Genomic DNA, 47,270 nt, shown 5'->3' on the forward strand with positions numbered 1-47,270 from the left:
GGATCACGTCGCGGCGGCGGGGGTGCTCGCGCGACGTGATCCGCCGGACGGCGTTCAGGCCGCGGTCAGGATCTCCAGGACGGCCACCGTCCACGCGAAGCCGCCGCCCGCGCTGACCAGTGCGCCCGTCTGGCCCGGGCGCAGGGCGCCGGTCCGGGTGAGGTGGGCGAGGCCGGCGAACATGTCGCCCGCGCCGAGGTGTCCGACCCCCGATCCCCAGGGCCAGGTGGTCCGCTCCGGGTCGAGGTCCAGCGCCGAGAAGAACTGGAAGTCCATCTTGGCGCGGCCGAGGTGCGGCAGCACCGTCCAGTCGAGCTCCTCCTGCTTGACGTCCGCCTCCCGCAGGGCCTGTTCGAAGGCCGTCCGCTGGCCGGTGTGCAGCCGGTCGATCAGCTCCGACATGCCCATCTCCTTCACCAGGCGGGCACGGGGCTCCTCCACGCTGACCGGGGTCCGGATCTCCAGCGGCGTCGCGGCGAAGGGATCGTCGCCCCGCCCCATCTTCTCCAGCGTCGGGTCGGACACCGTCACCAGACTGCGCAGCAGCGCGAACCCGTCGTCGGTGGACAGGACGACGGCGGTTCCGCCGTCCCCGAGCACGGTCCCCGGGTCGGTGGTCCAGCGGTCGATCCCCGGCAGGCAGAACCGGTCGCCGGTGGTCACGAGGGCGCTGTGCCGGCGGGAGTCCGCGCGCAGATAGGCCACCGCCAGCTCGAATGCGGCCATCCCGCCGTTGGACAGCTGCTCGACGGCCAGCGACAGGCACGTGTTGCCGACGGCCTCGCGCTGCACGTACGAGGCGGGCGCCCACAGGTCGTAGCCCTGGAAGTAGCTGCTGGCGTGCAGGACCAGGTCGATGTCCTGGGGCCCCGCGTCCGCGTGGCGCAGCGCCTCCCGCGCGGCCCTGACCGCCATCTGCGGCCCGGCCTCGGTGCCGACGCACACCGACCGCATCCTCGTGCGCCGCACGGTCCAGTCGTCGGTCAGTCCCTGCCGGACCGCCTCCTCGGCCGGCATGGCCGGCGGCAGATGAAGTCCCACCCCGGAAACGAATACCTCTTCAGCTGGCACGACCATTCCCTCCGCCCGACGGCATTCGGCATTCGGCCGTCGAGTCTGCAGGGCGCTGCTCGGGGGCGGCTCAATGCCGGCAGGAGCCGGATTCCGTCCACGGCTCTCGATCGAGGCTCAGGCGAACGTCGAATCCCCGGGCCCATATTGCGGCAGCGGGAAAGGCAGGAAAGGAAGGTACCGGATGCCCCTCACAGCGCAACAGCCGAATCCACCGGTCGCACTCGTGTTCCCCGGTCAGGGTGCGCAGTACCCGCGGATGGCCGCGGGCCTGTACGGGCACGACTCGACGTTCACCTACTGGATGGACGAGGCGTTCCGGCTCCTGGCATCGGACGGCCCGCGGCTGCGGCGCGAGTGGCTCGCCGAGGCGCCGTCGGCGGACTACGACGACGTGACGGTCGCCCAACCGCTGCTCTACGCGGTGAACCACGCCCTCGGGCGGATGGTGCTCGGCTGGGGCGTGCGCCCGGCGGCGATCATCGGGCACAGCGTCGGCGAGGTCGCCGCGGCGACCCTGGCCGGGATCCTCGGCTTCGAGGACGGCATCCGCCTGATGCGGGACCGGGTCGTGCACTTCGCCGACACCCCGCCGGGCGGGATGCTCGCCGTCGCGGCCTCCCCCGACGACGTCGCCGACCTGCTCGGCGAGGACGTGCACCTGGCCGCGGTGAACGCCGCCCGCCAGCTCCTGCTCGCCGGGGAGCGCGAGCCGCTGGCCCGGGCCGCCCGCGAGCTGGACGGACGAGGTGTCATCTGCCGCCCGGTGCAGGCCAGGCAGGCCTTCCACAGCCCCGCGGTCGACGACGCCGTCCGCGCGACCCTGCCCGGTTTCCGCGCGGTGCCGCTGCGTCGGCCGGCCTTCCCCTTCTACTCCGCCTACACACCGGGCCGGCTCGCCGACCAGCAGGCGCTGGACCCCGACTTCTGGGCCTGGCAGGCGGCCCGGACGGTGTACTTCGCACCGGCGCTCACCGCCCTGCTCGCCGCGCACGACTGCCTGCTGCTGGAGGCCGGCCCGGGCGACGGCCTCAGCCGGCTGGCCCGCCGCCAGCCCCGGGTGATCGCCAGGCACAGCTCCGTCCAGGCGCTGGTGCCGGGCGGCGGCCGCGACGACCGCGAGGCCGTGGACGAGGTACGGCGCCGGCTCACCCTCGTCGCCGCCGGAGACCGCCATGACCGACCTGGCCACTGACAGAGCCGACGGGACCGACATGACTGAGCTGACCGACACGACCGGTACGTCCGGGGAACCCGTGGCCGTGGTGGGCATGGCCTGCCGCTTCCCCGGCGCCGACGACCTCCAGGGCTTCTGGCGGCTGCTCCGCCGGGGCGGCGACGCCATCGGCCCGGGCACGGGGCTGCGCGAGGGCCGCCGCCCCGGCGGATACCTGCGCGACGTCGAACTCTTCGACGCGGAGCTGTTCGGGATCTCCCCGCACGAGGCCGCCCTCATGGACCCGCAGCAGCGCCTGCTGCTCGAACTGTGCTGGCACGCCCTGGAGGACGCCCGCATCCCTCCCACGGCGGGCGGCGCGACCGGCGTCTTCGTCGGGTCCTGCTCGGACGACTACGCGCTGATGAGCCGGATGTCCCCGGTGGTGGACGCCTACTCCATGACCGGCACGGCACGGACCTTCCTCGCCAACCGGCTCTCCTACTTCTTCGGGTTCACCGGCCCGAGCGCGGTCGTCGACACCGGCCAGTCCTCCTCGCTCGCCGCCCTCGACCAGGCCCTGGGCAGTCTGCGGCGCGGGGAGTGCACCACCGCGGTGGTCGCGGGCGTCCAGCTCAACCTCACCGCGACGGGCGACCGGCTCATCGAGGAGCTCGGGGCGATGTCGCCGACCGGCCGCTGTCACACCTTCGACCGCAGCGCCGACGGGATCGTGCGGGGCGAAGGCGCCGGGGTGCTGGTGCTCAAGCCCCTCGAGGCGGCCCTCGCCGCCGGGGACCGGGTGTACTGCACGGTGCTCGCCGCGGCCGTCAACAACGACGGCGGCGGCGCGAGCCTGACGACGCCCACCCAGACCGCCCAGCAGAGCGTGCTGGCGGAGGCCTACCGCCGGGCGGGCGTCGATCCGGCCGCGGTCGCGTACGTGGAGCTGCACGGCACCGGCACCAAGGCCGGCGACCCGGTGGAGGCCCGCGCCCTCGGCGGCGTCCTCGGCCGGGGACGGCCCGCGGACCGGCCGCTGCTGGTCGGCTCGGTGAAGACCAACATCGGGCATCTGGAGGGCGCGGCCGGCATCGCCGGACTGATCAAGACCGCGGCGAGCCTCTTCCACCGCGAGCTCCCGCCGACCCTCAACCACCGGAGGCCCAACCCCGACATCGACCTCGACGGGCTGCGGCTGCGCGTCAGCACCCGGCGTCGGGCCTGGCGGCCCGAGGACGGGCCGCTGGTCTGCGGCGTGTCGTCGTTCGGCCTCGGCGGCACCAACGCCCACGCCGTCCTCGGCGAGGCGCCCCGGCGCGAGGACGCCGTACCGGGGCCCGGTGAGCCCGGGGCGGCGGCCGACGAGCCGGTGCCCGTGCTGCTCTCCGGGCACACCGGCGCCGCGCTGCGCGCCCAGGCGGCCCGGCTCGCCGACCGGCTGGACGGCCGCGACGACGTGGACCTGCGCGACCTCGGTCTCGCGTCGGCGACGACCCGCGCGGCGCTTCCCGTGCGCGCCGCCGTCGTCGCCTCCGCGCGCACCGCCCTGGTGGCCCGGCTCCGCGAGCTGGCCGACGGAACCCACGGGGACGGAACCCACCGGGACGAAATCCGCGAGGACGGGACGCGTGACGACGGGACGACCGTCCTCGTCGGCCGGCCGGGCGCGGAGCCGCAGGACCGGCCGGCCCCCGGGGACGGTCCCGGCACGGCCGCCACCGCGGCGGCCGCCGCGTTCGTGCTGGGCAAGCCGGTCGACTGGCTCGCGGTCTACGGCCCGCGGGCCCGCCCGGCGGACCTGCCGCCGTACGCCTTCCAGCGGCGCCCGTACTGGCTGGACACGACGACGACCGCGGGCGGCCCCGCCGCCGAGGACGCCGCGCCACAGTGGTCCGGCGACCCGCTGGACCTGGTCCTCGACCTCACCGTGGAGATCCTCGGCCGCGCGCCGGGCGCGGACCTCGACCTGGACGCCACCTTCACCGACCTCGGCCTGGACTCCCGCATGGCCGTCGCGCTGCGCACCTCCGTCGCCAGGGCCACCGGCCGCGTCCTGCCGACGACCCTGCTGTTCGACCACCCCACTCCGGCGGCGCTCATCGAGGCGCTCCGGTCGGACGACACGAAAGGTCACGAGTTTCGATGACTCCCCAGACCGGACCACTGGACGGTGACCAGGAAGCCGTCGCCGTCGTGGCCATGGGCTGCCGCTACCCGGGCGGTGTGCGCACGCCCGCCGACCTGTGGCAGCTGGTCGCGGACGGCCGCGACGCCACCTCCTCCTTCCCCACCGACCGCGGCTGGCGTGCGGCGGACCTCGCCGACGGCCGCTCCAGCACCACCCGCGGCGGCTTCCTCGACGACGCCGACCGCTTCGACGCCAAGTTCTTCGGCATCTCGCCCCGCGAGGCCGAGGGCATGGACCCCCAGCAGCGGGTGCTTCTCGAGACGGCCTGGGAGACCTTCGAGCGCGCGGGCCTCAGCCGGGACGCCCTCACGGGCAGCAGGACCGGCGTGTTCGTCGGGGCGATGGCCCAGGAGTACGGGCCGCGCCTGTACGAGGACAACCAGGGCGCCGGCGGCTACCGCATCACCGGCAGCTCGACCAGCGTCGCCTCCGGACGCATCGCCTACTACTTCGGGCTGCGCGGCCCCGCCCTCACGGTGGACACCGCGTGCTCGTCCTCACTGGTCGCCATGCACCTGGCGGTGCGGTCGCTGCGCGACGGCGAGTGCGACATGGCGCTGGCCGGCGGCGTCGCGGTGATGTCGACGCCCGGCATGTTCGTCGACTTCACCCGGCAGGGCGGACTCTCGCCCGACGGACGCTGCCGCCCCTTCTCCGACGACGCCGACGGCACCGCGTGGGCGGAGGGCGCCGGACTGCTGCTGCTGGAGCGGCTCTCCGACGCCCGCGCACGCGGCCACCGCGTCCTCGCCGTGGTCCGCGGCACCGCCGCCAACTCCGACGGCGCGAGCAACGGTCTCACCGCGCCGAACCGGGCGGCCCAGGAGGACGTCATCCGGCAGGCCCTGAGCCAGGCCGGACTGGGCCCGCACGACGTCGACGCGGTCGAGGCGCACGGCACCGGCACCGAACTCGGCGACCCCATCGAGGCGCGGGCGCTGTCCGCCGTCTACGGCCAGGGACGCGACGCGGAACGACCGCTCTGGATCGGCTCGTTGAAGGCGAACCTGGGGCACGCCCAGGCCGCGGCGGGCGTCGGCGGGGTGATCAAGATGATCGAGGCGCTGCGCGCAGGCGTCCTGCCCGCCACGCCGAACGTCTCCCGGCCCACCCGCCACATCGACTGGGAGCACAGCGGTCTCGCCCTGCTGACCCGGGCCCGCCCGTGGGAGCGGGGCGACGGGCCCCGGCGGGCCGGCGTGTCCTCGTTCGGGATCAGCGGCACCAACGCCCACGTGGTGATCGAGGAGGCCGAGCCGGAGCCCGTGCGGGAACCCGCCGCCGTCGCGACGGCGCCGCTGCTGTGGTCGGTCTCCGCCCCGCACGCCGACTCGCTGCGCGCCCAGGCCAGAGCCCTCGCCGACCACGTCGGCCGCACCCCGCAGGACGCGCCCGAGGACGTCGCGCACACGCTGCGCGGCCGCAGCGGGTTCCGGCAGCGCGGCGTCGTGATCGCCGACAACCGCGCGGACCTGCTGACCGGACTGGAGTCGCTGGCCTCCGACGCCCCGCTGCCGGCCGTGCCGGGGCGCTACCGGTCGCCGACCGTGCTGCGCACCGAGTCCTATCGCGACCTCGCCGGACCGGTGTTCGTCTTCCCCGGGCAGGGCTCCCAGTGGCGCGGGATGGGTCTCGCCCTGATGGAGGAGTCGGCGGTCTTCCGCGCCAGCATGGAGGCCTGCGCGGAGGAACTGGCCCCGCTGTGCGGCTGGCGGCTGACCGACGCGCTGCGCGGCGAGGGCCTGGAACGGGTCGACGTCGTCCAGCCCGCGCTGTTCTCCGTGATGGTGTCGCTGGCCGCGCTGTGGAAGTCGGTCGGCGTGCGGCCCGCCGCGGTCGTCGGCCACTCCCAGGGCGAGATCGCCGCGGCCCACGTGGCCGGTGCGCTCGGCCTGGCCGACGCCTGCCGGGTGGTGGCCCTGCGCAGCCAGGCGCTGGCGCAGCTCGCGCCCCCCGGCGGCATGGCGTCCGTGCTGCTCGGCGCCGAGGAGACCGAGCGGCTCCTCAACAGCGTGGACGGGGTGAGCGTCGCGGCGGTCAACTCCGCGACCTCGACCGTGGTCGCCGGGGACGTCGCAGGCCTCACCGACCTGCTGGCCCGCTGCGAACGGCAGGGCGTCGACGCCCGGCGCATCGAGGTCGACTACGCGTCGCACACCGAGGCGATGGAGGCGCTGGAGGAACGCCTCCTCACCGACCTCGCCGGGATCTCGCCGCGCTCCTCCGACGTCAGACTGCACTCGACGCTGACCGGCGCGGTCATCGACACCGCGGACATGGACGCGGCGTACTGGTACGACAACCTGAGCAACACCGTGCGCTTCGAGCCGGTGCTGCGGGGGCTGGTGGAGCGACGGCACCGCACCTTCGTCGAGTGCAGCCCGCACCCCGTGCTGACCTTCGGCGCCCAGGAGGTCCTGGACGCGGCCGGGGTGACGGGCGCCGTGCTCGGCACCCTGCGCCGGGACAGCGGCGGCGCGGGCCAGTTCCTGGCGTCGGCCGCGGCCCTCCCCGACTCCGTGGGGCCGGTGGACCTCGCCCCGCTGCAGCCGGCCGGCCGCCGGATCGACCTGCCGTCCTACCGGTTCGACCGCACCCGGTTCTGGGCGACGGCCCCGGCCGCCGCCGCCGCCGGCGCCGACGACGGCGCGTTCACCGGCGCGCCGACCGAACTCCCCTCCGGGCAGACCGTCGTCACCGCGACCGTCGACCGCGAGCGCCACCCGTGGCTGGCCGACCATGTGGTCCGGGGCGCCGCGCTGGTGCCGGCGACCGTGTTCCTGTCGCTGCTCGGCGAGGTCGGCGAACGGATCGGCCGTCCCGTCGTGGCCGACCTCACCCTCGGCGTGCCGCTGCCGCTGCCCGAACAAGGGGCCGCGGACCTGCGGATCGTCCTCGACCCCGAGGACGCCGCCGGACGCAGGCCCCTGACCGTCCACGCCCGGCAGGCCGACGGCGGCTGGGTGCGGCACGCCTCCGGCGCGCTCGCCGGCCGCGACCAGGCGCCGGCCGAGCCCGCGCGCTGGTCCACCGAGGGCGCCGCCCCGGTCGACGTCGCCGACGCCTACCGGCTGCTCGCCGAGCGCGGATACCACTACGGTCCGGCGTTCGCCGGACTGCGCGCCCTGTGGACGCGCGGCGCGGAGATCCTCGCCGAGGTGGCGCTGCCCGACCTGGAGCCCGGCGACTTCGCCACCCCCCACCCGGCGCTGCTCGACGCGGCCCTGCACCCGGCCGTGCTCAGGGCGGACGCGGGACTGCTGGTGCCGTTCGCCTGGCGCGACGCCGACCTGACGCCCACCGACGCCCGGACCCTGCGCGTGCACGCGCGGCCGGACGGCGACGACCTGTCGCTGACCTTCTTCGACGGCCAGGACCGGCCCGTCGGTTCGGTGCGCTCGCTGGCGCTGCGGCCGCTGCCCGCCGAGGACCGGGGCGTCAGCCTCGAACCGGCGTGGGAGCGGCTGCGCGGCGCGGACGTGTCCGGCCCCGACGCGTGGGTGACGGTCGGCGCGGGCGGCCTGTGGGACCGGCCCGACTTCCCCGACCTGGAGTCGGTGACACACCCGGCGCCGGCGGTCGTCGTGGCCCCGCTCGGCTCCGCCCCCGGCACGGACGGCGACCCGGCGCACGCCGAGCGGCTGACCCTGGCCGCCGCCGACCTGGTGCAGAGCTGGCGCGCCGGCCCGCAGTTCGCGGCCTCGCGGCTCGCCGTGGTCACCCGGGGCGCGCTCGCCGTCACCGACCGCGAACCCGTCCGCGACCTGGCCGCCTCGGCCGTCACCGGACTGGTGCGCTCGGCGCAGGCCGAGCACCCGGACACCTTCGTGCTGATCGACGTCGACGACGACCCGGCGTCCCTGGCGGCCCTGCCGCAGGCCCTCGCCTGCGGCGAGCCCGAAGTGGCTCTGAGGGCCGGACGGCTGTACCGGCCACGGCTGCGGCTCGCCCGCGAGAGCGGACTGCGGCCCCCGGCCGGAAGCCGCGCCTGGCGGCTCGACGTCACCGTCAAGGGCACCCTCGACGACCTCGCGCTCGTCGAACACCCGGAGGCGGAGGCCGAGTTGGGGCCCCGTCAGGTGCGCGTCGAGGTGCGCGCGGCCGGGCTCAACTTCCGTGACGTGACGGTCGGTCTCGGCCTCGTCGCCACCGAGAAGACCATGGGCAGCGAAGGCGCGGGCGTGATCACCGAGGTCGGCTCCGAGGTGACCCGCTTCGCGGCCGGCGACCGGGTGTTCGGCATGTTCGAGCGCTCGCTGGGCCCGCTGGCCGTCGCCGACGAACGCATGGTCAAGCCGCTCCCGGACGGCTGGAGCTTCGCCCAGGCGGCCGGCGTGCCCATCGTGTTCATCACCGCCTACCAGTGCCTCGTCGACGTGGCCGGCACCCGGCCGGGCGACCGGGTGCTGATCCACACCGCGACCGGCGGCGTCGGACTCGCGGCCATCCAGCTCGCCCGGCACCTGGGCGCCGACGTGTTCGCCACCGCCCGCGCCGACAAGCAGCCGACGCTGCGCGCCTGGGGCGTCCCCGAGGACCACATCGCCTCCTCCCGCACGCTCGAATTCGCCGACGCCTTCCGGTCCGCCACCGGCGGCCGGGGCGTGGACGTCGTGCTGAACTCGCTGTCCGGCAAGGCCCTCGACCTCTCCCTCGGCCTGCTGGCGCCGGGCGGCCGGTTCGCCGAGATGGGCAAGACCGATCTGCGGGACGCGGCCGCCACCGAGGCCGCGCACCCCGGGATCACGTACCGGGCGTACAACATCCTGGGCGTCGAGCCGGACCGGATCAGCGAGGTCCTGGACGAACTCGTCGCCCTGTTCGAGGCGGGCGCCCTGCGCCACCTGCCGGTGCGCACGTGGGACGTGCGGGACGGCCGGGTTCCGCTGAGGATGCTCAGCCGGGCCCGCCACCAGGGCAAGCTCGTGCTGACCACCCCGCGCTCCTACGACCCGCTGCGCCCCACGCTGATCACCGGCGGCACCGGCGGTCTCGGCGCCGAACTGGCCCGGCGCCTGGTGGCCGAGCGGGGCGCACGGCAGCTGGTGCTGGTGAGCCGCAGCGGCCCGGCCGCCGCAGGCGCGGCGGAGCTGAGCGCGGAACTGACCGCGTCCGGCGCCCAGGTGGCCGTCGTGGCCTGCGACGTCGCCGACGCCGACGCCGTCGCGAAGGTCGTCGCCGAGTACCGCCCCGGCAGCGTCTTCCACACCGCCGGCGTGCTGCGCGACGGGCTGCTCACCGGGCTCACCCCGGTCCAGCTCCGCGCGGTGCTGCGGCCCAAGGTCGCCGGGGCCTGGCATCTGCACCGGCTAACCGAACACCTGGACCTGTCGGCGTTCGTGCTGTTCTCGTCGGTGGCGGGGGTGTTCGGCAACCCCGGCCAGGCGAACTACGCGGCGGCCAACGCCTATCTCGACGCCCTCGCGCAGTACCGCCGGGCGCGCGGGCTGGAGGCGACGTCGCTGGCCTGGGGCCTGTGGCGGCAGCCCACCGGGATGACCGGTCATCTGACCGAGGCCGACACCGCCGCGCTGGCCCGCATCGGGATCGCCCCGCTGGACAGCGGGGACGGGATGCGGCTCCTCTTCGAGAACCTGGCCTCGCCCGCTCCGGTCCGGGTGCCGCTGCGGCTCGCCCCGGAGCAGCTGCGGCCCGGGAGCCGTGCGGCCCGACTGCTCGAAGGGCTGGCGGAACTTCCCCGGAACGACTCGCCTTCGGCTCCCGCCGCGTCGGCACCGGCACCGGCGCCCGCAGCCGCGCCCGCCGTCGTGCCGGCGCGGGCCGCGGCGCCGCCCACCGCTCCGGCTCCGGTCACGACGCCGTCCACGGCGCCCGTCCCCGCGGCCGCGGCGGCGCCTCCGGCGGGCGGTGACCTCATGCAGCTGGTGCGGACGCACACCGCCGAGGTGCTGGGCTACCTCGAACCGTCCGCCATCGGCGCCGAGGACTCCTTCAAGGAACTCGGCTTCGACTCCCTGCTCAGTGTCGACCTGCGCAACCGGCTCACCGCCGCGACCGGGCTCCGGCTCCCCGCCGGCGCCGTACTGGACCACCCGACGCCGCGGGCACTTGTCAACTTCATCTCAGGACTGGAGGGCGCGTGATGGCACGCGACGCCGAAACCGTCACCACCGAAGTCACCACTGAAGTCACCACCGAATTCACCGTCGAGGGCACCACCGACGGCACCACCGAAGTGACCCACCGCATCGAGGTGTCGGCCCCGGCGACGGCGGTCTACCGGATCGTCGCCGAAGTCGGCCTGTGGCCGCTGTACTTCCCGCCCACCGTGCGGGCCGAGCGCACCGGCGGCGACGAGACGGACGAACGCATCCGTATCTGGGCCCTCGCCAACGGCGAACTGCGCACCTGGGAGTCGCGCCGCCGGCTGGACCCCGCCGGGCTCCGGATCGACTTCGAACAGATCGAGCCGCGCGAGCCGGTCGCGGCGATGGGCGGGACCTGGCGCATCACCGAACGGCCCGACGGCGGCTGCACGGTGGAACTGGACCACTTCTACCGGGCCGTCGACGGCGACCCGGCGGCCCACGAGCGCATCACCCGGGCCGTCGACACCAACAGCCGCTCGGAGCTGGAGCACCTGAGGCGGGCGGCCGAACGGGGGGACGCCGAGCGGGAGCTGCTGTTCGACTTCGCCGACACCGAGACCATCACCGGCTCGATCGAGGAGGCGTACGCCTTCATCTACGAGGCGTCCCGGTGGCCGGAGCGGCTTCCGCACGTGGCGCGGCTCGAACTCCGCGAGGAGGAGACCGGGCTGCAGTTCATGGAGATGGACACCCGCTCCCCGGACGGCTCGCTGCACACCACGGCGTCCGGACGGGTCTGCGAGCCGCTGCGGCGGATCACCTACAAGCAGACGATCCTGCCGCCGGTGCTCCACGCCCACAACGGGGAGTGGCGGTTCGAGGAGGGCCCCGACGGCACCGTGAAGGTGACCTCGCACCACCAGGTCCTTCTCGACCCGGCGGGCATCGACGCGCTGCCCGAACCGCCCAAGACGCTGGCGGACGCCCGGCAGGCGGTGCGGCACGCACTGGGCTCGAACAGCCGCGCCACCATGGCCAAGGCCCGCGCGTTCGTCCAGGCCGGGTGAGGGGGACGCCATGACGACCGAGACGACCGAGACGACCCCGGCGACCCGCACGGCGGGGACGACGACGGGCACGCCCCCCACGCCCGCCGCACCTGGCGCAACCGCCGCACCCGCCACGTCGGGCACGACCGCACCAGCCGCCGCCACGGCGACCGCCGCCGCCACGACGTCCGCCGCCGCCACGGCGACCGCCGGCGGCCCGGCCGGCGCGGCGGAGATGCTGAAGCGGGTCCGGGAGTTCGTCCGCGCGGAACTGCTGTCCAAGGGCGATTACTTCGACGGCCTGCCCGAACAGCCCACCGCCGAGTCGGCCCGGCTGCACGCCGCCGGGCTGGCCAACTGGTGGATCCCGGCCGCGTACGGGGGCGCCGGCGCGTCCCTCGCGGACAGCGTGGACATCGTGTCCGAACTGGCCTACGGCGACGCCGGCTTCGCGTTCGGCGCCTTCCTGCCGGTGCTCGGCACCGTGATGCTCCAGCTGCACGGCGAGGAGGAGGCGGCCCGTCCCGTCCTGGAGCGTCTCGTCCGGGACGGCGGACGGCTGGGCATCCTCGGCAGCGAGGAGGACGCGGGCAGCGAGCTCAACCGCACGGCCACCACGTTCCGCCGCGACGGCGACGACCTCGTCCTCGACGGGGAGAAGTACTTCTCCACCAACTCCGACCCGGCCGACACCCTCCTCGTGCTCGCCCGGTCCGCCGACGACGACGGCGACTACGCCGTCGTCGCGGTGCCCCGCGCCACGCCCGGGGTGGAGATCGTCAAGCGCTGGGACATGCTCGGCGTGCGCGGCTCGGGCACCTACCGGGTCCGGCTGCGCGACTGCCGGACGCCCGCCGCGGGCCGGCTGCGCGGCAACGGGCTGCGCCTGCTGGAGATCGGGCTCAACGCCAGCCGCATCCTCATCGCCGCCACCGCGATCGGCGTCGCCCGCAGGATCCGGGACCTGTCCATGGAGTACGCGGCGGAGAAGCGGATCAAGGGAGCACCGCTGCGCGAGAACGCCGTGTTCGCCGCCAAGCTCGGCCAGATCGAGATGACGATCGACGTGATGCGCAACCAGTGCCGGGCGGCGGCGGCCGAGTTCGACCGGTTCCTGGCGGCGGAGAACCCGGCCGCGGCCCTGTACCGGGTGGGCACCCTGCGCTCGGCGCTGGCCGCCAAGCTGTACTGCGGCCAGGCCGGGTGGGAGGTGGCGACGACCGGCTCGGAGATGTTCGGCGGGCTCGGCTACACCCACGACCATCCGATCGGGAAGCTGGTGCGCGACCTGCGCTACGTCTCCATCGTGGAGGGCGGCGACGACGTGATGCGCGAGCTGCTCTACGCCCGGTACGTCGTCCCGGCGGGCAAGCGCCGCTGACGGGACGGCACACGACGGCGAAGGGGAGGGGCCGGTCGGCGGGCCCCTCCCCTTCGCTCGGTGTCGCACACCCCCGGGGATCCAGGAGTCCCCCGGCGGCGCGGACGCCCCGGGGGATGCGGACATCCCCCGGGGATCAGGCGTCCTCGGGAACCGGCGGCGCCTGGTGCACGCCGGGCACGCACACCCGGGCCGGCGGCAGCACCCCGTCCACCAAGTACCCCTCCACATAGGCCTCGAGGCGCGGATTGCCGCCGCTCAGCACATAGACCTCGTGCTCGCCGGAGTCCTCCACCAGGATCAGATGGTGGCCGAGGCGTTCCGCGAGGGCCTCGCCGCCCTCGCGGTGGTCCATCGGATCGCCGTCGGCCTGCACGACCAGGCCCGCCGGATAGCCGTCCCGGGCGAGCACGGTGGGCGGCTCGGGCGACCGGAAGGTGCGGAACGCGCCGACCCAGGGAGCCGCCCGCAGCACACCGTGCCCGTAGGGGTAGCGCTCCCGGCAGGTGCGCATGTCCGCGTAGTAGGTCTCCAGGTCGGTCGGCCACTCCGTCTCCAGCGTCACCGCCTCGAGGACGCTCTGCTTCCACTGCTCGCTGGCCCGCGCCCCCCAGCCGCCCGTGGCGTGCTCGGCCAGCAGCGCCGCCGTCCGCTCGTCGGCGCCCTCTGCGAGCGCGTCCCGCAGCGCCCCGACCAGCAGTCCCAGCCGCTCCCACGCCGAACGGTCGGTGGCCAGACCGCCCACGATGCCGTCGAACGACGTCCGCACGGACGCCCCGAGCCGGCCCTCCAACTGTGCGGCGACGCCCTCCACCGCGGCCACGATCAGCGATGCCGTCGTCCCGAGGGCGAAGTGGTTGTCGCGCCTCGCGGTCCACCCGGCCCAGCGGTCCACGTTCTCGCGGACCGCCCGGGCCTGGGCCACGAACTGCTCACGCCAGGTCCAGCCGGGGTGCACGCAGGAGTCGAGCACACTGCGGTCCAGGTGCTCGGGGAACATCGTCCCGTAGACGGCGCCGACGTAACTGCCGTAGGCGTAGCCGAGGAAGTTCAGCTTCTCCTCGCCGAGCGCGACCCGGACGGCGTCCATGTCGCGGGCGAGGTTGCGGGTGTTGACGTGCGGACGCATCTCGCCGCCGGCCCGCCGGCACCCCTGCTCGCGCTCGCGCATGTCGGCGGCCATCGCCTCGAACGCCGAGTCCGGCGGCCGTGAGTCGAAGGGCGCGGTGGTGGGGGTGACCTCGATGCGCAGCGGCGTCGACGCGCCGGTGCCGCGCGGGTCGAAGCCGATCAGGTCGTACACCTCCGCGAGGGGGGTGCCGGCCAGCCGGGCGGGCATGCCGGTGCCGAGGCCGCCGTCGCCGCCGGGCCCGCCGGTCACCCCGATCAGGACGCCCCGCCGGCGGGCGGGATCCGTGGCGGGCAGCCGGCTGACGGCGAGGGTGATCTGCGTGCCGTCGGGATCGGTGTAGTCGAGCGGGACCTCGAGCGTCGCGTACTCCAGGCGTTCGCCTGGTCCTGCGGCCGTCCACGTGAGCCGCTCGCCGGTCTTCGGCATGGGTGCCTCCTGTGCGCCATGAGTGCCGTACGTACCGGCCAGCCTTCAGCGTGCCTCTCGAACCGACCTGGAGTGCCGGGCGCACCGACCTCGAGCATGGAGGCGCACCCGCCCGGAGGCGCCGAGCGGCGGCGGTCCGCAGGCCGCGTTCGATCGAGCCCCCAGCGACTCCCCAGGACGGCGGGGCACGGTGGGCGGCGAGAGCACCGCAGGCATCCGTGGAACGTACGCCGGCGCGGCTCCGCGGCACGTGCGCGGACGCGCGAACGCAGGGAGGACACGACGCATGGCCAGGATCACCTACCGGAGTCCGGACGGAACCCCCACGACCCTCGACGTCCCCGAGGGGAACTCCGTGATGCGGGGGGCGGTCGTCAACGGCGTCGACGGGATCGTCGGCGAGTGCGGCGGCGGCGCCATGTGCGCGACCTGCCACGTGTACGTCGACCGCGGCAGCGCGGTCACGCTGCCGGCCGTGTCCGACATCGAGGACGAGCTGCTGTACACGACGGCCTGCCCGCGCCGGGAGAACAGTCGGCTCAGCTGCCAGCTGCCCGTCACCGACGCGATCGACGGTCTGGTGGTGGACGTCCCGGAGCGGCAGGTGTGACACGGGCCGCCCCGGGTCCCGCCGCCCCGGGTCCCGCCGCCCCGGGTCCGGCCGCCCCGTGGTCCGGCCGCGTCAGAACGCGGCGGCGTGCTCGGACACCCAGTCGCGGTAACTGCGGGGGGCCCGGCCGGTGATCTTCTCGACGTCGGCCGTGACCAGGGCGGGCCGGCCGACCGAGTCGGCCCAGACCTTGAGGATGTCGTCGAGCACCGGCCCGGGGACGTGCGCGCTCATGGCCTCGCGGACGGTCTCGGCGGGCAGCTCCTGGTAGGTGACGGGGCGGCCGAGCACCTCCCCGATGACGGCGGCCTGGTCGGCGTGGGTCAGCGACTGCGGGCCGGTCAGCCGGTGGATCTCTCCGGCGTGCCCGTCCTCGGTGAGCGCGGCCACGGCCACGGCGGCGATGTCGGCCTCGTGGATCGGCGCGGCGGTGGCCTCGGCGTAGGCGCCGCGGACCACGTCGCCGCCCTTGGTCTGCCCGGCCCACATCAGCGTGTTGGCGGCGAACACGTCGGGCCGCAGGAAGGTCCATTCCAGGGAGGAGCCGCGCAGCTCCCGCTCGATCTCCGCGTGATAGGCGGCGATCGGGCCGTCCTGCTCCTCGGACTCGTCGTCCACCGAGCCGGAGGACAGCAGCACCACCCGGCGCACGCCGGCGGCCTCGGCGGCGGCGACGAAGGCCGGCCCGCAGCCGGGGGCGGCGAACAGGAACACCGCCTCGACCCCGTCCAGCGCGGTGGCGAGCGACGCCGGGTCGGCCAGGTCGAGCGCGACGGTCCGCACGCCGGCGGGCCACGTCGCCCGCTCCGGGGCGCGCGACGCGGCCCGCACCTCGCGGCCCTGTGCGAGCAGCATCTCCAGTGCGCGACGGCCGACGTTCCCGGTGGCTCCGGTGACGAGGATCATGACGTTCTCCCTTGCTGTGCCGGTGTTTCTGCTTGCCTGTGGTTCTGGTGCTGTGGTTCTGCGTGCCGTGGTTGCGTGCCGCGGCGGCGCCGCGGGCCGTTCCCTCGCGGGCCGGCAAGAAAGACACTAGGAAGCCCTGAGGACAGGTTCTGTCCTCGACCGGGTGCGATCGATGAGGAGTTTTCCGCCAGATGCTCGAGACCTCGGCCCGATTACTGCGGCTGCTCTCCCTGCTGCAGTCCCGTCCCGACTGGCCGGGCCCGGAGCTGGCCGAGCGGCTGGGCGTGACGACGCGCACCGTCCGCCGGGACGCGGACCGGCTGCGCGAGCTGGGCTACCCGGTGCGGTCCCTGGCGGGCCCCGGCGGCGGCTACCAGCTCGGCGTCGGCGCGGCGCTGCCGCCGCTGCTGCTGGACGACGACGAGGCGGTCGCGGTGACCGTCGGACTGCGGGCCGCCGCGTCCGGCTCGGTGGCGGGCTTCGAGGAGACCTCGCTCAGGGCGCTGGCCAAGCTCGAGCAGGTGCTGCCCTCACGGCTGAAGCACCGGGTGGCGGCGATGCAGTCGGCGATCCTGCCGCTGACGGCGTCCGGCCCGGCCGTGGACGCGAACCTGCTGGCGGTGCTGGCCGCCGCCTGCCGGGGACACGAGAGCGTGCGCTTCGGCTACCAGGGCAGGACGCGCCGCGTCGAGCCGTACCGGCTGGTCCACACCGGACGCCGCTGGTATCTGCTGGCCTTCGACCTGGAGCGCGACGACTGGCGCACGTTCCGTCTCGACCGCGTCGACGCCGCCCCGCAGTCCGGACCCCGGTTCGCCCCCCGGCCCGGCCCCGCCGAGGACCTGAACGCCTACCTCACCGACAAGCTGTCCTCGGCCCCCTACCGCTGCCGGGCGACCATCCTCTTCCACTGCCCGGTGGAAGCCCTCGCCGAGCACACCTCTCCCACCGCCGGCCGTCTGGAGCGGTACGACGACCGCTCCTGTCTGTTCCACACGGGCGCCGCGACCCTGGACGAGATCGCGTTGCACATCGCGCTCAAGGGCGTCGACTTCGAGGTCCTCGACCCGCCGGAACTCGGCGACCACCTCCGCGCCCTCGCCGCCCGCCTCACCCGGGCCGCCGACCGCCCCCGCCACTCCCATGAGCCCGTCTCTGTCCGGCACCCGGCCGCCCCCCGGCCCTAGCGGTCACCCGGCCCAGGCCGCCGCCCCGGCCCCGGCCGCCACTCCGGCCCCGGCACCCGGCCTCGCCGACCGGGCGCCCGGCCCGCGGCTACCCCAGTACCCGTACCGGTGACCCCGCCAGGTATGCGCGGATGTCCTCCGCCGCCTGTCCGTAGTACCGCTCGTAGTTGGACCGGGACACGTACCCGAGATGGGGAGTGGCCAGCAGGCGGGGAGCCGTCCGCATCGGATGACCGGCGGGGAGCGGTTCGACGTCGAAGACGTCCACCCCCGCTCCCGCGATCCGCCCCTCCCGCAGCGCCGCCAGCAGCGCCTCCTGGTCGACGATCGCCGCGCGCGAGGTGTTCACCAGGTAGGCCGTCGGCTTGAGCAGCGCGAGTTCGGCGGCGCCGAGCAGCCCACGGGTGCGCTCGCCCAGCGCGAGGTGCACCGACACGAAGTCGCTCTCGGACAGCAGCTCCTCCTTCGAGGCGGCCCGCCGCACGCCGACCTCCCGCGCCCGTTCCTCCGTCAGGTTCTGGCTCCAGGCGCTCACCTCCATGCCGAAGGCGAGGCCCACCCGGGCCACCAGGCCGCCGATCTTCCCCAGTCCCAGCAGCCCGAGCCGCCGCCCGTGCAGGTCCGCGCCCACCGTCGACTGCCAGGGCCCGCCCTCGCGCAGGGCGGTGCTCTCCTGCACCAGCCCGCGCGCGAGACCCAGCAGCAGCGCCCAGGTCAGCTCGACCGGCGGGGTCGACGCGCTCAGGGTGCCGCAGACCGTCACCCCGTTCGCCTTCGCCGCCGGGAAGTCGATCACCGAGTTGCGCATGCCGGAGGCGATCAGCAGCCGCAGCCGGGGGAGCCGCTCCAGCAACGACGCCGGGAAGGCGACGCGTTCGCGCAGGGTGACCACGCAGTCGAAGTCGGCCAGCGCCGCGGCGAGTTCGTCCTCGTCGCCGAAGTGCTCGGTGAAGGCGACGACCTCCACCTCCTCGCCGGGCACGGACCAGTCGGCGGCGGATCTCGCGACGTCCTGGAAGTCGTCGAGTACGGCACAGCGGAAGGGCACGGCGTCTCCTCCGGAAGGGGCGGTCCACGGGCGGGCCCGCGGACAGGACCGTCCGAGACTACGGCGGACCCGTGAGCGTCCCGGCAACCCCCTCGCCGGACCGGTCACTTGGCGTCGGCATAGCACTCCACGACCGCCGTGGTGAACGGGAACCGCACCGGCGTCTCCCCGAACGTCAGCCGCCCGGCCAGGTCGGACGCCTCCCGGATCGCCGCGACGACCGTGTCGGCCTCCTCCCGCGGACAGTGCACGATCACCTCGTCGTGCTGGAAGAAGACCAGTTCCGCCGCCATGTCCGCACAGGCCCGCCGCAGTGCGGCGAGCAGCAGCAGCGCCCAGTCGGCGGCGCTGCCCTGGACGACGAAGTTGCGGGCGAACCGACCGCGCGCGCGGGCGTCGGTGGAGGCGTAACCGGGCGTCCACTGACGGTCGTCGGCGCTGTCCTCCTCGGCGGGGCCCACCGGGTCGTCGACGGGGATGCCGGCTTCCTCCGCCTCGACCGCCCCGACGGCCGGCGGGCACGTGCGGCCGAGCCAGGTCCGCACCAGCCGGCCCTCCTTGCCGGCCCGGGCCGCCTCGTCGACGTACTCCACCGCGCGCGGGAAGCGGCGGCGCAGGGCGGCGAGGTTCTTCAGGCCGTCGCCGGAGGTCTGCCCGTAGACCGCGCCGAGCACGGCGAGCTTGGCCTGGGCGCGGTCGCCGGAGAAGGCGCGCTCCGAGACGGACTGGTAGAGGTCGCTCTCCCGGCCCGCCACCTCCATCAGGCCGGGGTCGCGGGAGATCGCCGCCAGCACGCGCGGTTCCATCTGGTCGGCGTCGGCGACCACGAACCGCCAGCCGGGGTCGGCGACCACCGCCCGCCGGATGACCTTCGGGATCTGCAGGGCGCCCCCGCCGTTGGTGACCCAGCGCCCGGTGACCGTGCCGTGCGCGAGGAACTCCGGCCTGAACCGCCCGTCCCGCACCCAGTCCTGCAGCCAGGACCAGCCGTGGGCCACCCGGATGCGGTACAGCTTCTTGTACTCGAGCAGCGGCTTCACGGCCGGATGGTCGAGGGACTCGATCTCCCAGCGCCTGGTCGACCGCACCCGGATCCCGGCCTGGCCGAAGGCCTTCACCACGTCGGCCGGCAGGTCGGGGCGGACACGGCGCCCGAAGGCGGCCGACACCTCGTCCGCCAGTTCCGCCAGCCGGCGGGGCTCGCCGCCGCCCGCGTACCGCTCGCCGAGCAGGTCGTCCAGGAGCGCGCGGTGCACCTGCGCGCTCCAGGGCAGCCCGGCCCGGTTCATCTCGGCGGCCACCAGCATCCCCGCCGACTCGGACGCCGTCAGCAGCCGCATCCGCGCCGGGTGCTCGGCCCGTTCGTGCCTGCGCTGCTGCTCCGCGTAGACGGCCAGGAGATCCGCCAGGGGCAGCCCCGCGGCCGCCCGCGGTTCGAACAGCGAGGACTGGGCGCCGGGCTCGGCCGAGCGTTGCGGCGGGTCCGGCGGGACGGGGCCGCCGCGCAGCCGGGCCAGCGCGGCGGCCGCCGACCGGGGCTCGCCGGACCGGCCCTCGTGGCCGAGCAGGAGCGTCTCGGCGTCCTCCACGTCGTAGCACCGGTCGACGCGCACGCCCGCGTCGAGCAGGCGCGGGTAGACCTCGGGCGTGGAACGCCAGACCCAGCGCACGACGTCGGGCCGCTCCCGCACGGCCCGCGCCAGATCCGGCTCGCGCAGCGACGGGCCGGCGGGCAGGCCGTCAGGACCGAGGGGGGCGAGTTCCACGCCACCGTCCTCGGCCGGAGCGAGTGCCCACCGGTCGGCCATGTCGCGAGTGTGGCAGGGGGGTCTGACAGTGCGGGGGAGGGTGCGGCGTGCGGCGCATGGCACGATCGAACGGTGAGCAGCACCAGCAGCGACCCGGCCGGCGCCGTCGAACGCGCCCTGCGGACCGCCCTCTACGACACGGCCGACGCGGCCCTCGACTCCGGAGCGTCCCTTCTCGCCGCCGACCCCGCCGCGGACGCGGAGCTCGCGCGGCGCGGCACCGAGTTCGTGGCGGCGCTCTGGCGGCGCGGCTGGCAGCCCGCTGACCTCGTGCGGATCGTGCGGCGCGACCTGGACGGCGCCCATGTGGGCCTCGTGGCGGCGCTGATCCGCGCGCAGGCGCGCGACGACCGGGCGCGCGGTCGTCGCTGGGCGGCGCAGCTGGCGGAGCTGCCGGCCGGGCCGCCCCCGTCCGCGGACCGCTTCTCGCACGCCACGGCGGTCCTGGAGCTCTACCGTCTGCTGCTGCGTCTGCCCGGCCTCGACCCTCTCGACGAGCCGGGGCGCGGGCACGGTCACCGGCGGGGGCCTGCGGCCGGGGCGCCCGCGGACTCCTCGGCCCGCATGCTCACCCGTATCCGCGCGCTGCTCGCCAAGGCCGAGGCGACGGGCTTCCCGGAGGAGGCCGAGGCGCTCACGGCGAAGGCGCAGGAGCTGATGGCCCGGCACAGCGTCGACGAGGCCCTGCTCGACGCCCGGGCCCCGGACCCGGACGCGCCGGGCGCCTGCCGGATAGGCGTCGAGCCGCCGTACGAGCAGGCCAAGGCGGTGCTGCTGGACGCGGTCGCCGACGCCAACCACTGCAGGGCGGTGTGGAACGAGCCGTTCGCCTTCTCCACGGTCGTCGGCTTCGAGGCGGACCTCGAGTCGGTGGAACTGCTGTACACCTCGTTGCTGGTGCAGGCGCAGTCGGCGATGGCCAAGGCGGAGGCGGCGCAGCGGGCGAGCGGCCGCCGGCGGACCAAGACCTTCCGGCAGTCCTTCCTCGCCGCGTACGCCCACCGCGTCGGCGCCCGCCTCACGGCCGCCGCCGGGACCCAGGTCTGCGACGACCTGCTGCCGGTCCTCGCCTCCCGCGAGGTCGCGGTCACCGCGGCGACGGACCGCATGTTCCCGCAGACGGTCTCCACCCGCCTGCGGGGCGTCACGGACGAGGCGGGCTGGACCGAGGGCGCCGAGGCGGCGGACCGGGCCCGCGTGCAGTCCCGGCCCCGCCTGCCGTGACCGCACGCCGGACGGATCGGGTCAGTCGCCGGCCGGGTGGAAGGCGCTGACCGTCGCGTCCGCCACGCCCTTGCTCTTGAGCGCGACGTCACCGTAGGACCAGGGGAAGTCCGCGGTGGACGAGGCCTTCGGCAGGCCGTACGCGACGGTCTTCACGGCGAGGGACTTCTCGCCGCTGCCCGCGCCGCGCACGTAGGTGATCGTGAAGGAGGCGGTGCCCTGCGCCGGGATGGTCAGGGGCTGCGGCGCGGCGGCCTCGTCCTGCGTCACGGTCGCGGAGGCCCCGCCGGCCTGGAGGTCGACCTTGGGGAAGCCGTCCAGGGTGCACTCCTTGCCCTTGTTGGTGAGTGTGACGGTGACGTTGCCGGTGTCCCCGGCGGCGGGCGCGGCGTCGACGGGGCCGACCTCCTGGCCGAGGTCGCCGGCCGCGCAGGCGGATCCGGCGGCCCCGGGGGACGCGGCGGCCTTGCTCGAGTCGCCGCCGGAGCCGTTGTCGTCCCCGCCTGAGCAGGCGGTGAGGAGCAGGGCCGCGGCGAGAGCGGTGACGGTGATGGGAACGGCGCGCATGTGTGGGTCCCTCGGGTCTGGTGACGGTGCTCGAAGGATCATCACGCACGCGCGCGGCCCCGCGTCGCGCGCCCCCGCCCCCGCCCCACCACCGCGCCGGCGCGACGGGGCCGGACGCGAACGAAGTGTCACCGCCGGTGACGCCCGTCGTGCGCGCCCGGCGCTTCAGCGCCGGGCAGTCGACAGGCTGCGGGCGGTGATGTCGCCGTAGGCGGTGGTGGCCTGGATGGCGAGGCCGGCGGCGGCGCCGTCGGCGTTGGCGAGGGAGTTGTGGATACGGCCGTAGGCGGTGCCGGCGTCGAGGGAGGCGGAGACTCCGTGGGCCGCGTCGACGGTGATGGCGCCGGCCTCGGTGCGCAGGACGACCGTGCCGCGCACGGCCTCGGCGATGTGCAGGTCGCCCTTCTGGGTGCTGATCCGGGCGGAGCCGGTGAGGCGGCCGACGAAGATGTCGCCGGCGAGAAGGGTGAGCCGGGCGCTCGCCGCCTCGTCGATCTTGACCGTGCCCTGCGCGCCCTCGAAGGCGACGTCGCCGAGCCGGCCGACGCCGCGGAACTCGCCGGCCGCGGTCGTCGCCTCGACGTGCGAGCCGACGGGCAGCTGGACGGTCACCTCGACGGCCCCGGAGGCGCCGAGGAGCTGGTTCTTCGAGGGGCCCGTGATCCGCAGGGCGCCGTCGGCGAAATCCACCGAGGTCTCCTGCGCCGCCTTCACGTCGCGGCCCTTGGCGGCGTCCGCGGGCAGCACCTCGACCGTGGTGTCGGCACGGTCGGCCGCGATGAACCGGACCCGTCCCGCGGGAACGTCGAGGACGACGGAGACCGGGGCGGCGGTGGCGAACTTCTGCATCGTGCTCTCCTGTGTTCGTTGCTGTTTCCGACATGGGAAAAGCTACGTTGCGTTCTCGACTTGGGCAACAAGTTCGTTGCGCAGAATTGCTATTCGTGCAGGTGAAGCTCATGTAATCGTTGCAACGGGATGCCGGGCAACGCAACGCGCGTGCCTTCGTTCGTTGCAATGCATGTCGGTGAACGCTAAATTGACGACATCGAGGCGCACGAAGGAGATCGAGGCGCACGAAGGAGGCCGTGATGCCGGGAGGCAGACTCACCCAGCAGGAACGTCAGCAGATCGCGTCGGGGCTGGCCGACGGCCTCGCCTACGCGGAGATCGCCAGACGTCTCGACCGTCCCACCTCGACGATCACGCGCGAGGTGATGCGCAACGGCGGCCCGACCGCCTACCGCGCCGACCTGGCCCACCGGGCGACCGAGCGCCGCGCCCATCGCCGCAGGCAGGCCGCGCCCCGCGGGCCGGACGCGTTCCCGCAGGCCCATGGACGCGACGCCGAGGCCGTGCGTGAGTACGAGGAGGCGTTCACGACGGTCCTCATGGCCTCGGGCATGCCGAAGATGATGTCCAGGGTCATGGCCTGCCTCACCCTCACCGACACGGGCAGCCTCACCGCGTCCGATCTCGTGCAGCGCCTCCAGGTCAGCCCCGCGTCCGTCTCCAAGGCGATCACGTACCTCGAGGAGCAGGCCTTCGTCCGCCGGGAGCGCGACGAGCGCCGCCGCGAGCGCTACGTGGTCGACGACGACGTCTGGTACCAGTCGATGCTGGCCAGCGCCCGGGCTCTGACCCAGGTGATCGACATCGCACGGCAGGGCGTCGGAATCCTCGGCCCCGCCTCCCCGGCCGCCGCCCGCCTCGAGAACATCGCCCGCTTCCTGGACTTCGTCGGCGAGAGCACCGTGCGGGCGGCGGAGCAGGCCCGCGCGGTGCTGCATACGAAGGCCGATGCCGCGGCGCGGCGAGGGGGCGCGGACGCGGGCCCAGCCGCCCGGGCTTCGATCCGCGAAGAGACCCCGCGGGCCCGGACGCCGCACTGAAGGACGGGCGGGCCGCCCACCGGCGCCGACGGGGCAGCAAGCCCGGCCGCCGACGGGGCCGCGGGCCGGCCTGTCCGTCGGGGGCCGACGAGGGGCGGGCCACGGGTGACCGGGGGTGATCGGGGGCTACCGGCCCGTCCGGAGGGCCCGTTCGTCCGGAGGGCCAGTCCGGTACGTCCGGCCGGTACGTCCGGCCGGTACGTCCGGCCCGTACGTCCGGGGCTATCCGATCCCGGCCGTGGGCAGACCCGACGGCCACTGACCGCCCTCCGCCCTGGTGAACGTCTCCTTGCCGGCCGCGCCGGTCCAGGTGACCTCGAGGGACTTCGCGTCGACGGAATCGACCATGCCGGTCGCCCGGTCGTCCTTCCCGACCGTGCACGTCAGGTGGATCATCTGCATGCCTCCCTTCTTGCCGGCGGTCCCGCTGCACACGCTCCCGCCGGTCACGAACAGGGCGGCCTGCTTCCCCGTGATGATCAGGGCGACGGCCTTGCCGTCGGTCGTGGCGAGCCAGCTGCCCTCCAGCTCGTCCGAGGCGGAGACGGAATCGGAGGGCGAGGCCGCGGCTCCGCTCGAACCGCCCCCGTCCGCCGTCGCCGGGGTGGTCGCGGAGCCGTCGCCGGACCCCCCGTCGCCGCTGCACGCGGTCAGCGCGAGCGCCCCCGCCAGCGCGGCGGCCAGCGCAGCGGCCCGCACCGGACGGCGGGACGCACCCCGCGAGAAGATCGCCGAAGTCACTGCAAGCTCCCGAGCTAGGACCGAAAAAACCTGGACCTCAAGGACCGCAGCAAGCTACCAGCAAGCCCCGGGAGCGGGCTGGGAGCCGTCTGTGACTACCAGGAGGACTTGCGCACCCCCGGCAGATGTCCCGCGTGCGCCCTCTCCCGCAGACCCACCCGGGAGAGCCCGAACGCCCGGAAGTACCCGCGCGGACGGCCGTCCACCTGATCCCGGTTGCGCACCCGCGTCGCACTGGCGTCCCGCGGCTGCGCACGCAACTCCCGTTGCGCCGACTCCCGTTCCGCGTCCGTCGACGACGGCCGCCGGACGGTCTCCGTCAGCTCGGCCCGCCGCGCCGCGTGCCGCGCGACGATCGCCCGGCGCCGCTCGTTCTTCGCGATCTTGCTCTTCTTCGCCATCAGACCCGCACCCCCCGCGCCCGGATGCGCGCCACGGCCGCCTCGACGCCGATCACGTCGACGGTCCTGATCCCCTTCGTGCTCAGCCGCAGCCGTACGTGCCGGCCCTCGCCCGGCAGCCAGTAGCGCTTGCTCTGGACATTGGGGTCGAAGCGGCGCGACGTGCGCCGGTGGGAGCGGGAGATGCGGTTGCCGAAGCCGGGCCGGGCGCCGGTCAGCATGCAGTGCGCGGACATGGGTGACGTACCTCTCCTGGAGCGCTATCGCTAATGGGATTCATTTTCAGTAACATAGCAGCATGGCTCGCAACGAACTCCGTCCGGTCGTCAGGCTCAAGTCCGCCGCGGGGACCGGATTCACCTACGTGACCCGAAAGAACCGCCGCAACGACCCCGACCGCCTGACCCTGCGCAAGTACGACCCCGTCGCCGGCCGTCACGTCGACTTCCGAGAGGAGCGCTGAACTCCATGCGCAACGAGATCCACCCGCCCTACGGCCCTGTGGTCTTCCGCGACCGTGCCGCGGACTACGCCTTCCTCACCCGGTCCACCATGAGCAGCGACCGGACGGTCGAGTGGGAGGACGGCGTCACGTACCCCGTCGTCGACGTCGAGATCTCCGACGTCAGCCACCCCTTCTACACCGGCACCGCACGCGTCCTGGACACCGCGGGCCGGGTCGAGCGCTTCGAGCGGCGTTACGGGAAGCAGGGCGGGGCGTGAGCCTGTCGGTCGTGATCGTCGGCGGGCTGCACGCCGACGCCCGCCGGGCGACGGTCGCGCGCCTGCTCGCCGACGTGCCCGGCTGCGTCGTCCTGCACCACGACCTCGCGACGGCCGCGGCGGGCACGGTCGTACGGACCGTCAGGGACGCCACCGGCATCCTCTCCGCCGGGGAGGCGCCCCTGGTCGACGACTGCGCCTGCTGCGCGCTGCGCGAGGATCTGGTGCCCGAGCTGCGCCGCCTCGCCGACGACGGCGTCACCCGCCTCGCGGTCGTCGAGCTGTGGGACTCGGTCGAGCCCAAGGCCATGGCCGAGGTGGTGGTCGCCGGCGGCCTCACGGTCACCGGCGTCGTCACCGCCGTCGACCCGGCGCTGCTCCTGCCCTGCCTCGGCAACGGCGACGACCTCGCCGACTGCGGTCTCGCCGCGGCCGCCACCGACCGGCGCACCGTCGCCGACACCTTCGCGCGGCAGCTGGAGTACGCCCCCGTGCTGGCCGTCGTCGACTCCGGGGAGGCCGACGACGAGGACCGCGAGCTGCTGGCGCAGCTGCATCCGACGGCCCGCCGGATCCGGGTCGTGCCCGGAGACCACGCGGCCCCGCGGTCGCCGCTGGCCGGCGCGGTGCTGGCCGGCTTCGACGCGGAGGCGGCCGCCGCGGCACAGCATCCCGCCTGCGCGCTGCTCCCCGCCGATGCCGACGCGCACGGTGTCGGCACCTTCGTCTGGCGCCGCCGCCGGCCGTTCCACCCGGAACGGCTGTACGCGGCGCTGGAGGACCTGACCTGTGCGGCCGCCCGCAGCCGTGGCCGGTTCTGGCTCGCCGACAAGCCCGACGTGCTGCTCCACTGGGACGCGGCGGGCGGCGCCCTGTGCGTGGAGTCGGCCGGCCCGTGGCTGGCGTCCCTCCCGGACGCGGCCTGGGACCTGGTCCCGCCGGTGCGCCGCGCGGCGGCCGCCCTCGACTGGCACCCCGAACACGGCGACTGCTGCCAGCACCTGGTCTTCACGTCCCCCGGCCTGGACCGCGACGGCCTCGCCCGGCTCCTGGAGTCCTGCCTGCTCACCGACGCCGAGTACGCCGCCGGCCGCACCGCCTGGAAGCGGCTGCCGCCCGCCTTCGACACCCTCCTGGAGGTCTGACCCGATGCCCCGCAAACCCGAGCGCAAGCCTGTCCAGGCCCGCCCCAACCCCCTCGACCGGGCAGGCGTCACCTACGTCGACTACAAGGACACCGAGCTGCTGCGGAAGTTCCTCTCCGACCGGGGCAAGATCCGCAGCCGCCGGGTGACCCGGGTCTCGGCCCGGCAGCAGCGCCGACTCGCCCGAGCCGTCAAGAACGCCCGTGAGATGGCCCTGCTGCCGTACGGCGCCGCACGCTGACCCACGCCCCGGGCGCCTCACGCACCGCTCGGGTCCCGGGGGCGTGCTCACCTGTCCTGTACACGCCGGTCCCGTCCACCCGGCCCCGGTGTGCACACGTCGCCTTCCGTAGTGCAGGTCCACCGTTCTGCCTGTGCCACCCCCCGCACCAGTACGAGCGGACACCCCACCAGCCGTCTACTTGCTCTGGCCGCTCGGACGCACCCGGGCCCCGGCAGTGAGCCGACCTCGCCCTGATGCTCCGGGCCGCCCCGCACCGCCCCCGCGCCGACCTCCGCGTCGTACGCGGGGGCGGTGGCCGTCGTCGTGGTGCGACGAGGTGCGGGGGAGTTGCGGGACATCACCGGGGCGCGGGTGGCGTCCGACCGGTCGGGCCGTGGTCGCATCGTGGCGCGGTCCCCTCGCGGACCGCCGACCGCGGGGCCGAGCGGACGGCGGGCGTCCGCCGGAACCGCCGCTCCGGGACGGCCCCCGCGGCCGTCGCGCCGCTCCCGGCGGGGCGATCCGATTCCACGTCGTTCCCGCGTCGACGGAACACGAAGGCGTCGGCGCGCGTCTGTCCCCGTACACGAGTAGTTCGATCCGGACGACCTTTCCGCGCACCTCCCGACGCCCGGCCGGACGGAACGACGTCGGTAAAGCAGGCGTCACAGCTGTAACCACTCAGGCACCGCGCGTGCACGTGCATCTGCTCATGCGACTGCATATGAACGGGGTTATGATCCGGGACAGTTGACAACGGCACCAATGGCCACACAAGCCAGTGCACCACCAGGGAGCGACCTGTGGACCACCACGTTGACGGGGGGCACGACGTGTACAACGGCATGACGGCCACACAGCTGTACGGGGTTGCCTGGCAGAAGAGCCGGCACAGCAACTCGCAGGGTTCCTGCGTGGAGTTCGCGAGACTGCCGGGCGGCGATGTCGCGGTGCGCAACTCGCGCTTTCCCGACGGCCCGGCGCTCGTCTACACACGCGCGGAGATCGAGGCCATGCTCCTGGGCATCAAGGACGGCGAGTTCGACCACCTGATCGGCAGCTGACGACCCCGCCCGGCGGCCCGCGCCGGACCTTTCGGCGGAAAACGGATCGCAACGCGCGTAGAAGCAGCGCGTCGACGCGGGCCGCGCTATGTCATTCGACGGGTGTGTGCAGCCGGAACAGCGCCCAGACGACCTTGCCGCCCAGGCTGCCGGAGAGCGGCTGCCAGCCCCAGCCGTCGGCGAAGGAGTCCACCAGGAACAGCCCGCGTCCGGACTCCGCGGAGAAGTCCTCGCCCTCCTGCGGCAGGGGGCTGTCGTGGCTGGGGTCGCGCACCGCGCACACCAGCCGCTCGGTCCAGCGCATCAGGTGCAGCCGCACGGGCGGATGCGCCTGGTCCGGCGTACGCGCGACGTCGTCGGACAGTCCGTGTCTCAGCGCGTTGGTCACCAGCTCCGAGACGACCAGACAGACGTCGTCGAACCGGTCGCCCACGTCCCACTGGCCGAGCGTGCGCTTGGTGAACTGCCGTGCCTCGCGCACCGCTTCGTAGCGGGCGGGCAGAGCGCAGGAGGCGGCGTTGGACACGGCCGCGGGATCAAGCGGCGGAAGGCCCTGCCGTAACGGCTCGAGCATGGTCGATCCATTCGTCCCCATGCGAGGCACTCCCGGGATTCGCGGTCGTTGCGATGCAGCGGTGGCGCGGGACCATGGTTTCTGATGCGCACTGCGGATGCAAGGGCAGATGCACGTGCACGTGACCGAAATGGACCCGCCCGTACCGCTTCTTGGCCATTTTTTCCGCCAACTTCTCTCCCATCACCGCCACTTCTCTTGCTTTCTCCTCACTCTTCCTTCGCATCGCACTGTGCGTATGCTTTGGATTCGTTCCATCTCTGTAATCGGACGAGTACTGCTCGAAGTGTTTTAGTGGCAGACTGCGGCCCCTAGGACGGCTGGGGAGGCTGGCGAACGTGAGCGCGGGAGAGCCCGGATCGGTGGTGCGGCGGATGCTGCTCGGCTCGCAACTACGACGGCTGCGTGAGGCCCGCGGCGTCACGCGCGAGGCGGCGGGATACTCGATCAGGGCGTCGGAGTCGAAGATCAGCCGGATGGAACTGGGCCGGGTGAGCTTCAAGACCCGTGACGTGGAAGACCTCCTGACGCTGTACGGCATCACGGACGACGCTGAGCGCCACGCGCTCGTCGGGCTCGCCCGCGAGGCCAACGTCGCGGGCTGGTGGCACAGCTACTCGGACGTACTGCCCAACTGGTTCCCCACGTACGTCGGCCTGGAGGGCGCGGCCGCCCTGATCCGTGTGTACGAGGTGCAGTTCGTGCACGGTCTGCTGCAGACCGAGGCGTACGCCCATGCCGTCGTCAGCCGCGGGATGAGGGGCGCGAGCGCCGCCGACGTCGACCGGCGCGTGGCGCTGCGCCTGGAGCGCCAGAAGTACCTCGTCGCCGAGAACGCCCCCGACTTCCACATCGTCCTCGACGAGGCCGCGTTGCGCCGGCCGTACGGCGACCGCGAGGTGATGCGCGGGCAGCTCCAGCATCTGATCGAGATCTCCGAGCGGCCCAACGTCCGTCTGCAGGTGATGCCGTTCAGTTTCGGCGGGCACGCCGGCGAGTCCGGGGCCTTCACCATCCTGAGCTTCCCCGAGTCCGACCTGTCGGACGTGGTCTATCTGGAGCAGCTCACCAGCGCCCTCTACCTGGACAAGCGCGAGGACGTCGCACAGTACGAGCTCGCCCTGAAGGAGCTGCAGCAGGACAGCCCCGGACCGGACGAGAGCCGGGACCTGCTCCGCGGCCTGATCCAGCTGTCCTGACGCCCGGTCCGCAGGGTTTCCCCCACGTGCTTCGGTAATCCCGCCAACTCCCTTGAAACACCCGTACGATGACGTGTGATCAGATCGTGACGTCGATCGGTCACAGACGTTCGCAGCAGGGGATTGAGGGATCACATGTCGTCGTCCTACTTCACCGACCTGGCCCAGCAGTACATCGACGGTAAGTGGCGTCCAGGGACGGGCTCCTGGGACATCATCGACTTCAACCCCTACGACGGCGAGAAACTCGCCTCGATCACCATCGCCACCGTCGACGAGGTCGACGAGGCCTACCGGGCCGCCGCCCGCGCGCAGCGGCAGTGGGCCGCCACCAACGCCTACGCCCGCCGTACGGTCTTCGAGAAGGTGCTGCGGCTGGTCGAGGAGCGCGAGGCGGAGATCAGCGAGATCCTCGTCGCCGAGGCCGGGGGCACCTTCGGCAAGGCCGCCTTCGAACTGCATCTCGCCAAGGAGTTCCTGCGCGAGTCGATCCACCTGTCGCTGCGCCCCGAGGGCCGCATCCTCCCCTCGCCGGTCGACGGCAAGGAGAACCGCGTCTACCGCGAGCCGGTCGGCGTGGTCGCCGTGATCAGCCCCTTCAACGTGCCGTTCCTGCTGTCGCTGAAGTCCGTGGCCCCCGCGCTGGCCCTCGGCAACGGCGTGGTGCTCAAGCCGCACCAGAACACCCCGATCTCCGGCGGTACCGTGATCGCCAAGCTGTTCGAGGACGCCGGGCTGCCCCCGGGCCTGCTGAACGTCGTGGTGACCGACATAGCCGAGATCGGCGACGCCTTCCTGGAGCACCCGGTCCCGCGGGTCATCTCCTTCACCGGCTCCGACAAGGTCGGCCGGCATGTCGCGACGGTCGCCGCCTCGCACTTCAAGCGGTCCGTCATCGAACTCGGCGGCAACAGCGCCTTCGTCGTCCTCGACGACGCCGACGTGGACTACGCGGTGGACGCCGCCGTCTTCAGCCGCTTCGTCCACCAGGGCCAGGTCTGCATGGCCGCCAACCGCATCCTGGTCGACCGCTCGCTCGCCGACGAGTTCACCGAGAAGTTCGTCGCCAAGGTGAGGACGCTGAAGGCCGGCGACCCGCGCGACCCGCAGACCCTCATCGGCCCGGTCATCAACTCCCAGCAGGCGGAGGCCGTTTCCGGCGCGGTCGCGCAGGCGATCGCCGAGGGCGCGACCGCCCTGCTGCACGGAACGACCACCGACAACCTCGTCGAGCCGTCGGTCCTCGCCGATCTTCCCCTCGACTCCGCCCTGCTGCAGCAGGAGGTCTTCGGGCCGGTCGCCTTCATCAACACCTTCGACGGCGAGGCGGAGGCGCTGCGCATCGCCAACGACACGCCGTACGGCCTGAGCGGCGCCGTCCACACCCGTGACGTCGAGCGCGGCGTCGCCTTCGCCAAGCAGGTCGTGACCGGCATGTTCCACGTCAACGACGCCACCGTGCACGACGAGCCGATCGTCCCGTTCGGCGGCGAGAAGAACTCCGGTGTCGGCCGCCTCAACGGCGAGAGCACCCTGGAGTCCTTCACCACCACCAAGTGGATCTCGGTCCAGCACGGCCGCAGCGGCTTCCCGTTCTAGGGCGCGCTCCGGGGCGGACGGACGTCCGGGCGCCCGCGGGGCGCCCGGACGCCACGCCCTAACCTGGGCGCATGTCAGCGATCCGTCTCCTCGTCCTGGGCGCCGTGCGCCAGCACGGGCGGGCCCACGGCTACCAGGTGCGCAGCGACCTGGAGTACTGGGGCGCCCACGAGTGGTCCAACGCCAAGCCGGGCTCGATCTACCACGCCCTGAAGCAGATGGCGAAGCAGGGCCTGCTGCGTGAGCACGAGACGGCCCCGTCCACCGCGGGCGGCCCGCCGCGCACCGAGTACGAGGTCACCGAGGCGGGCGCCGAGGAGTACTTCCGGCTGCTGCGCGAGGCGCTGGTCTCCTACGACCAGAAGACGGACCTGAAGTCGGCCGCCATCGGCTTCGTGGTGGACCTCCCGCGGGCGGAGGCCGTCTCGCTCCTGAAGGAGCGCGTGCGCGGCATCGACGCGTGGCGTTCGGCCGTCACCGAGCACTACGTCCCCGAAGCCGGCCCCGGTCAGCTGGGCCACATCGGCGAGATCATGAACCTCTGGGTCCACACGGCCGACGCCGAGGCGGAGTGGGCCCGCGGCCTGATCGCGCGCATCGAGGGCGGGGCCTACACCTTCGCGGGTGAGGGCGAGCCGTTCGTCGGCGTGCTCGCGCCGGGCGAGGAGAACCCGTACGCGACGCGGGAGCGGCACCCGGACGACTGGCGCTGATCAAGTTTGACTACTGGGGTCGGGTGCGGTTACTTTTGCCTCTGTAGTCAAGTTTGCCTAGTCGAGAAGTGGGGGCTTCCATGGCCGACACGGCGATCACCGTCGACGGCGTCCACAAGAGGTACGGGGAGACGCGCGCACTGGACGGGCTCGACCTCGCGGTGGCCCGCGGCGCCGTGCAGGGGGTGCTCGGACCGAACGGCGCGGGCAAGACGACCCTGGTCAGAATCCTGTCCACGCTGCTGCGGCCGGACGCCGGACGCGTCGAGGTGGCCGGCCACGACGTGCTGACCGAGGCCCGGGAGGTCCGTCGGCGCATCGGCCTGCTCGGCCAGTACGCCGCCCTCGACGAGGAGCTGGACGGCCGGCAGAACCTGGAGCTGTTCGGGCGTCTGCACCGTCTCGGCGCCCGTCACGCGCGCGTGCGCGCCGCCGAACTCCTCGAGCGCTTCGGCCTCGCCGACACCGGCCGCAAGCCCGTCCGCTCCTACAGCGGCGGCATGCGCCGCCGGCTGGACCTCGCCGCCTCCCTCATCGGCGGCCGGCACGGCGCCGACCCCGAGGTGCTCTTCCTGGACGAGCCGACCACCGGGCTCGACCCGCGCGGGCGCGCCGAGGTCTGGTCCGCGGTCCGCTCGCTGGCCGGCAACGGGACGACGGTGGTGCTCACCACCCAGTACCTGGAGGAGGCCGACCAGCTGGCCGACCGCATCTGCGTCGTCGACCGCGGCCGGGTGATCGCCGACGGCACGCCGGACGAGCTCAAGGCGCTGACCGGCGGCGACCGCATCGACGTCGTCCTGCGCGACGCGGGCCTCCTGGGGGCGGCCCGCGCCCTGCTGCCCCTGCCCGAGGCGGGCGTCACCGTCGACGCCGACCGCCGTCTGCTCAGCGCACCCGTCACCGACCGGATGGCCGCCCTCTTCGGCGTCGTCCGCGCCCTGGAGGAGGCCGGCGTCGAGGCGGAGGACGTGGCCCTGCGCCGCCCCACGCTGGACGAGGTCTTCCTGCACCTGACCGGGCGCGAGGACCGCGCGGACGACCCTGTGAAGGAGGCCGTGTGAGCGGCTACGCGTACGCACTGACCGACTGCTGGACCATGACCCGCCGTGAGCTCGCCCACTGGGCACGCAGGCCGGGCCGGCTGGCCGTCGGGTTCGTCTTCCCGGTGATGCTGCTGCTGATGTTCGGCTACCTGATCGGCGGAGGTCGAGGGGTCGGCGGCGACTACCTCGACTACCTGATGCCCGGCATGCTCGCGCTCACCATGGCGTTCGGCCTGGAGGGCACGATGCTCGCCGTCACCCAGGACCTCGACAAGGGCGTCATCGACCGCTTCCGCGCGATGCCCACGGCCGACGGCGCGGTCCTGGTGGGCCGTTCGGCCGCCGACATGCTCCAGTCGGCCGTGAGCCTCGCCGTGCTGATCGCCGTCGGCCTGGCGCTCGGCTGGCGGCCCCAGGGCGGACCGGGCGCCTTCCTGGGCGCGCTGGGCCTTCTCCTCCTCTTCCGGTTCGCGATGCTGTGGGTCGGCATCCATCTGGCGCTGGTGGCCAGGACGCCGGAGACGGTGCAGGCCGTGCAGATCCTCGTCTGGCCGATCGGCTTCCTCTCCAACGCCCTCGCCGTGCCCACGTCCATGCCGGGCTGGCTGGGCACGGCCGTCGAATGGAACCCGATGTCCCGGACGGCGACGGCGGTGCGCGACCTGTTCGGCGGCGCGGGCGCGGACCCCGGCCATGTGTGGCCGGCCGTGGGCTGGCCGCTGGCCCTGCTGGCGGTCTTCTTCCCGCTGGCGGTACGGAAGTTCACCCGCATGAGCCACTGAGCGCCGGTGGCGGGACGGACGGGACCCGGTCGCCGCGGACCTGACCCGTTTCCGTGGCGCCGGCGCCTCCCGAGGACCCGAGCCGGGTGTCAGCGCACCGAGGTCCCGTCCGCCCGCAGCTGCATCTGCGGCCGCCCCGTCACCAGCAGCCAGGCCGGCAGCGAGGCGATGCAGAGCAGGGCGATGATCGAGGGCGAGGCGACCAGGACGGCGGCGACGAAGAGGCTCACCCAGCCCTGCCGGGTGATGGCCAGGAGGATGCCCAGCACCCCCGTGGCCACGCCCACCGCGGGATGGACGCCCGGCACCAGTGCATGGGCGGTGAGACCGAGGGCGGAACCGACGAACACGGCCGGGAAGATCCGTCCGCCCCGGAATCCGGAGGTCGCGGCGACCACCAGCGCGGCCGTCTTCACCACCGTCATCGTGGCGAACTGGCCGGCCGTCCAGCCGTCGGGGTCGGCGGCGAGCTGCGCGACCTCGTCCAGCCCCTTGAAGAGCGTCAGATGGCCGCCCACGGCCGCCAGCAGGCCCAGCACGACCCCGCCGGCCGGGAGGATCAGCATCGGGTGCCGCAGCCGCGCGAACGCGCCGTGGACGTACGGGAAGGCGTAGACGCCGCACATGCCGAGGAGCGCGCCCGCCGACGCGACCACCGTCGCCGCCAGCAGGTCGGCCCAGCCGGGCTGCCCGAACGGGGGCAGGTGCATGTCGAAGCTGGGCTCGGCCACCAGAGTGGTCGTCATCGCGCCGGCCGCGGCGGCGACCAGCGGGGTGAAGACGCTGTCCCACAACGGCCCCTTCGTCTGCCGTCCCGCCAGGGCCTCGGAGATCAGCAGCGCCGCCGCCACCGGCGTGCCGAAGAGCGCGCCGATGGTCGCCGCCTCCGCGAGCATCACCCACACCGCGCCCGGCGCGGTCGGCCGGAACCGGTGACCCAGCCAGAAGACGACCGCCACGTTGACGGCGATGATCGGGTTCTCCGGACCCAGGCTGGGCCCGCCCGCCAGCATCAGCGCCGTCGCCACCAGCAGCCCGGGGAGAACCACCGGCGGCAGCACCTTCGCGTCCAGCCCCATCGTGGCCGGATCGGGACCGGCGTGCCCGGGAGCCTTCCACACCACCAGTCCCACCAGGACGCCCGTCATGGTGAGCATGACCATCATCCAGAGCACGGAGTACCGGCCCACGCCCAGCGCGTCCGGGAGGTTCTGCCACAGCACGTGCTGGAGCTGGTCGGCCGCCCCCTCCACCAGCAGGAGCATCAGGCTCGCCAGCACCCCGATGACGAGAGCGGGCAGGATCGACGGCAGCAGGGTGCGTGCCGGGGTCGCCGGAGGGCGGGGCGACTGCTCTGCGGTGTCCTGGGCCACGGGCTCACGATAAGCGGGCAAAGCGGACATGACATCCGGGCCGCGGCAGACGGGGAGGGGCCCGGGACGGGACCGGGAGGGGAAGCGGCAGTCGAGCGCCTTGCACCTGACGCGGCGTGAGGACGCACCGTGGAGCGCGTACCGAGAAGGGAGCGGACGAAGTGAGCTACTCCGTAGGACAGGTCGCCGGATTCGCCGGTGTCACGGTGCGCACGCTGCACCACTACGACGACATCGGCCTGCTCGTCCCCGGCGGGCGCAGCCACGCGGGACACCGGCGCTACGACGACGCCGACCTCGACCGGCTGCAGCAGATCCTGTTCTACCGCGAGCTCGGCTTCCCGCTCGAGGAGGTCGCGGCCCTGCTCGACGACCCGGCGGCCGACCCGCGCGCGCACCTGCGCCGCCAGCACGAACTGCTGACCGCCCGGATCGAGAAGCTGCAGAAGATGGCCGAGGCCGTGGAACACGCCATGGAGGCGAACAAGATGGGCATCAACCTCACGCCCGAGGAGCGGTTCGAGGTCTTCGGAGACAAGGACCCCGAGCAGTACGCCGAGGAGGCGGAGCAGCGCTGGGGCGGCACCGAGGCTTACGCCGAGTCCCAGCGGCGGGCCGCCCGCTACACCAAGGAGGACTGGAAGCGCGTCCAGGCCGAGGTCGACGACTGGAGCGGGCGCTACGCGGCGCTGATGGACGCGGGAGAGCCGCCGGCCGGTGAGGCGGCCATGGACATGGCCGAGGAACACCGGCGGCACATCACCGCCTGGTACTACGACTGCCCCTACGAGATGCACGTGTGCCTGGGCGGGATGTACGTCGCCGACGAGCGCTTCAAGGCGTACTACGACTCGATGCGCCCCGGGCTCGCCGCGCACCTCGAGGAGGCGATCGCGGCGAACGCGGCGCGGCACGCCTCGTAGGGCGTCCAGAGCGTCCAGGGCGTCCAGGACGTCCGGGCGTCCAGGGCGGCCGGGAAGTCCGGGCTTCCCGGGAGCCAGGGAGACCCTGCGGTCCTGGCTCGGGGTCACTCCCGGGTCAGGACCACCGCCGTCCCGTAGGCGCACACCTCGGTGCCCACGTCGGCCGCCTCCGTCACGTCGAAGCGGAACGCCAGCACGCCGTTGGCGCCGCGCGCGCGTGCCTGCTCGACGAGCCGTTCCATGGCCTGGTTGCGGGTCTCCACGAGGGTCTTCGTCAGGCCCTTGAGCTCACCGCCGATCATCGACTTCAGGCCCGCGCCGATCTGGCTGCCCAGGTGCCGGGAGCGCACGGTCAGCCCGAAGACCTCGCCGATGACCTGCTGAACCCGGAAGCCGGGTACGTCGTTCGTGGTGACGACCAGTACGTCCGGCTCGGGGCCCTGCCCGCCGCCGTAATCATCGATGCCCATGTTCACAGGTTTGCCCAGGGAGAGGCACAGTGCATCCTGGGGGAGCCCCTGGGAACCTGGCCCCGCGGCGCCGCGTTGATAGCTTTGGGCGGCCAGGTCGCCCACCGACCGCCTTCACCCCTCAGGAGCCCGGAACCCGTGACTACCCTCGCCCTCGGCCCCGAGTGGATTACTCCGGACTATCTGATCTCGACGTTCGGTCTGGCCGGCATCCTGGTCATCGTCTTCGCCGAGTCGGGCCTGTTCGCCTTCCTGCCGGGCGACTCCCTGCTGTTCACCGCCGGTCTGCTGGTCGCCGACGGCAAGTGGATCCACCAGCCGCTGTGGCTGGTGTGCACCCTGATCGTGGTCGCGGCCGTCCTCGGCGACCAGGTGGGCTATCTGATCGGCAAGTTCTTCGGACCCAAGCTCTTCAGCCGGCCCGACTCCAAGCTCTTCAAGCAGGAGAACCTGGAGAAGGCCCACGAGTTCATCGAGCGGCACGGCCCCAAGGCGATCGTCCTGGCCCGCTTCGTCCCCATCGTCCGCACCTTCGCGCCGATCATCGCCGGCGCAGGCCGCATGAAGTACCGCACGTTCATCACGTACAACGTGATCGGCGGCGTCCTGTGGGGCACGGGAGTCACGGTCGCGGGCTACTTCCTCGGCCAGATCGACCTCATCAAGGAGAACGTCGAGGCGATCCTGGTCCTGATCGTCCTCATCTCGGTCGTCCCGGTGATCATCGAGGTCCTCAAGGCCCGCAAGGAGGCCCGCAACGCCCCGGCCGCGCAGGAGCCCGCCCTGCGGCAGGCGCAGCAGCAGCCGTACGGGCAGCCCCCGGTCATGGACGACGCCACGACCCAGCTCCGCCGCATCGACCAGCACCAGCCGTACGGCGACCAGGGCCACCACGAGCACCAGGGCCAGGGCCAGGGCCACCACGAGCACCAGGGCCAGGGCCAGGGCCACCACGAGCACCAGGGCCAGGGTCAGGGCCACCAGAACGGGCAGGACCCCCGGAGCGGCCAGGGCCAGACCTACGAGAACGAGTACTACGGCCGGCAGTACCCGCACCAGCAGCAGTACCCGCAGGAGTGGCAGCAGCAGCCCCCGCAGCAACAGCAGCCGTACGGCGGCCCCCAGCACAACGGCCAGTACCCCCACAACCAGGGCTACTAGGGCGCCCGGAGGGCGGGGGCGTCAGAACCCCCGCGTCCTCTTGGCCGCTCGTCGCTTGTCGGCGGAGCCCACTCGCAGGAACAGCCGCGAGACCTCGGAACCGAGGTTCACCCCGATGGCGATGGCCATCGCCAGTGCCGCGGCCTTGGTGATCGACACCAGCCCCGCGTCCACGTCGTTCTGCGCGATCGACAACAGCCCGAAGTACGTGGCCGATCCGGGCAGCAGCGGCCCGATCGCGGCGGTCGTGTAGGGCAGCGCGGACGCGAACCGGTAGCGCGAAAGCAACTGCCCGAACAGCCCGACCACCCCGGCCGCGACGGCTGTGGAGGCCACCGGCGAGATGTCGCCGGCGTAGCGCATCGCGCCGTACACCGACCAGGCCACCCCGCCGTTCAGCGTCACGGCCAGCACGGTGGACCGTTCCTGCTGGAGCAGCACCGCGAACGTCAGGGACAGCAGCATGGACGCGCCGATCTGCCACAGCGGCCGATTGGAGACGCCCAGCGACACATCCGGGTTCAGATGCGCGCCGAGCTGCACCCCGACGTAGAGCATCACCAGCACGCCGGCCACGATGCCCACGAAGAAGTACATGACCTCCAACAGGCGTGCGGCCGCGGTGATGTAGAAGCCCGTCAGGCCGTCCTGGACGCCCGCCACCAGCGCCCGGCCGGGCAACAGCGCGAACAGACCGCCGGTGATGACCGCGGACGCCTTCACATCGACGTCCGCCAGCGTCAGCGCGATGCCGATCGCGGCCGGCGGCATCGCCGCCACCAGGAACTGGTAGAACTCCGGCAGTCCGCGCCCCGCGCACAGCCACGCCAGCCGGTCGCCGAGCATCGCGCCGAGCACGGCCGCCACGAACACCACCGCGTCACCGCCGACCAGCACCGAGGCCGCGCCCGCGAGCAGTCCGCTCGCCGACGTCAGCACCCAGGTCGGGTAGGGGTGCCGGTTGCGGCGGATCTCGGCGAGACGCCGGTAGGCGTCCTCCAGCGAGAGATGGGAGTCGGCGTCGCTCAGGTCGTCCACGAGCTGGAAGACGGCCGCCAGACGTGTGTAGTCGGTGCCCCGGCGGCGCACCGTCCGCGAGGCCGTCACCGGGTCCTCCACCAGGGACGGCTGGTACGAGATGGCCAACAGCGTGAACGTGACGTTGGGTTCGCAGCGGTCCAGCCCGTAGGAGCGGCAGACCGCGAACATCGCGGCCTCCACGTCCTCGGCGCCCTCCCCGCCCGCCAGCAGCAGTTCGCCGATGCGCAGGGTCAGGTCGAGCACGCGCGGGACGGCCGGACCGCCCTCCTCCGTCTTCGGCCCCGGCTCCGGCGCGGGCCGCTCGGTGACCGGCATGCGCAGCATCGTGCGCATCCGGTCCTGCCAGGGCAGGTCCTTGATCAGGCTCACCATCGGGACGCCGGAGGGCGGGGTGAAGGCGGCCGGCGCCTCACGGGCGCTGTAGGTGCTCGGCACGCTGAACGCCGATCCCTCGCCGTCCCCGGCGGCCGGCTGGCTCACGTCCAGCCCCCGCGGAACGGCGAACTCCGAGGTGGTCTCGGATTCCCCGCCGGTTCTGGGGACGGTGAGCCCCACCGGCATCGCGAACTCGGACGTGATCTCGGGATCGAAGGCGCTCCTCGCCTCGTCCGACTGCGGTTTGCGGTTCTCCGCCTCCGACACTGAGCAACGCTCCCTGAACGACACCTTCCGTAGGCCTCAGTATGCGCACAGACGCCCGAGAGGGCCGCACACGCATGCGTGCGGCCCTCTCGACGACATCAGGCGACCGGGGCCTCAGTGACCGCCCTGGTCCTTGAAACGCTTGTAGGACCGCTCGATCTCGGCTTCGGCGTCGGTGCGGCCGACCCAGTCGGCGCCCTCGACGGACTTGCCGGGCTCCAGGTCCTTGTAGACCTCGAAGAAGTGCTGGATCTCCAGGCGGTCGAACTCCGACACGTGGTGGATGTCGCGCAGGTGCTCCACACGCGGGTCCGTCGACGGGACGCACAGCAGTTTGTCGTCGCCGCCGGCCTCGTCCGTCATCCGGAACATGCCGATGGCGCGGCAGCGGATCAGACAGCCCGGGAACGTGGGCTCGTCCAGGATGACCAGCGCGTCCAGCGGGTCACCGTCCTCGCCGAGGGTGTTCTCGACGAAGCCGTAGTCGGTCGGGTAGGCGGTCGAGGTGAAGAGTCGACGGTCCAGGCGGATCCGACCGGTCTCGTGGTCCACCTCGTACTTGTTCCGCGAACCCTTCGGAATCTCGATCGTGACGTCGAACTCCACCGGTGGCTCCTCCATGATCAACACATAGTTCTGGTGGTTAAGTGTCCCTCACGCAGGTGTGTGATCGCGAAAGGGGCTGGTGTTCGTGCCAGAGCTGAGGCCTTGGCGGGCCGCGAGACCGCACGTGGTGCGGGTCACGGACGCCGTACGACCGCGTCTGGCACGGGCCGCAGGGATCGTACGGCCTCGTCTCGCGCGCGTGGCGGCGACCGCGAGACCGCGGGTCGCACGGCTCGCGCGGGTCGCGAAGCCGCAACTCGCGCGGCTCGCCGGGACCGGTCCGAACGCCCGTTCCTGGCAGTACGGCGCGGGCGCGGCGACCGTCGGGCTGGCGCTGGCCGCCGGTGTGGTGACCGTCGCCGGTCCCTGGGACTCCACCGGTCAGCGTACGGCCGAGCGGGACCGGGCGACCGCCCTCGCACGGACGGGTGGCGGAGATCACGGGCGCACGGCGGATTCGTCCCGTACGTCCGACACCGCGGCCGGAGCGCCCCGCCCCGCCCCCAGCGCCGCCTCCGTCCTGGTCGGCCTCGGCGGCGGGGGCGCCGACGTCGTCAAGTCCGCCCCGAACGCCCTGCCGACGGGCGCCGGCGTCGCGGGCGTGCTGACCCCGCTCCTGGCCGACCCGGTCCTCGGCGCCCGGCACGCCGCCGCGGTCGTCGACGTCGCCACCGGCAGGCGCCTGTACGGCGCCGGCGCCGGGACGGGCCTGACGCCGGCCTCCACCACGAAGATCGCCACCGCGGTCGCCGCGCTCTCCGCGATGGGCGGCGAGCACCGCCTCACCACCCGCACCGTGCTCGAACCCGACACCCGGGAGCTCGTCCTCGTCGGCGGCGGCGACCCCACCCTCACGGCCCGCGACGACGACGGCGCGGGCTGGGCAGGCCTGCGCACCCTGGCCGCGTCCTCCGCCGCCGCCCTGAAGAAGCGCGGCCTCACCCACGTCACCCTGTCGTACGACACGACCCTGTACGCGGGCAGCGAAGTTCACCCCATCGGGCCCAACGGCAACCTCGCCCGCGTCACCGCCCTTTCCGCCGACGAGGGCCGCCCCGACGACTCCACCAGCGGTCCGGTCACGCGGGTGCCCGACCCCGCGGCCGACGCGACCCGCACGTTCGCCGCGTTCCTGAAGGCCGACGGCATCACCGCCACGCCCCCCGGCCCCTCCAAGGCCACCACGCGCGCGAAGAGCCTCGCCTCGGTCTCCTCGCCGCCGCTGTCGGTCCTGGTCGAGCGGATGCTGACCAACAGCGACAACGACATCGCCGAGGCCCTCGCCCGCCACACCGCCCTCGCGACCGGCGTCCGCGCCGACTTCGCGGGCGGCGGCGCCGCGGTCCGGGCCCAGTTGAAGAAGCTCGGGCTGCCGACGGCCGGCGTCCGCATCATGGACGGCAGCGGACTCGACCGACAGGACCGGATCACCGCGAACCTGCTGACCGCCCTCCTGGTGAAGGCCGGCGACCCGGCCCGCCCCGACCTGCGCCCCGTCCTCACCGGCCTGCCCGTCGCCGGCTTCACCGGCACTCTCGCCGACCGTTACTCGGACGGCGCGGCCGGCGTCGTCCGCGCCAAGACCGGCACCCTGACCGGCGTCAACGCCCTCGCCGGCACGGTCGTCGACAGGGACGGACGGCTCCTCGCCTTCGCCTTCCTGGCCGCCGGCACGACCGACCCGGGGGCGGCGCAGGCGGCGCTGGACAGGGCGGCCACGGCGCTCGCGGGCTGCGGCTGCCGCTGACGACGGCCGTGGCCCCCACCCCTGAGGCACCCCCGGCGCCGACCCTGACATCTCCCTGACCGGCCTCTCGCGGCCTGCCCCCGGCGGCGGCGCTCACGTACGGTTGACGCATGACGAGCATCGGTGGTGCTGCATCTGCGGGGATGGTCGACTGGAATCTGGCGGTGGCGACCGCGACCCGGCTCGTGCGGCCGGGTCCCGAAGTCAGCCGCGACGAGGCACGGGCCGTCGTCGCGGAACTGCGCCGGCACGCCAAGGCCTCGGAGGCGCACGTCCGGGGCTTCACCCGGATGGCCATCGAGGAGATCCACGACACCCCCATCCTCGTCGTCGACCGCCCCGGCTGGGTGCGGGCCAACGTCGCCGGCTTCCGGGAGATCCTCAAACCCCTCCTGGACAAGATGCAGGAACGCCGCGGCAACAGCCCCGGAGGCGCGGTCCTCGGAGCCGTCGGCGGCAAGGTCACCGGCGTCGAACTCGGCATGCTCCTCTCCTTCCTGTCCTCCCGCGTCCTCGGCCAGTACGAGACCTTCGCCCCGGCCACCCGCGAACTCCCCGCCGGCGCGAGCGGCGGCGGCCGTCTCCTGCTCGTCGCGCCGAACATCGTCCACGTCGAACGCGAACTCGACGTCGACCCCCACGACTTCCGCCTCTGGGTGTGCCTGCACGAGGAGACGCACCGCACGCAGTTCTCCGCCGTCCCCTGGCTGCGCGACCATCTCGAGGGCGAGATCCAGTCGTTCCTGGGGGAGACCGACGTCGACCCGTCGACGTTCCTCGAGCGGGTCCGGGAAGCCGCCCAGTCCCTCGCGGGCGGCCGTCCCGAGGGCGAGGAGGACGACGGGGGCCGCTCCCTGGTCGAACTCGTGCAGACGCCCGCCCAGCGCGAGATCCTCGCCCGCCTCACCGCCGTGATGTCCCTCCTCGAGGGCCACGCCGACTTCGTCATGGACGGCGTCGGCCCCGAAGTCGTCCCGACGGTCGCCGAGATCCGCGAGAAGTTCCAGCAGCGCCGCGCCAAGGGCGCCTCCCGGCTCGACATCGCCCTGCGCAAGCTCCTCGGCCTCGACGCCAAGCTCAAGCAGTACCGGGACGGCGAACGCTTCGTGCGGGCCGTCGTGGAACAGGTCGGCATGGACGGCTTCAACCGCGTATGGACCTCCCCGAACACACTTCCGACCAAGGCCGAGATCGGCAAACCGGCGGACTGGGTCGCGCGGGTGCACCGCAAGGCCGAGTCGTGAACCGCGAAAACGGGCAGGAACCTGATCCGGCCGACGGCAGGCGAACGCCCCTTCAATCACCCGTCCGAGGGACCGTCGGCCCCGGGTAGGCGTGCAATGCTCGGGGAACGCCCCGGTTCTGTCACCATCTACACACTCTGAGTGACCGAACCCGGGCTCAGCCCCCGAAAACTTCATGAAGGGAACCGGACAATGGGTCCCCATCCTGCGGTCGCGGCGATACGCCTGGCGGTCCGCCGCGTACTCCACGACGTCCTCAACGACCACACCGCCCCCGAAGCGAGCGCGCACGACCAGCGTCCGTCGCCGCTCGTGCTCGTGGCATGCTCCGGCGGCGCCGACTCCATGGCCCTCGCCTCCGCCCTCGCCTTCGAGGCCCCCCGGCTCGGCATCCGCGCCGGCGGCGTCACCGTCGACCACGGTCTGCAGCCCGGCTCCGACCTGCGCGCCGCTGAGGTCATCCTGCGCCTGCGCGAACTCGGCCTCGACCCCGTCGAGTCCACCGCCGTGACCGTCGGCCGCGAAGGCGGCCCCGAGGCAGCCGCCCGCGACGCCCGCTACAGCGCCCTCGACGCGGCCGCCGAGCGCCACGGCGCCGCCGCGGTCCTGCTCGGCCACACCCGCGACGACCAGGCCGAGACGGTCCTGCTCGGCCTCGCCCGCGGCTCCGGCATCCGCTCCCTGTCCGGCATGGCAGCCGTCTCCGGCGGACCGGGGGCCGCGCGTCGCTATCGCCGCCCCTTCCTCCAACTCGACCGGCAGACCGCCCGCAAGGCCTGCATGGTCCAGTCCCTGCCCGTCTGGGACGACCCGCACAACGCCGACCCGGCCTACACCCGCTCCCGGCTCCGCCACGAAGGACTGCCCGCCCTGGAGAAGGCCCTGGGCAAGGGCGTCGTCGAAGCGCTCGCCCGGACGGCCCAACTCTCCCGCGACGACGCCGACGCGCTCGACGCCTGGGCCGGCCAGGCCGAGTCCTCCGTACGGGACGCGGCCGGTCTGCTGGAGTGCGCCAAGCTGTACGCCCTGCCGCCCGCCGTGCGCCGCCGCATCCTGCGCCGCGCCGCGATCCAGGCGGGCGCCCCGGCCGGTTCCCTCTTCGCCCGGCACATCGAAGAGGTCGACCGGTTGATCACCGGATGGCGCGGCCAAGGGGTCATCAATCTCCCCGGCAAAGTCGTCGCCCAGCGCCAGGGTGGCAGACTGGTGATTCGGCAAGGCTGATCCGGCCCCTCCGCCAGGACCGCGTACGTGGTCGTCGTGGGCGGTCCCGGCGGCCGGTGGGACAACCGAAAGTGATGCGGGTGGACGCGAAAGACATGGGCACCGACCTCAAAGAGGTGCTCATCACCAAGGAAGAGATCGACGCGAAGCTGGTCGAACTGGCCGCGAAGATCGACGCGGAGTACGCGGGCAAGGACCTGCTCATCGTCGGTGTCCTCAAGGGCGCGGTGATGGTCATGGCCGACCTCGCCCGGGCCCTGTCCACCCCCGTCACCATGGACTGGATGGCTGTGTCGTCCTACGGCGCGGGCACCCAGTCCTCCGGTGTGGTGCGGATCCTCAAGGACCTCGACACCGACATCAAGGGCAAGCACGTCCTCATCGTCGAGGACATCATCGACTCCGGCCTGACCCTGTCCTGGCTGCTGTCCAACCTGGGCTCGCGCGAGCCCGCCTCGCTCAAGGTGTGCACGCTGTTGCGCAAGCCCGAGGCCGCCAAGGTGGCCATCGACGTCGAGTGGGTCGGCTTCGACATCCCGAACGAGTTCGTGGTCGGCTACGGCCTCGACTACGCCGAGAAGTACCGGAACCTCCCGTTCGTCGGTACGCTCGCGCCCCACGTCTACGGCGGCTGAACCCGAAAAGCCCAAGCCCCGTACGAAGATCGGGAACCCCGGCGGGCGTCACGCCGTTGGAGCATGCAGACGGGTGCGCCAGCCGTCCCGTGCGGCTTTGCGCGACGAAGCTGGGGTACCGTCAGAAGAACTGTCTTATCAAACTCACTATGGCAGGAGGGACGGGGCGACACCGCTCCGTATGGATGGACGTGAAGCGATACTTCCGTGGGCCGGTCATGTGGATCGTGCTGGCCGTCCTTGCCGTGGTCGTGTTGATGCAGGTCGTCGGCTCGTCCGGCGGCTACAAGACGGTGGACACCGGCCAGGTCATTGCAGCGATCAACGACAACAAGGTCGAGTCGGCCAAACTCACCACCGGTGACGAGCAGACCATCAAGGCCACGCTCAAAGACGGCGTGAAGATCAAGGGCAGCTCGAAGATCCAGGCGAGCTACATCGGCGATCAGGGCGTGACGATCGCCAACACGCTGCAGACCAAGTACCAGGACAAGCAGATCCCGGACGGCTACACGGTCTCTCCGACGAAGCAGAACGCCTTCGTCGGGATCCTGCTGTCCCTGCTCCCCTTCGTCCTCATCGTGGTCGTCTTCCTGTTCCTGATGAACCAGATGCAGGGCGGCGGCTCCCGGGTCATGAACTTCGGGAAGTCCAAGGCCAAGCTCATCACCAAGGACACCCCGAAGACGACGTTCGCCGACGTCGCCGGCTCCGACGAGGCCGTCGAGGAACTCCACGAGATCAAGGAGTTCCTCCAGGAACCGGCGAAGTTCCAGGCCGTCGGCGCCAAGATTCCCAAGGGCGTGCTCCTGTACGGCCCGCCCGGCACCGGCAAGACGCTCCTCGCGCGCGCCGTCGCCGGCGAAGCGGGCGTCCCGTTCTACTCGATCTCCGGTTCCGACTTCGTCGAGATGTTCGTCGGCGTCGGCGCCTCCCGGGTCCGCGATCTCTTCGAGCAGGCCAAGGCGAACGCCCCGGCGATCGTCTTCGTCGACGAGATCGACGCGGTCGGCCGCCACCGCGGCGCCGGCCTCGGCGGCGGACACGACGAGCGCGAGCAGACCCTGAACCAGCTCCTCGTCGAGATGGACGGCTTCGACGTGAAGGGCGGCGTGATCCTCATCGCCGCCACGAACCGCCCCGACATCCTCGACCCGGCGCTGCTGCGCCCCGGCCGGTTCGACCGCCAGATCGCGGTCGACCGCCCGGACATGCAGGGCCGTCTGGAGATCCTCAAGGTTCACCAGAAGGGCAAGCCGGTCGCGCCCGACGTCGACCTGTCCGCCGTCGCCCGCCGCACCCCCGGCTTCACCGGTGCCGATCTCTCCAACGTGCTGAACGAGGCCGCGCTGCTGACGGCCCGCTCGGACAAGAAGCTGATCGACAACCACATGCTGGACGAGGCGATCGACCGTGTGGTCGCGGGCCCGCAGAAGCGGACCCGGATCATGTCGGACAAGGAGAAGAAGATCACCGCGTACCACGAGGGCGGTCACGCCCTGGTCGCGGCGGCCTCTCCGAACTCCGACCCGGTCCACAAGATCACGATCCTCTCGCGAGGCCGTGCCCTGGGCTACACGATGGTCCTGCCGGAGGAGGACAAGTACTCCACCACGCGCAACGAGATGCTGGACCAGCTGGCCTACATGCTGGGCGGCCGCGCGGCCGAGGAGCTCGTCTTCCACGACCCGACCACGGGCGCGGCGAACGACATCGAGAAGGCCACCACCACGGCCCGCGCGATGGTCACCCAGTACGGCATGACCGAGCGTCTGGGCGCCATCAAGTTCGGCGGCGACAACACCGAGCCGTTCCTCGGCCGTGAGATGGCTCACCAGCGTGACTACTCGGAAGAGGTCGCCGCGCTGGTGGACGAGGAAGTCAAGAAGCTCATCGAGAACGCGCACAACGAGGCCTGGGAGATCCTGGTCGAGAACCGCGACGTCCTCGACAACCTGGTGCTGCAGCTGCTGGAGCGGGAGACGCTGGGCAAGGAGGAGATCGCCGAGATCTTCTCGTCCATCGTCAAGCGCCCGGCGCGGCCCGCCTGGACCGGCTCCTCGCGCCGCACGCCGTCCACCCGTCCGCCGGTGCTCTCCCCCAAGGAGCTCGCCCTGACGAACGGTGCCAACGGCGCCACCCCGGCGATCTCGACCGCGAAGTCCACCGTGGTCGACGCCGGCCCGGTGGCCGAGCCCAGCCCGGAGGAACGCCCCGAGAGCTGACCTGCTCCCGGTGGCCTCATCAGGCCCGGAATGGATGCCGCGCCCCCCAGGTTCTAGCCTGGGGGGCAGAT

At 73.2% G+C, this 47,270-nt stretch carries 41 protein-coding genes; 26 read left to right on the forward strand and 15 right to left on the reverse strand.

Features of this window, described 5'->3' with window-relative positions:
* Positions 1-54: 54 nt before the first annotated feature.
* A complete protein-coding gene (locus ACN6LD_RS12115) occupies positions 55-1,041 on the reverse strand; it encodes a ketoacyl-ACP synthase III family protein (protein WP_319191067.1) in 987 nt (328 codons plus the stop codon).
* 214 nt (positions 1,042-1,255) lie between these two features.
* Here ACN6LD_RS12115 and ACN6LD_RS12120 point away from each other — a divergent pair, with 214 nt between their 5' ends.
* The 5 genes from ACN6LD_RS12120 to ACN6LD_RS12140 are packed head-to-tail and all read left to right on the forward strand — an operon-like array spanning position 1,256 to position 12,898.
* On the forward strand, positions 1,256-2,266 hold the full coding sequence (locus ACN6LD_RS12120) for an acyltransferase domain-containing protein (RefSeq protein WP_319191065.1): 1,011 nt from the start codon (positions 1,256-1,258) through the stop codon (positions 2,264-2,266).
* Between the two features lie 19 nt (positions 2,267-2,285).
* Positions 2,286-4,376: a beta-ketoacyl synthase N-terminal-like domain-containing protein gene (locus ACN6LD_RS12125; RefSeq protein WP_445043140.1), complete on the forward strand. Its 2,091-nt coding sequence runs from the start codon at positions 2,286-2,288 to the stop codon at positions 4,374-4,376.
* A complete protein-coding gene (locus ACN6LD_RS12130) occupies positions 4,373-10,522 on the forward strand; it encodes a type I polyketide synthase (protein ID WP_445043141.1) in 6,150 nt (2,049 codons plus the stop codon). Before ACN6LD_RS12125 ends, ACN6LD_RS12130 begins: the two co-directional genes overlap by 4 nt.
* Positions 10,522-11,535, forward strand: coding sequence for an aromatase/cyclase (locus ACN6LD_RS12135; protein ID WP_445043142.1), 1,014 nt, complete (start codon positions 10,522-10,524; stop codon positions 11,533-11,535). The genes ACN6LD_RS12130 and ACN6LD_RS12135 overlap by 1 nt, the downstream gene beginning before the upstream one ends.
* A 10-nt stretch (positions 11,536-11,545) precedes the next feature.
* The gene (locus tag ACN6LD_RS12140; protein ID WP_445043143.1) at positions 11,546-12,898 is read left to right on the forward strand and encodes an acyl-CoA dehydrogenase family protein; all 1,353 of its coding nucleotides are present in this window, start codon (positions 11,546-11,548) and stop codon (positions 12,896-12,898) included.
* A 136-nt stretch (positions 12,899-13,034) separates the two neighbouring features.
* Here the strand turns inward: ACN6LD_RS12140 and ACN6LD_RS12145 are convergent, their stop codons facing one another.
* Entirely contained in the window at positions 13,035-14,456 is a 1,422-nt protein-coding gene (locus ACN6LD_RS12145) for an alpha/beta fold hydrolase (RefSeq protein WP_445043144.1), read from the reverse strand.
* Between the two features lie 286 nt (positions 14,457-14,742).
* Between ACN6LD_RS12145 and ACN6LD_RS12150 the strand changes: the two genes are divergently transcribed.
* A complete protein-coding gene (locus tag ACN6LD_RS12150) occupies positions 14,743-15,066 on the forward strand; it encodes a 2Fe-2S iron-sulfur cluster-binding protein (protein ID WP_319191055.1) in 324 nt (107 codons plus the stop codon).
* 72 nt (positions 15,067-15,138) lie between these two features.
* Here ACN6LD_RS12150 and ACN6LD_RS12155 read toward each other — a convergent pair whose 3' ends face one another.
* Positions 15,139-15,972: an NAD(P)H-binding protein gene (locus ACN6LD_RS12155; RefSeq protein ID WP_445043145.1), complete on the reverse strand. Its 834-nt coding sequence runs from the start codon at positions 15,970-15,972 to the stop codon at positions 15,139-15,141.
* A 191-nt stretch (positions 15,973-16,163) separates the two neighbouring features.
* Between ACN6LD_RS12155 and ACN6LD_RS12160 the strand changes: the two genes are divergently transcribed.
* The gene (locus tag ACN6LD_RS12160; RefSeq protein ID WP_445043146.1) at positions 16,164-17,159 is read left to right on the forward strand and encodes a helix-turn-helix transcriptional regulator; all 996 of its coding nucleotides are present in this window, start codon (positions 16,164-16,166) and stop codon (positions 17,157-17,159) included.
* An 88-nt stretch (positions 17,160-17,247) separates the two neighbouring features.
* Here ACN6LD_RS12160 and ACN6LD_RS12165 read toward each other — a convergent pair whose 3' ends face one another.
* A complete protein-coding gene (locus ACN6LD_RS12165; protein WP_445043147.1) occupies positions 17,248-18,207 on the reverse strand; it encodes a D-2-hydroxyacid dehydrogenase family protein in 960 nt (319 codons plus the stop codon).
* A 104-nt stretch (positions 18,208-18,311) separates the two neighbouring features.
* Entirely contained in the window at positions 18,312-20,015 is a 1,704-nt protein-coding gene (locus ACN6LD_RS12170; protein WP_319188567.1) for a bifunctional 3'-5' exonuclease/DNA polymerase, read from the reverse strand.
* Positions 20,016-20,087: 72 nt separating this feature from the next.
* Between ACN6LD_RS12170 and ACN6LD_RS12175 the strand changes: the two genes are divergently transcribed.
* Positions 20,088-21,239, forward strand: a complete 1,152-nt coding sequence (locus ACN6LD_RS12175) for a DUF2786 domain-containing protein (protein ID WP_319188565.1) — start codon at positions 20,088-20,090, stop codon at positions 21,237-21,239.
* 21 nt (positions 21,240-21,260) lie between these two features.
* On the opposite strand, the gene ACN6LD_RS12180 is transcribed toward ACN6LD_RS12175, so the two are convergent.
* Positions 21,261-21,806, reverse strand: a complete 546-nt coding sequence (locus ACN6LD_RS12180) for a DUF4232 domain-containing protein (protein ID WP_445043148.1) — start codon at positions 21,804-21,806, stop codon at positions 21,261-21,263.
* Between the two features lie 165 nt (positions 21,807-21,971).
* Entirely contained in the window at positions 21,972-22,655 is a 684-nt protein-coding gene (locus tag ACN6LD_RS12185) for a DUF4097 family beta strand repeat-containing protein (protein WP_445043149.1), read from the reverse strand.
* Positions 22,656-22,897: 242 nt separating this feature from the next.
* On the opposite strand from ACN6LD_RS12185, the gene ACN6LD_RS12190 reads away from it, so the two are divergent.
* Positions 22,898-23,698 (forward strand): helix-turn-helix domain-containing protein, encoded by an 801-nt coding sequence (locus tag ACN6LD_RS12190; RefSeq protein WP_445043150.1) that lies wholly within the window; start codon positions 22,898-22,900, stop codon positions 23,696-23,698.
* A 222-nt stretch (positions 23,699-23,920) separates the two neighbouring features.
* Here the strand turns inward: ACN6LD_RS12190 and ACN6LD_RS12195 are convergent, their stop codons facing one another.
* The 3 genes from ACN6LD_RS12195 to rpmB all read right to left on the reverse strand — a co-directional run bounded on the left by ACN6LD_RS12195 (position 23,921) and on the right by rpmB (position 25,076).
* Positions 23,921-24,439: a hypothetical protein gene (locus ACN6LD_RS12195; RefSeq protein WP_319188558.1), complete on the reverse strand. Its 519-nt coding sequence runs from the start codon at positions 24,437-24,439 to the stop codon at positions 23,921-23,923.
* A 95-nt stretch (positions 24,440-24,534) separates the two neighbouring features.
* Positions 24,535-24,840: a 30S ribosomal protein S14 gene (gene rpsN, locus ACN6LD_RS12200; RefSeq protein WP_319188556.1), complete on the reverse strand. Its 306-nt coding sequence runs from the start codon at positions 24,838-24,840 to the stop codon at positions 24,535-24,537.
* The gene (gene rpmB, locus ACN6LD_RS12205) at positions 24,840-25,076 is read right to left on the reverse strand and encodes a 50S ribosomal protein L28 (RefSeq protein WP_319188554.1); all 237 of its coding nucleotides are present in this window, start codon (positions 25,074-25,076) and stop codon (positions 24,840-24,842) included. The genes rpsN and rpmB overlap by 1 nt, the downstream gene beginning before the upstream one ends.
* 62 nt (positions 25,077-25,138) lie before the next feature.
* Between rpmB and rpmG the strand changes: the two genes are divergently transcribed.
* From rpmG to ACN6LD_RS12230, 5 genes are all read left to right on the forward strand, one after another.
* Entirely contained in the window at positions 25,139-25,303 is a 165-nt protein-coding gene (gene rpmG, locus ACN6LD_RS12210; protein ID WP_319188552.1) for a 50S ribosomal protein L33, read from the forward strand.
* A gap of 5 nt (positions 25,304-25,308) precedes the next feature.
* On the forward strand, positions 25,309-25,563 hold the full coding sequence (locus tag ACN6LD_RS12215) for a type B 50S ribosomal protein L31 (RefSeq protein WP_319188550.1): 255 nt from the start codon (positions 25,309-25,311) through the stop codon (positions 25,561-25,563).
* Positions 25,560-26,708 carry a CobW family GTP-binding protein gene (locus tag ACN6LD_RS12220; RefSeq protein WP_445043151.1) on the forward strand — a complete coding sequence of 383 codons (1,149 nt, stop codon included), beginning with the start codon at positions 25,560-25,562 and terminating at the stop codon, positions 26,706-26,708. Before ACN6LD_RS12215 ends, ACN6LD_RS12220 begins: the two co-directional genes overlap by 4 nt.
* A gap of 4 nt (positions 26,709-26,712) precedes the next feature.
* Positions 26,713-26,949, forward strand: a complete 237-nt coding sequence (rpsR, locus tag ACN6LD_RS12225) for a 30S ribosomal protein S18 (protein WP_319188547.1) — start codon at positions 26,713-26,715, stop codon at positions 26,947-26,949.
* 827 nt (positions 26,950-27,776) lie between these two features.
* Complete coding sequence (locus tag ACN6LD_RS12230) at positions 27,777-27,995, forward strand: DUF397 domain-containing protein (RefSeq protein WP_057578095.1); 219 nt, start codon at positions 27,777-27,779, stop codon at positions 27,993-27,995.
* Positions 27,996-28,086: 91 nt separating this feature from the next.
* Here the strand turns inward: ACN6LD_RS12230 and ACN6LD_RS12235 are convergent, their stop codons facing one another.
* Positions 28,087-28,569 carry an ATP-binding protein gene (locus ACN6LD_RS12235; protein WP_445043152.1) on the reverse strand — a complete coding sequence of 161 codons (483 nt, stop codon included), beginning with the start codon at positions 28,567-28,569 and terminating at the stop codon, positions 28,087-28,089.
* Positions 28,570-28,943: 374 nt separating this feature from the next.
* Between ACN6LD_RS12235 and ACN6LD_RS12240 the strand changes: the two genes are divergently transcribed.
* The 5 genes from ACN6LD_RS12240 to ACN6LD_RS12260 all read left to right on the forward strand — a co-directional run bounded on the left by ACN6LD_RS12240 (position 28,944) and on the right by ACN6LD_RS12260 (position 33,908).
* Positions 28,944-29,768, forward strand: coding sequence for a helix-turn-helix domain-containing protein (locus ACN6LD_RS12240; protein WP_319188577.1), 825 nt, complete (start codon positions 28,944-28,946; stop codon positions 29,766-29,768).
* Between the two features lie 135 nt (positions 29,769-29,903).
* Positions 29,904-31,367 carry an aldehyde dehydrogenase family protein gene (locus ACN6LD_RS12245; RefSeq protein WP_319188543.1) on the forward strand — a complete coding sequence of 488 codons (1,464 nt, stop codon included), beginning with the start codon at positions 29,904-29,906 and terminating at the stop codon, positions 31,365-31,367.
* A gap of 71 nt (positions 31,368-31,438) precedes the next feature.
* Complete coding sequence (locus ACN6LD_RS12250; RefSeq protein WP_445043153.1) at positions 31,439-32,080, forward strand: PadR family transcriptional regulator; 642 nt, start codon at positions 31,439-31,441, stop codon at positions 32,078-32,080.
* A gap of 80 nt (positions 32,081-32,160) precedes the next feature.
* Positions 32,161-33,144, forward strand: a complete 984-nt coding sequence (locus tag ACN6LD_RS12255) for an ATP-binding cassette domain-containing protein (protein ID WP_319188539.1) — start codon at positions 32,161-32,163, stop codon at positions 33,142-33,144.
* Positions 33,145-33,179: 35 nt separating this feature from the next.
* Positions 33,180-33,908, forward strand: a complete 729-nt coding sequence (locus tag ACN6LD_RS12260) for an ABC transporter permease (RefSeq protein WP_319188575.1) — start codon at positions 33,180-33,182, stop codon at positions 33,906-33,908.
* An 89-nt stretch (positions 33,909-33,997) separates the two neighbouring features.
* Here the strand turns inward: ACN6LD_RS12260 and ACN6LD_RS12265 are convergent, their stop codons facing one another.
* Positions 33,998-35,281: an ion channel protein gene (locus ACN6LD_RS12265; protein WP_319188537.1), complete on the reverse strand. Its 1,284-nt coding sequence runs from the start codon at positions 35,279-35,281 to the stop codon at positions 33,998-34,000.
* A gap of 161 nt (positions 35,282-35,442) precedes the next feature.
* Here ACN6LD_RS12265 and ACN6LD_RS12270 point away from each other — a divergent pair, with 161 nt between their 5' ends.
* Positions 35,443-36,204: a MerR family transcriptional regulator gene (locus ACN6LD_RS12270; protein WP_445043154.1), complete on the forward strand. Its 762-nt coding sequence runs from the start codon at positions 35,443-35,445 to the stop codon at positions 36,202-36,204.
* A 104-nt stretch (positions 36,205-36,308) separates the two neighbouring features.
* Here ACN6LD_RS12270 and ACN6LD_RS12275 read toward each other — a convergent pair whose 3' ends face one another.
* Positions 36,309-36,674 (reverse strand): YbjQ family protein, encoded by a 366-nt coding sequence (locus ACN6LD_RS12275; protein WP_319188533.1) that lies wholly within the window; start codon positions 36,672-36,674, stop codon positions 36,309-36,311.
* Between the two features lie 138 nt (positions 36,675-36,812).
* Here ACN6LD_RS12275 and ACN6LD_RS12280 point away from each other — a divergent pair, with 138 nt between their 5' ends.
* The gene (locus tag ACN6LD_RS12280; RefSeq protein ID WP_445043155.1) at positions 36,813-37,835 is read left to right on the forward strand and encodes a DedA family protein; all 1,023 of its coding nucleotides are present in this window, start codon (positions 36,813-36,815) and stop codon (positions 37,833-37,835) included.
* 21 nt (positions 37,836-37,856) lie between these two features.
* Here the strand turns inward: ACN6LD_RS12280 and ACN6LD_RS12285 are convergent, their stop codons facing one another.
* Both ACN6LD_RS12285 and ACN6LD_RS12290 read right to left on the reverse strand, forming a co-directional pair.
* The gene (locus tag ACN6LD_RS12285) at positions 37,857-39,518 is read right to left on the reverse strand and encodes a threonine/serine ThrE exporter family protein (protein WP_445043156.1); all 1,662 of its coding nucleotides are present in this window, start codon (positions 39,516-39,518) and stop codon (positions 37,857-37,859) included.
* A gap of 114 nt (positions 39,519-39,632) precedes the next feature.
* On the reverse strand, positions 39,633-40,124 hold the full coding sequence (locus ACN6LD_RS12290) for an inorganic diphosphatase (protein ID WP_007452023.1): 492 nt from the start codon (positions 40,122-40,124) through the stop codon (positions 39,633-39,635).
* Between the two features lie 79 nt (positions 40,125-40,203).
* On the opposite strand from ACN6LD_RS12290, the gene dacB reads away from it, so the two are divergent.
* The 5 genes from dacB (at position 40,204) to ftsH (ending at position 47,199) form a co-directional block, all read left to right on the forward strand.
* Positions 40,204-41,871, forward strand: coding sequence for a D-alanyl-D-alanine carboxypeptidase/D-alanyl-D-alanine endopeptidase (dacB, locus tag ACN6LD_RS12295; RefSeq protein ID WP_445043157.1), 1,668 nt, complete (start codon positions 40,204-40,206; stop codon positions 41,869-41,871).
* Between the two features lie 110 nt (positions 41,872-41,981).
* Complete coding sequence (locus tag ACN6LD_RS12300; RefSeq protein ID WP_319188525.1) at positions 41,982-43,115, forward strand: zinc-dependent metalloprotease; 1,134 nt, start codon at positions 41,982-41,984, stop codon at positions 43,113-43,115.
* 192 nt (positions 43,116-43,307) lie between these two features.
* Positions 43,308-44,339 carry a tRNA lysidine(34) synthetase TilS gene (gene tilS / locus ACN6LD_RS12305; RefSeq protein ID WP_319188523.1) on the forward strand — a complete coding sequence of 344 codons (1,032 nt, stop codon included), beginning with the start codon at positions 43,308-43,310 and terminating at the stop codon, positions 44,337-44,339.
* A gap of 74 nt (positions 44,340-44,413) precedes the next feature.
* A complete protein-coding gene (gene hpt, locus ACN6LD_RS12310; RefSeq protein ID WP_093780137.1) occupies positions 44,414-44,974 on the forward strand; it encodes a hypoxanthine phosphoribosyltransferase in 561 nt (186 codons plus the stop codon).
* A 185-nt stretch (positions 44,975-45,159) separates the two neighbouring features.
* A complete protein-coding gene (gene ftsH, locus ACN6LD_RS12315; protein WP_319188521.1) occupies positions 45,160-47,199 on the forward strand; it encodes an ATP-dependent zinc metalloprotease FtsH in 2,040 nt (679 codons plus the stop codon).
* Positions 47,200-47,270 lie beyond the last annotated feature (71 nt).

The sequence above is a fragment of the Streptomyces sp. SAS_272 genome (assembly GCF_052543235.1).

Excerpts from the sequence above, each read along its gene's own strand:
- ACN6LD_RS12120 (WP_319191065.1), top strand. The coding sequence starts at position 1,256 with ATGCCCCTCACAGCGCAACAGCCGAATCCACCGGTCGCACTCGTGTTC.
- ACN6LD_RS12125 (WP_445043140.1), top strand. The coding sequence starts at position 2,286 with ATGACTGAGCTGACCGACACGACCGGTACGTCCGGGGAACCCGTGGCC.
- ACN6LD_RS12130 (WP_445043141.1), top strand. The coding sequence starts at position 4,373 with ATGACTCCCCAGACCGGACCACTGGACGGTGACCAGGAAGCCGTCGCC.
- ACN6LD_RS12135 (WP_445043142.1), top strand. The coding sequence starts at position 10,522 with ATGGCACGCGACGCCGAAACCGTCACCACCGAAGTCACCACTGAAGTC.
- ACN6LD_RS12140 (WP_445043143.1), top strand. The coding sequence starts at position 11,546 with ATGACGACCGAGACGACCGAGACGACCCCGGCGACCCGCACGGCGGGG.
- ACN6LD_RS12145 (WP_445043144.1), bottom strand. The coding sequence starts at position 14,456 with ATGCCGAAGACCGGCGAGCGGCTCACGTGGACGGCCGCAGGACCAGGC.
- ACN6LD_RS12150 (WP_319191055.1), top strand. The coding sequence starts at position 14,743 with ATGGCCAGGATCACCTACCGGAGTCCGGACGGAACCCCCACGACCCTC.
- ACN6LD_RS12155 (WP_445043145.1), bottom strand. The coding sequence starts at position 15,972 with ATGATCCTCGTCACCGGAGCCACCGGGAACGTCGGCCGTCGCGCACTG.
- ACN6LD_RS12160 (WP_445043146.1), top strand. The coding sequence starts at position 16,164 with ATGCTCGAGACCTCGGCCCGATTACTGCGGCTGCTCTCCCTGCTGCAG.
- ACN6LD_RS12170 (WP_319188567.1), bottom strand. The coding sequence starts at position 20,015 with ATGGCCGACCGGTGGGCACTCGCTCCGGCCGAGGACGGTGGCGTGGAA.
- ACN6LD_RS12180 (WP_445043148.1), bottom strand. The coding sequence starts at position 21,806 with ATGCGCGCCGTTCCCATCACCGTCACCGCTCTCGCCGCGGCCCTGCTC.
- ACN6LD_RS12185 (WP_445043149.1), bottom strand. The coding sequence starts at position 22,655 with ATGCAGAAGTTCGCCACCGCCGCCCCGGTCTCCGTCGTCCTCGACGTT.
- ACN6LD_RS12190 (WP_445043150.1), top strand. The coding sequence starts at position 22,898 with ATGCCGGGAGGCAGACTCACCCAGCAGGAACGTCAGCAGATCGCGTCG.
- rpsN (WP_319188556.1), bottom strand. The coding sequence starts at position 24,840 with ATGGCGAAGAAGAGCAAGATCGCGAAGAACGAGCGGCGCCGGGCGATC.
- rpmB (WP_319188554.1), bottom strand. The coding sequence starts at position 25,076 with ATGTCCGCGCACTGCATGCTGACCGGCGCCCGGCCCGGCTTCGGCAAC.
- rpmG (WP_319188552.1), top strand. The coding sequence starts at position 25,139 with ATGGCTCGCAACGAACTCCGTCCGGTCGTCAGGCTCAAGTCCGCCGCG.
- ACN6LD_RS12215 (WP_319188550.1), top strand. The coding sequence starts at position 25,309 with ATGCGCAACGAGATCCACCCGCCCTACGGCCCTGTGGTCTTCCGCGAC.
- rpsR (WP_319188547.1), top strand. The coding sequence starts at position 26,713 with ATGCCCCGCAAACCCGAGCGCAAGCCTGTCCAGGCCCGCCCCAACCCC.
- ACN6LD_RS12230 (WP_057578095.1), top strand. The coding sequence starts at position 27,777 with ATGACGGCCACACAGCTGTACGGGGTTGCCTGGCAGAAGAGCCGGCAC.
- ACN6LD_RS12235 (WP_445043152.1), bottom strand. The coding sequence starts at position 28,569 with ATGCTCGAGCCGTTACGGCAGGGCCTTCCGCCGCTTGATCCCGCGGCC.
- ACN6LD_RS12240 (WP_319188577.1), top strand. The coding sequence starts at position 28,944 with ATGCTGCTCGGCTCGCAACTACGACGGCTGCGTGAGGCCCGCGGCGTC.
- ACN6LD_RS12245 (WP_319188543.1), top strand. The coding sequence starts at position 29,904 with ATGTCGTCGTCCTACTTCACCGACCTGGCCCAGCAGTACATCGACGGT.
- ACN6LD_RS12250 (WP_445043153.1), top strand. The coding sequence starts at position 31,439 with ATGTCAGCGATCCGTCTCCTCGTCCTGGGCGCCGTGCGCCAGCACGGG.
- ACN6LD_RS12255 (WP_319188539.1), top strand. The coding sequence starts at position 32,161 with ATGGCCGACACGGCGATCACCGTCGACGGCGTCCACAAGAGGTACGGG.
- ACN6LD_RS12260 (WP_319188575.1), top strand. The coding sequence starts at position 33,180 with ATGACCCGCCGTGAGCTCGCCCACTGGGCACGCAGGCCGGGCCGGCTG.
- ACN6LD_RS12275 (WP_319188533.1), bottom strand. The coding sequence starts at position 36,674 with ATGGGCATCGATGATTACGGCGGCGGGCAGGGCCCCGAGCCGGACGTA.
- ACN6LD_RS12300 (WP_319188525.1), top strand. The coding sequence starts at position 41,982 with ATGACGAGCATCGGTGGTGCTGCATCTGCGGGGATGGTCGACTGGAAT.
- tilS (WP_319188523.1), top strand. The coding sequence starts at position 43,308 with ATGGGTCCCCATCCTGCGGTCGCGGCGATACGCCTGGCGGTCCGCCGC.
- hpt (WP_093780137.1), top strand. The coding sequence starts at position 44,414 with ATGCGGGTGGACGCGAAAGACATGGGCACCGACCTCAAAGAGGTGCTC.
- ftsH (WP_319188521.1), top strand. The coding sequence starts at position 45,160 with ATGGACGTGAAGCGATACTTCCGTGGGCCGGTCATGTGGATCGTGCTG.